Source organism: Luteimonas sp. MC1825 (assembly GCF_014764385.1).
Lineage (GTDB): Bacteria > Pseudomonadota > Gammaproteobacteria > Xanthomonadales > Xanthomonadaceae > Luteimonas.
Genome location: NZ_CP061714.1, coordinates 450,972 through 507,580, shown reverse-complemented (window position 1 = coordinate 507,580; position 56,609 = coordinate 450,972). Strand labels below are relative to the sequence as shown.

General features: G+C 70.2%; 52 protein-coding genes and 1 tRNA gene (2 of these 53 cut by a window edge). 15 read left to right on the top strand and 38 right to left on the bottom strand.

The window, feature by feature from the left end; all coding sequences use genetic code 11:
• The 12 genes from IDM46_RS02375 to IDM46_RS02320 form a co-directional block, all read right to left on the bottom strand.
• On the bottom strand, window positions 1-831 hold the 5' portion of the coding sequence (locus IDM46_RS02375; protein WP_185114706.1) for a glycosyltransferase. Its footprint begins 2,349 nt before the window's first position; the window shows 831 of its 3,180 coding nt (coding positions 1-831); it begins with the start codon at window positions 829-831; its stop codon lies beyond the left edge, outside the window.
• Between the two features lie 5 nt (window positions 832-836).
• The gene (locus IDM46_RS02370; RefSeq protein WP_185114705.1) at window positions 837-2,201 is read right to left on the bottom strand and encodes an ABC transporter ATP-binding protein; all 1,365 of its coding nucleotides are present in this window, start codon (window positions 2,199-2,201) and stop codon (window positions 837-839) included.
• Complete coding sequence (locus tag IDM46_RS02365) at window positions 2,191-3,036, bottom strand: ABC transporter permease (protein ID WP_185114704.1); 846 nt, start codon at window positions 3,034-3,036, stop codon at window positions 2,191-2,193. Before IDM46_RS02365 ends, IDM46_RS02370 begins: the two co-directional genes overlap by 11 nt.
• An 18-nt stretch (window positions 3,037-3,054) precedes the next feature.
• Window positions 3,055-3,603 carry a hypothetical protein gene (locus tag IDM46_RS02360; protein WP_185114703.1) on the bottom strand — a complete coding sequence of 183 codons (549 nt, stop codon included), beginning with the start codon at window positions 3,601-3,603 and terminating at the stop codon, window positions 3,055-3,057.
• Between the two features lie 92 nt (window positions 3,604-3,695).
• Window positions 3,696-6,023 (bottom strand): glycosyltransferase family 2 protein, encoded by a 2,328-nt coding sequence (locus tag IDM46_RS02355; protein ID WP_223878005.1) that lies wholly within the window; start codon window positions 6,021-6,023, stop codon window positions 3,696-3,698.
• Window positions 6,024-6,041: 18 nt separating this feature from the next.
• Entirely contained in the window at window positions 6,042-8,324 is a 2,283-nt protein-coding gene (locus tag IDM46_RS02350; RefSeq protein ID WP_185114702.1) for a glycosyltransferase family 2 protein, read from the bottom strand.
• Window positions 8,321-9,301 (bottom strand): hypothetical protein, encoded by a 981-nt coding sequence (locus IDM46_RS02345; protein WP_185114701.1) that lies wholly within the window; start codon window positions 9,299-9,301, stop codon window positions 8,321-8,323. The genes IDM46_RS02350 and IDM46_RS02345 overlap by 4 nt, the downstream gene beginning before the upstream one ends.
• The gene (locus tag IDM46_RS02340) at window positions 9,298-10,494 is read right to left on the bottom strand and encodes a cystathionine gamma-synthase (protein WP_185114700.1); all 1,197 of its coding nucleotides are present in this window, start codon (window positions 10,492-10,494) and stop codon (window positions 9,298-9,300) included. The genes IDM46_RS02345 and IDM46_RS02340 overlap by 4 nt, the downstream gene beginning before the upstream one ends.
• A 71-nt stretch (window positions 10,495-10,565) precedes the next feature.
• Window positions 10,566-11,942, bottom strand: a complete 1,377-nt coding sequence (locus IDM46_RS02335; protein WP_182822909.1) for a pyridoxal-phosphate dependent enzyme — start codon at window positions 11,940-11,942, stop codon at window positions 10,566-10,568.
• 152 nt (window positions 11,943-12,094) lie between these two features.
• Window positions 12,095-12,313 (bottom strand): YdcH family protein, encoded by a 219-nt coding sequence (locus IDM46_RS02330; protein ID WP_182822911.1) that lies wholly within the window; start codon window positions 12,311-12,313, stop codon window positions 12,095-12,097.
• 343 nt (window positions 12,314-12,656) lie between these two features.
• Window positions 12,657-13,289 carry a hypothetical protein gene (locus IDM46_RS02325; RefSeq protein WP_185114699.1) on the bottom strand — a complete coding sequence of 211 codons (633 nt, stop codon included), beginning with the start codon at window positions 13,287-13,289 and terminating at the stop codon, window positions 12,657-12,659.
• On the bottom strand, window positions 13,286-13,615 hold the full coding sequence (locus IDM46_RS02320; protein WP_223878004.1) for a DUF4398 domain-containing protein: 330 nt from the start codon (window positions 13,613-13,615) through the stop codon (window positions 13,286-13,288). Before IDM46_RS02320 ends, IDM46_RS02325 begins: the two co-directional genes overlap by 4 nt.
• Window positions 13,616-13,767: 152 nt before the next feature.
• Between IDM46_RS02320 and IDM46_RS02315 the strand changes: the two genes are divergently transcribed.
• Window positions 13,768-14,883 (top strand): PilT/PilU family type 4a pilus ATPase, encoded by a 1,116-nt coding sequence (locus IDM46_RS02315; protein WP_182822918.1) that lies wholly within the window; start codon window positions 13,768-13,770, stop codon window positions 14,881-14,883.
• A gap of 4 nt (window positions 14,884-14,887) precedes the next feature.
• On the opposite strand, the gene maiA is transcribed toward IDM46_RS02315, so the two are convergent.
• From maiA to rplM, 6 genes are all read right to left on the bottom strand, one after another.
• On the bottom strand, window positions 14,888-15,553 hold the full coding sequence (maiA, locus tag IDM46_RS02310) for a maleylacetoacetate isomerase (protein WP_182822920.1): 666 nt from the start codon (window positions 15,551-15,553) through the stop codon (window positions 14,888-14,890).
• Window positions 15,554-15,630: 77 nt separating this feature from the next.
• Window positions 15,631-16,620 carry a fumarylacetoacetate hydrolase family protein gene (locus IDM46_RS02305; protein ID WP_185114698.1) on the bottom strand — a complete coding sequence of 330 codons (990 nt, stop codon included), beginning with the start codon at window positions 16,618-16,620 and terminating at the stop codon, window positions 15,631-15,633.
• A gap of 76 nt (window positions 16,621-16,696) precedes the next feature.
• Complete coding sequence (locus IDM46_RS02300) at window positions 16,697-17,440, bottom strand: 2OG-Fe dioxygenase family protein (RefSeq protein WP_221441764.1); 744 nt, start codon at window positions 17,438-17,440, stop codon at window positions 16,697-16,699.
• 66 nt (window positions 17,441-17,506) lie between these two features.
• Window positions 17,507-17,581: transfer RNA gene (locus IDM46_RS02295), tRNA-Gln, on the bottom strand.
• 51 nt (window positions 17,582-17,632) lie between these two features.
• A complete protein-coding gene (gene rpsI, locus IDM46_RS02290; RefSeq protein ID WP_182822924.1) occupies window positions 17,633-18,025 on the bottom strand; it encodes a 30S ribosomal protein S9 in 393 nt (130 codons plus the stop codon).
• A gap of 2 nt (window positions 18,026-18,027) precedes the next feature.
• On the bottom strand, window positions 18,028-18,456 hold the full coding sequence (rplM, locus tag IDM46_RS02285; protein ID WP_182822926.1) for a 50S ribosomal protein L13: 429 nt from the start codon (window positions 18,454-18,456) through the stop codon (window positions 18,028-18,030).
• Between the two features lie 186 nt (window positions 18,457-18,642).
• On the opposite strand from rplM, the gene coq7 reads away from it, so the two are divergent.
• A complete protein-coding gene (gene coq7, locus IDM46_RS02280; RefSeq protein ID WP_182822929.1) occupies window positions 18,643-19,284 on the top strand; it encodes a 2-polyprenyl-3-methyl-6-methoxy-1,4-benzoquinone monooxygenase in 642 nt (213 codons plus the stop codon).
• Window positions 19,285-19,297: 13 nt separating this feature from the next.
• Here the strand turns inward: coq7 and sugE are convergent, their stop codons facing one another.
• Both sugE and speD read right to left on the bottom strand, forming a co-directional pair.
• Window positions 19,298-19,615: a quaternary ammonium compound efflux SMR transporter SugE gene (gene sugE / locus IDM46_RS02275; protein ID WP_182822931.1), complete on the bottom strand. Its 318-nt coding sequence runs from the start codon at window positions 19,613-19,615 to the stop codon at window positions 19,298-19,300.
• A 15-nt stretch (window positions 19,616-19,630) separates the two neighbouring features.
• Window positions 19,631-20,422, bottom strand: a complete 792-nt coding sequence (gene speD / locus IDM46_RS02270) for an adenosylmethionine decarboxylase (protein WP_182822933.1) — start codon at window positions 20,420-20,422, stop codon at window positions 19,631-19,633.
• Between the two features lie 215 nt (window positions 20,423-20,637).
• On the opposite strand from speD, the gene crp reads away from it, so the two are divergent.
• The 3 genes from crp to IDM46_RS02255 all read left to right on the top strand — a co-directional run bounded on the left by crp (window position 20,638) and on the right by IDM46_RS02255 (window position 22,579).
• Window positions 20,638-21,270 (top strand): cAMP-activated global transcriptional regulator CRP, encoded by a 633-nt coding sequence (crp, locus tag IDM46_RS02265; RefSeq protein ID WP_223878048.1) that lies wholly within the window; start codon window positions 20,638-20,640, stop codon window positions 21,268-21,270.
• A 7-nt stretch (window positions 21,271-21,277) separates the two neighbouring features.
• A complete protein-coding gene (locus tag IDM46_RS02260) occupies window positions 21,278-21,748 on the top strand; it encodes a GNAT family N-acetyltransferase (protein WP_182822936.1) in 471 nt (156 codons plus the stop codon).
• A gap of 75 nt (window positions 21,749-21,823) precedes the next feature.
• Window positions 21,824-22,579, top strand: coding sequence for a sulfite exporter TauE/SafE family protein (locus tag IDM46_RS02255; RefSeq protein ID WP_182822938.1), 756 nt, complete (start codon window positions 21,824-21,826; stop codon window positions 22,577-22,579).
• Here IDM46_RS02255 and IDM46_RS02250 read toward each other — a convergent pair.
• From IDM46_RS02250 to IDM46_RS02200, 11 genes are all read right to left on the bottom strand, one after another.
• Window positions 22,555-23,316, bottom strand: a complete 762-nt coding sequence (locus IDM46_RS02250) for a haloacid dehalogenase-like hydrolase (RefSeq protein WP_182822940.1) — start codon at window positions 23,314-23,316, stop codon at window positions 22,555-22,557. The two genes, IDM46_RS02255 and IDM46_RS02250, sit on opposite strands and share 25 nt — an antisense overlap.
• Window positions 23,313-24,131, bottom strand: coding sequence for an indole-3-glycerol phosphate synthase TrpC (trpC, locus tag IDM46_RS02245; RefSeq protein ID WP_182822942.1), 819 nt, complete (start codon window positions 24,129-24,131; stop codon window positions 23,313-23,315). Before trpC ends, IDM46_RS02250 begins: the two co-directional genes overlap by 4 nt.
• A complete protein-coding gene (locus tag IDM46_RS02240) occupies window positions 24,128-25,909 on the bottom strand; it encodes a Mur ligase family protein (RefSeq protein ID WP_223878003.1) in 1,782 nt (593 codons plus the stop codon). Before IDM46_RS02240 ends, trpC begins: the two co-directional genes overlap by 4 nt.
• A gap of 27 nt (window positions 25,910-25,936) precedes the next feature.
• Window positions 25,937-28,729: a cyanophycin synthetase gene (gene cphA / locus IDM46_RS02235; RefSeq protein WP_185114696.1), complete on the bottom strand. Its 2,793-nt coding sequence runs from the start codon at window positions 28,727-28,729 to the stop codon at window positions 25,937-25,939.
• A 27-nt stretch (window positions 28,730-28,756) separates the two neighbouring features.
• Window positions 28,757-29,599: a cyanophycinase gene (locus tag IDM46_RS02230; protein WP_182822948.1), complete on the bottom strand. Its 843-nt coding sequence runs from the start codon at window positions 29,597-29,599 to the stop codon at window positions 28,757-28,759.
• A gap of 126 nt (window positions 29,600-29,725) precedes the next feature.
• A complete protein-coding gene (gene trpD, locus IDM46_RS02225; RefSeq protein ID WP_182822950.1) occupies window positions 29,726-30,766 on the bottom strand; it encodes an anthranilate phosphoribosyltransferase in 1,041 nt (346 codons plus the stop codon).
• 8 nt (window positions 30,767-30,774) lie between these two features.
• A complete protein-coding gene (locus IDM46_RS02220) occupies window positions 30,775-31,356 on the bottom strand; it encodes an aminodeoxychorismate/anthranilate synthase component II (RefSeq protein ID WP_182822952.1) in 582 nt (193 codons plus the stop codon).
• Window positions 31,357-31,413: 57 nt separating this feature from the next.
• Window positions 31,414-32,886 carry an anthranilate synthase component I gene (gene trpE, locus IDM46_RS02215; RefSeq protein ID WP_182822954.1) on the bottom strand — a complete coding sequence of 491 codons (1,473 nt, stop codon included), beginning with the start codon at window positions 32,884-32,886 and terminating at the stop codon, window positions 31,414-31,416.
• Window positions 32,883-33,830 carry a lipid kinase YegS gene (gene yegS, locus IDM46_RS02210; protein WP_185114695.1) on the bottom strand — a complete coding sequence of 316 codons (948 nt, stop codon included), beginning with the start codon at window positions 33,828-33,830 and terminating at the stop codon, window positions 32,883-32,885. Before yegS ends, trpE begins: the two co-directional genes overlap by 4 nt.
• Window positions 33,830-34,501, bottom strand: coding sequence for a ribulose-phosphate 3-epimerase (rpe, locus tag IDM46_RS02205; protein ID WP_185114694.1), 672 nt, complete (start codon window positions 34,499-34,501; stop codon window positions 33,830-33,832). Before rpe ends, yegS begins: the two co-directional genes overlap by 1 nt.
• Window positions 34,502-34,547: 46 nt before the next feature.
• Window positions 34,548-34,877, bottom strand: a complete 330-nt coding sequence (locus tag IDM46_RS02200) for a DnaJ domain-containing protein (protein WP_182822961.1) — start codon at window positions 34,875-34,877, stop codon at window positions 34,548-34,550.
• A 78-nt stretch (window positions 34,878-34,955) separates the two neighbouring features.
• Between IDM46_RS02200 and IDM46_RS02195 the strand changes: the two genes are divergently transcribed.
• Entirely contained in the window at window positions 34,956-35,885 is a 930-nt protein-coding gene (locus IDM46_RS02195) for a phosphoribosylaminoimidazolesuccinocarboxamide synthase (RefSeq protein WP_185114693.1), read from the top strand.
• Here IDM46_RS02195 and glnE read toward each other — a convergent pair.
• From glnE to IDM46_RS02160, 7 genes are all read right to left on the bottom strand, one after another.
• Complete coding sequence (glnE, locus tag IDM46_RS02190; protein ID WP_185115233.1) at window positions 35,882-38,653, bottom strand: bifunctional [glutamate--ammonia ligase]-adenylyl-L-tyrosine phosphorylase/[glutamate--ammonia-ligase] adenylyltransferase; 2,772 nt, start codon at window positions 38,651-38,653, stop codon at window positions 35,882-35,884. The genes IDM46_RS02195 and glnE overlap by 4 nt on opposite strands.
• A gap of 288 nt (window positions 38,654-38,941) precedes the next feature.
• Window positions 38,942-40,555: an NAD(P)/FAD-dependent oxidoreductase gene (locus IDM46_RS02185; protein ID WP_185114692.1), complete on the bottom strand. Its 1,614-nt coding sequence runs from the start codon at window positions 40,553-40,555 to the stop codon at window positions 38,942-38,944.
• Window positions 40,556-40,560: 5 nt separating this feature from the next.
• Window positions 40,561-41,712, bottom strand: coding sequence for a UDP-N-acetylglucosamine--N-acetylmuramyl-(pentapeptide) pyrophosphoryl-undecaprenol N-acetylglucosamine transferase (locus IDM46_RS02180; protein WP_185114691.1), 1,152 nt, complete (start codon window positions 41,710-41,712; stop codon window positions 40,561-40,563).
• A gap of 36 nt (window positions 41,713-41,748) precedes the next feature.
• Window positions 41,749-42,693, bottom strand: a complete 945-nt coding sequence (locus IDM46_RS02175) for a DUF808 domain-containing protein (RefSeq protein ID WP_185114690.1) — start codon at window positions 42,691-42,693, stop codon at window positions 41,749-41,751.
• Between the two features lie 252 nt (window positions 42,694-42,945).
• Entirely contained in the window at window positions 42,946-44,586 is a 1,641-nt protein-coding gene (gene groL, locus IDM46_RS02170) for a chaperonin GroEL (RefSeq protein ID WP_182822971.1), read from the bottom strand.
• A gap of 50 nt (window positions 44,587-44,636) precedes the next feature.
• On the bottom strand, window positions 44,637-44,924 hold the full coding sequence (locus tag IDM46_RS02165; protein ID WP_182822973.1) for a co-chaperone GroES: 288 nt from the start codon (window positions 44,922-44,924) through the stop codon (window positions 44,637-44,639).
• Window positions 44,925-45,126: 202 nt separating this feature from the next.
• The gene (locus IDM46_RS02160) at window positions 45,127-45,585 is read right to left on the bottom strand and encodes an acyloxyacyl hydrolase (protein WP_185114689.1); all 459 of its coding nucleotides are present in this window, start codon (window positions 45,583-45,585) and stop codon (window positions 45,127-45,129) included.
• Between the two features lie 196 nt (window positions 45,586-45,781).
• Between IDM46_RS02160 and IDM46_RS02155 the strand changes: the two genes are divergently transcribed.
• The 9 genes from IDM46_RS02155 to IDM46_RS02115 form a co-directional block, all read left to right on the top strand.
• Window positions 45,782-47,680, top strand: coding sequence for an endonuclease (locus tag IDM46_RS02155; RefSeq protein WP_185114688.1), 1,899 nt, complete (start codon window positions 45,782-45,784; stop codon window positions 47,678-47,680).
• Between the two features lie 210 nt (window positions 47,681-47,890).
• Window positions 47,891-50,278: a protein-disulfide reductase DsbD gene (locus tag IDM46_RS02150; RefSeq protein ID WP_185114687.1), complete on the top strand. Its 2,388-nt coding sequence runs from the start codon at window positions 47,891-47,893 to the stop codon at window positions 50,276-50,278.
• Window positions 50,278-50,871 carry a TlpA disulfide reductase family protein gene (locus IDM46_RS02145; protein ID WP_185114686.1) on the top strand — a complete coding sequence of 198 codons (594 nt, stop codon included), beginning with the start codon at window positions 50,278-50,280 and terminating at the stop codon, window positions 50,869-50,871. Before IDM46_RS02150 ends, IDM46_RS02145 begins: the two co-directional genes overlap by 1 nt.
• Before the next feature lie 121 nt (window positions 50,872-50,992).
• Window positions 50,993-51,439: a type II 3-dehydroquinate dehydratase gene (aroQ, locus tag IDM46_RS02140; protein ID WP_182822984.1), complete on the top strand. Its 447-nt coding sequence runs from the start codon at window positions 50,993-50,995 to the stop codon at window positions 51,437-51,439.
• 61 nt (window positions 51,440-51,500) lie between these two features.
• On the top strand, window positions 51,501-51,980 hold the full coding sequence (gene accB / locus IDM46_RS02135) for an acetyl-CoA carboxylase biotin carboxyl carrier protein (RefSeq protein ID WP_182822986.1): 480 nt from the start codon (window positions 51,501-51,503) through the stop codon (window positions 51,978-51,980).
• A gap of 10 nt (window positions 51,981-51,990) precedes the next feature.
• Window positions 51,991-53,358, top strand: a complete 1,368-nt coding sequence (gene accC / locus IDM46_RS02130; RefSeq protein ID WP_182822988.1) for an acetyl-CoA carboxylase biotin carboxylase subunit — start codon at window positions 51,991-51,993, stop codon at window positions 53,356-53,358.
• Window positions 53,359-53,534: 176 nt separating this feature from the next.
• Window positions 53,535-55,502: a hypothetical protein gene (locus IDM46_RS02125; protein WP_185114685.1), complete on the top strand. Its 1,968-nt coding sequence runs from the start codon at window positions 53,535-53,537 to the stop codon at window positions 55,500-55,502.
• Window positions 55,503-55,587: 85 nt separating this feature from the next.
• Entirely contained in the window at window positions 55,588-56,514 is a 927-nt protein-coding gene (prmA, locus tag IDM46_RS02120; RefSeq protein ID WP_185114684.1) for a 50S ribosomal protein L11 methyltransferase, read from the top strand.
• Between the two features lie 41 nt (window positions 56,515-56,555).
• Window positions 56,556-56,609 carry the 5' end (the start) of a DUF3426 domain-containing protein gene (locus IDM46_RS02115; RefSeq protein WP_185114683.1) on the top strand. 936 nt of this gene lie beyond the right edge of the window, so the window shows 54 of its 990 coding nt (coding positions 1-54); the start codon lies at window positions 56,556-56,558; the stop codon falls past the right edge of the window.

The window sequence follows — 56,609 nt, the reverse complement described above, 5'->3', positions numbered from 1 at the left end:
CGTGCGCAGGTCGTCGACGGCCGCGGTGGGAACCGGAACGATGTCGTAGACCTCGTCGACCGGCAGCGGCACGCGCCCGAGTTCGCGCATGCTGGCGACGTCGAAGACGGCCACGCAGGCCGACGCGATGCCGCCCGGCGCCGCGTTGCGGCTGCGGCTGAGTCCGACATGCAGCTGGCCAGCCGAACCGAATGCAAGCCCGCGGACGTAAGCGTCCAGCAGGAACGCGCCGTCCTCGCGGAAGTCGCGGTAACGCCGCACGGTGCGCGCTTCCGAATCGCACAGCCACAGGTGCCCTTCATGCGACACCAGCGAATGCGGTTGTGACAGCCCATCGATGAGGACTTCGCCCGACTCGACGTCGAAGACCTCGCCAGCCCCGCCGGTCACGCCCTTGTAGCCCCTGTGCGTGGCAAACCGGCCGAACCGCGAGGCGAGGAGTCGGCCATCGTGCACGCACACGGAGTTGATGTGCTGCGAGTCCTGTTCGCCGGGGAACGACCATTGGCGCAGGAGCGCGAAGTCGTGATCGAGCTCGCGGATCAGGTTGTGCTGCGTCGCGACGACATACAGGCGATCCGCGTGCCACGTGAGGTCGTGGAGATCGAGCGACTCCGCCGCAAGGCTTACCCGCACGACGTCACGGCCCCGCAGCCAGCGCAGCTCGGCAAAGCCTTCCGCCTGGCGGGCCAGCACGGCACCGGTCGGCACCAGCGCCACGCCGGTCGTATCCACTTTCGACAAGCGCTCAAGTCCGCCCGGCCCGAGCAGGAACAGCCCGCCGCCGTTCACCGACGACACCAGGAACTGATCCACGGGCCAGGGCGTCATGTCGCTCATCCCATCGGCTGGATCGCGCCGGCCTGTGCGTCCAGGCTGAATCCCGCTTCCATGTCGGCCACGCCTTCGGCGTGGTTGAGCTCGCCGGTGACGGTGAGGATGAGCACGTCGGACCGGCGGTCGACCGCATGGATCTCGTGGCCGTCCTCGTCGAGCTGCGAGACGCCTACCGTCACGAAATACTGCCCGCGCAGCAATGAACAGCGCAGGTCGAACTCCGCCACGGCCGTGGTGCCGGCAGCGCAGCGGTACAGCTCGCCCTTGGACACCAGGGTGTTGGAGCTGTACACGACCGCGCCAGTGACGGTGCAGACGCGCAGTCCGAAGATCAGCCGGTCCAGCGCCTGTGGCGCGTGATAGCGGACCAGCAGCTTGAACGGCGAGCGCGCGGGCACCAGTGGTCCGTTGCCGTGATCGCCCACCACCATGCAGTCGACGGTACGCGCACGCCCGTCTCCGAGCCGCGTCTCGTCGCGGTTGTAGCCGGGCCGCGTGGCCATCAGCTCGCGCGCACCGCCGGCCATGAAGTCCGCGATCTCGTTGCGTTCCTGCGTGGCTTCGGCTTCGGCATCGGCTTCGGTGGCCGGCTCGATCGGCACATCGTCCGGCTCCGGCTCCTGCTGCAATTCGCCGAACACCACCTTGAGGTACTGCTTGACCGCCGGCTGCGCGTCGCCGTCGAACACGACGCGCCCGCCATCAAGCACGATGCCGCGGTCACAGAGCTGCAGGACCGAATCGATCGCGTGGGTCACGAACAGCAGCGTGCAACCGTCCTGGCGCATCTGCTCGATGCGCTTGAAACACTTGCGCTGGAAGTAGATGTCGCCTACCGACAGCGCCTCGTCCACAATCAGGACGTCAGGATCGGTGTGCACGGCGACCGCGAACGCGAGGCGCATGAACATGCCGCTGGAATACGTCTTGACCTGCTGGTCGACGTGGCTCCCGATCTCGGCGAACGCGAGGATGGCGTCCATGCGGTCGTCGATCTGGCGCTGGCTGAGGCCGAGCAGCGCCGCGTTCATGCGCACGTTCTCGCGCCCGGTGAACTCGGGATTGAAGCCCGCGCCCAGCTCGAGCAGGGCCGCGATGCGTGCCGACACCATCAACTCGCCGGTCGAGGGTTGCAGGATGCCGGCCATGATCTGCAGCAGCGTGGACTTGCCGGAGCCGTTGCGGCCGATCACGCCGATGCTCTCGCCGCGGCGGATGTCGAGGTTCACGTCCCTCAGGGCATGGAACTTGGCGACCGGCCGCACGCTCGGCGCAAGCACGTGCAGCAGTTGCTGGTACGGCTTGCTGAACATGGGGAACGCCTTGCCGACGCCCCGCAGGCGGATCACCGGATCAGAGGACATCGGCGAAACCCCGGCTGGTGGCGCGGAACCAGGCATACGACGCGTACAGCACCACGACGCTGGCCATGCCGCGCCAGGCGAGGCCAATCCAGTCCGGCGGCCTGCCCCACAGCGCGACCTCGCGCACCTCGTCGATGAAGAAGGTCAGCGGATTGAGCTGGAAGACCAGCTGGTACTTCTCCGACAGCGCCTCCACCGGCACGATCGCCGATGACAGGAACAGCAGTGCCGTCACGATCACCGGGATCGCCTGGCTGAGGTCACGCAGGTACACGCCCAAGGACGACGCCAGCCAGCCCACCGCCACCGCCAGCAGCGCCAGCGGCAGCATCACCACGGGAACCAGCACGATCCAGGGCGAGAACGTGCCCGCGAGGATCTTCGCCAGCAACGCGAACACGATGACGTTGGCCACCAGGTGGAAGCTGGCCGACAGCATCACCGTCCACGGCAGGATGTGCAGCGGAAACACCACGCGCTTGACGTAGTTGCTGTTGTCCACCATCAGGCGCGGCGAGCGCGCCAGGCACTCCGCGAAGAAGCCGTGCACCATGATGCCGAGGAACAGCACCACGCCGAACGGGGCCTCGGCGTTGGACGCCTGGTTCCAGCGGCTGCCCAGGATCTGCCCGAAGGCGACCGTGTAGATCACCAACATCAGCAGCGGCCCGAGCAGCGACCAGAGCAGGCCGAACGTGGCCCCCCGATAGCGCCCCAGGATGTCGCGCAGCACCAGCTCGCGTGTCAGGTCGGCATGCCGCCCGAGTGCCGAGAATGGCGCGAGCGCCCGCCACCTTCGCGGCGGGGCCAGCGTGCGTGCAGCCCGATCAGGCATTGGCGTGGCGGCCTGGAATCACTCCAGCACCAGCCGGGTGCCGAGGTCGCAGTAGGCCGAGCTCGCCTGGTCGAGGACGATCACCAGGTCGTAGCTGCCCGCGGGAACTGCGGCGAGGTCGATCTCGAGGTTGTAGCCGGCCTGGGCGAGCGCGTCGCTGGCCAGGGCGGCGGCGACGTCCGGACGCTCCGCGCCGGCCACGAGCGGCACGGCATGGCTGTCGGTGCCGTTGGCCAGCACGAACAGCGCATCTACCGGCACCTGGATCTCCGGACTGGCAGCCCAGCCGCCGAACGACGCCTTGCTGCCCACCGGCACGGTCACCGACGGAGCATGGATTCCGTTGACCACGTCCAGCGCGCAATGGCCGGCCGTGGGTGCGCCGGTCATCATCGCGTAGGGGACGGTGGTGGCGGCGACCGGGGCGGCGACGCTCGCCTCCGGAGCAGGCGCTGCAGGCGTGGCGGCGGGCTCGGCCACCGCCGCGCCATCGGCCGGGCGCTCGCCGCACCCGGCAACCAGCAGGCCCGCAATCAGGGCGGGGGCCATCAGGATCATCTTGTTCATGGTGTCTCCAGTCGTTGGAAGATCGTTGGAAAATCGTGGGAAGGTCGTTGGAATGCCGGTATCGCGCGCACGCCGCACGCCGCGCGCCGGGATCAGCGGTCGAGGGCCCGCAGCGGCGGGCCCGGCCACTGCTCACGCGGCGGGTAGGCCAGCTGGTACAGCTCGTCGTTGATGCTCAGGTTGCGGTTGTAGGCGGGATCGTACTGCAAGGCTTCGCCCCAACGGTTGCGCATGAAGACCACTTCGCCGTTGAAGCGCTCCATCTTCTCGGGGGACGTCTCGTAGCCACGGGTCGCGGACTCGTGGTGGTACAGCTCCGCGTACGGCGTCCACACGTTGCGATAGCCCGCCTCGCGCAGCCGCAGGCAGAAATCGACATCGTTGAACGCGACGCTCAGCAACGGGTCCAGGCCACCCACGCTTTCGTAGGCCTCGCGGGTGACGACCAGGCAGGCAGCCGTGACCGCGCTGAGTTCCTGTATCAGGCGCGCCCGGCTCATGTGCCCGGGGTAGCCGCGCCCGTGGCCTGCATAGGCATGCGCGGCGACGCCATGCGCACCCAGGATGACGCCCGCATGCTGGATGGTGTCGTTGGGGTAATACAGGATGGCGCCCACCGCGCCGATGCCGGGACGGCAGGCGTGGCCGACCATTTCCTCGAGCCAGCCGGGGGTGATCACGGTGATGTCGTTGTTCATCAGGCACAGCACGCTGCCGCGCGCCGCGGCCACCGCGTGGTTGTTGATGCGCGAGTAGTTGAACGGCGCGTCAAACCCGACGACCCGCACGCGCGGATCGCCGCGCAGCGACGTGAGGTAGTCCAGCGCATCCTGCTGCGACGACTGGTTGTCGACCACGACGATCTCGTACGCGGGGTACGTGGTCTTCCCGACGATGGAGTCGATGCAGGCCCTCAGCAGTTCCACCTTGTCGCGGGTCGGGATGATGATGCTGACCAGCGGGGCCGGATCGGGCACCGCATAGCGGACGCGGTAGTTGCCGTGCTGTCCCGGGATTTCCTCCACGCGACCCGAGGACGCGGTGCGCTCCAGGTGCCCGGCGATCGCGCGCAGGCCGGCGTGGTGCGCATAGCCCTTCTCCTGCGGGGCGAGCGCGGTGGACCCCTTGATCGCGCGCCAGTGGTACAGGACCTTTGGGATGTGACCCACCTGGTCAGGGCGGATGCGCTCGATGCAGCGCAGTGCCAGGTCCCAGTCCTGGCTGCCCTCGATCCCTACGCGGAAACCGCCCACCTCGCGCACCATGGCGGCGTCGTACGCGCCGAGATGGCTGATGCAGTTGTGCGACAGGAACAGGTCGTAGTTCCAGTCCGACTTCATGTACGGGTCGAAGCGGACGCCGTTCTCGTCGATCTTGTCCTCGTCGCTGAAGATCAGCTTCCAGTGCGGGAAACGGTTGATCGCCTCCGCCAGTTCGGCCAGCGCGCGCGGATGCAGCTCGTCGTCATGGTCGAGGAGCACCAGCCAGTCGCCGGAAGCCTCCTCGATGGCGCTGTTGGACGCGGCGGAAATATGTCCGTTGCTGTCGCGGTGGACCACCTTGATGCGCGGATCCTCCGCCGACAGTTCGGCGAGCAGCCTGCGGACGTGCGGCGAGGGTGAGGCATCGTCGGACAGGCACAGCTCCCAGTTCCCGTACACCTGCCGCCGGACGCTGGCCACGCACTTGCGCAGCCACCGCTCGTGCGTGTCATAGACGGGCACGATGATCGAGAACAGCGGCTGCACCGCGAGCGCAGCGGCCTGCCTGCCGGCGGCCTCGAGCACCTCGGTGGAGCAGGAATCGTAGAGATCCACCCAGGTCTGGTAGCCGACGTTGGCGCTGCCGGCAGGGGCGCGCGAATACAGCGCGTACAGGCGCGCGGCGAACGCCGATGCGCCGCCGGACAACAGCTGCCCCGCCAGTCCTGCCGCGCGTCGCAACGTCTCGCCAACGCCGTTGGCGTGGTGGCCGAGCACCTCGCGCAGCATCCCGCGCGCCGCGTCGCGACGCCCGATCCGTCGCAGCCGCAGGTCGTCGAGGCGGAACCTGCACACCGCCACCGCCGGGTCCAGGCGCAGGCGGTGGACATGGTTGGTGAAGAGGACGATCGCACGCTGGCGTCCACCACCCGCGGCACGCCCCGGCACGAACACCTTGTGGCGCTCGAGGTCCGGATCGCCATAATCGGGATAGAAATAGCTCCACAGCTCGGGGCCCTGCAGCAGCTCCAGCGCGACGTCCACTTCGTACCAGCCGGCTTCCAGCCCGCCCTCCGGCAAGGTGCAGCGGAACGCGGGGTCGTTGCCGACCGCTTCCCAGCCGCGCTCCTCGCTGACGGTACGCACGTGGTTGATCGGCTGCATCGGCAGCGACAGGATCGCGCCCGCGGACTGGCGGGCGTCGTCAATTTGCTTCATCGGATCATCCAGGATCGATCATTGCCGCCGGATACAGGACATGCCCGCGAGCGCATCGTCCAGCCACCGGCGCATCCCACGGCGGGGGGGCGAAGCGAACTCGTTGGCCGCGCCGTGTGCGAGCGAAAGGTTGGGATTGTAGGCCGGGTCGTCGTGAAGCACCGCGCCCCAGCGTTCGATCATGAAGGCCACCTCGGAGTGGAACCGGCGCAGCTTCTCTTCCGTGTCCTCGCTGCCGCGGCTCGCGGACTCGTGGTGGTACAGCTCGGCGTGCGGGGTCCACAGGTTGCGGTAGCCGGCCTTGCGCAGGCGCAGGCAGAAGTCGATGTCGTTGAACGCCACCACCAGCGCCTCATCCAGGCCGCCGACCGCATCCCATGCCGACCTGGTCACCACCAGGCAGGCGGCCGTGACCGCCGCGAGGTTCTGGACGAGTGCGGCACGCCCCTCCTCGCCCGTGCTGCCCCGTGGCTGGCGGGAATAGACGTGGCCGGCAACGCCGCCCAGGCCCACCACCACCCCGGCATGCTGGATGGTGTCGTCGGGGTAGTAGAGCATCGCGCCTACCGCGCCGATGCCCGGGCGCAACGCATGCGCGACCATCTCGTCGAGCCAGTGCGGCGAGATCACCTCGATGTCGTTGTTGAGCAGTGCCACCACGTCGCCCTCGGCCTGCGCCACGGCGAAGTTGTTGATCGCCGAATAGTTGAACGGCAGGTCGTAGCGCAGCACGCGAACACGCGTCCGCGGGTCGAGCGACGCCAGGTAGTCGAGCGCTTCGGCATCGCTGGATCCGTTGTCGATCACCACCAGCTCGAAATCGGGGTAGGTGGTGAGCGACAGGATGCTCTCCACGCAAAGGCGCAGCAGGTCGACACGATCACGCGTGGGAACGAGGATGCTGACGCGCGGCGGCTGCGCCGGCAGCGGCCAGCGCAGGCGCGCGCCGTCACCCGCCGACTCGACCGCAACGACGCGATCGCCAAGGTGCCCGCGCAGCGCCGCTCGGCGCGCTTCGGCGCGCGCGGCCAGGTCGATACCCGCGCCGTCGGGCCAGTGCGACAGCACCATCGGCACGTGGACCGGCGTCGCGTCGGCAAGCCCGACGCAGCGCAGCGCCAGGTCGCCGACCATGGCGGGGGCATGATCGGCGCGGAAACCGCCGGCCTTGCGCACCAGGCCGACATCGAACAGCACCGCGGCACCGATGTAGTCGCGCGCCAGGAACAGGTCCGGGTTCCAGTCAGGGCGAAAGCTCGGCGCATGGCGGCGCCCGGCCGCATCGATCCGGTCGCAGTCGGAATAGATCATGCCGGCGTCCGGACGCGCGGCCGCGGCCGCGGCCAGTGCCGCCAGGGCGTGCGGCGCGAACAGCGGTGCACCCTCGATCACGCCCACCCAGGCGCCGCCCGCCGCGGCCAGCGCGAGGTTCCAGGCCGCCGCATCGTCTGCCGGCGCGGGAGCGATGCGGATACGGCTGCTGGCGGCAACCGCCGCGTCCACCGCGTCACGCATCGGCGTCGACAGCGTCTGCGCGTCGCAGACCAGCAGCAGCTCCCAGTCGGGATAGCACTGCGCGCGCAGGGACGCGACGCAGGCCTGCAGCAGGTCGTGGCGCTCGCCCGACACCGGAAGCAACAGCGACAGCAGGGGTCGCGCCGGCAGCGCGCGCACCGCAGAGCGCAGCGCGGACAGCTCGGCCGGGGTCGGCGAATCGTGCAGGCGAATCCACCCGGCGTACGACCCCGGCGGCTCGCGCACGCGATCGGGGCCGCCAGCGAGCAACCACTCGCACGTCGCCTGGTGGCCGGAGGATTGCGCCATTGCCGCCGCGCGTGCGAGCACGTCGGCGGCCGATTCCGGGTGGGCCGCCGCATCACGCGCGAGCAGCTCCACCATCAGCGCCGCCGGCGCCACCCGCTCGAGCGCGAGCATGCCAAGACGGAAGCGCCCGGCGCGCTCGCTGGGGTCGAAGCGTGCCGGACCGGCCAGCGCCTCGACGCACGCGAGCGCGGTCCAGTGCCGCGGGCCGTCGGGAAGGAGCTCGACGCGTCCCGACTCGTTCCAGCCGCTGCCGGAATCGAGATAGAGGCAGGGCCGCTGCAGATGCTCGCCGTCGAGTTCGACGCTGATGCGCACGACGCCGCCATCGCGAACCGCGTCGGGCAACTCCACCAGGAAATACGGGTCGTCACCGGTCGCCAGCCACGCGTCATCGGCAAGCAGCTGCAGCTGGTGCAGCGGGGAATACCCGAGCACCTCGTTACGCGGCGCGTCCGCGGCCGGCGCGCTGCCGGTCACCGGCCACCTCCGCGCAGCCGCCGCGACCAGCGACGCCAGAACAGGTTGTCCATCGAATCCGCCACGTGCCGGACCTGCTCCTGCAGCGACGCGAGCTCGTTTCGCACCGCGCCGCCATCGCGCGCGGCCTGCCCGCGCGCCTCGACCGCGGCGGCTTCCGCCGCCGCCTGGCGGGCCGCGGCGTTTTCCACCACGGGCGCGAGCGCAGCCAGCGACACTTCGGTGCGCCCTAGAACGTCGGCCAGAGCAGCCAACTGCCGCTCGAGCCTCGCGATGCGTTCGTCGCGCGCAGCGCCGGCGGCGACCAGCGCCTGGATCGCGTCGGCCAGACCGGATTGCCCCGGCCCGTCCGCACGCGTGTCGATGGCGGCCGCGAGCCCGTCCATGCGCGCCGACAGGGCCTGCAGCGTCCGGGCCAGGCGCGCGCCGGCAGCGTGGTCGGCGTCCTGCCCGCGGCCGATCGCCGCCAGGACGCGCGCGAACGCATCGGCCGCCGCGACGCCGTCGGCCTCGCGACGCAGCACCAGCTCCAGGTGCTGCCCGCCGCCGACAGCACCGAGGCCGCGGACATCCAGCTCCAGCGAAGGGCGCCCGCGATCATTGGAGAAGGCGATGGCGCCCGCTCCTGCGGCGTCGCCCAGGCGCTCGTGCGCCGCCATCACGCGCCGCGCGAGGTCATCGACAGGCGTGCCGGCGTACACCATGTGCGTGACGCTGTAATGGCCGGAAATCGCGGCCGGCTCCAGCAGGATGAAATCGACCGATGCCGCCGGCAGCGCGAAGCGCAGGCTGACGCCATCGTCGATGCCGACCACCACGCCGGCGACGCGACGCGCGGGGTCGTACCCCTCGCCCGCGCAGCGGTAGCCGAGGCGGGGCCCGGCGTCACCCTCGGACACCACGCCGGACACGGCAAAGGCCAGCGCCAATGGCACGCCCGCCCCGTGGCTGGAATCCGCGCCCGGGGTTTGGGTCATGGAGCGACGCTGTCCAGTGCCGCCTCGATGTCGGCCATCAGGTCGGCCACGTCCTCCACCCCGACGCTCAGACGCACCAGCGCATCGCTGATCCCGAGCACTGCGCGGCGCTCCACCGGGATCGACGCATGCGTCATCACCGCCGGATGGTTGACCAGGCTCTCCACGCCGCCCAGCGACTCGGCCAGCGTGAAGATCTTCAGGCGCTCGCAGAAGCGCGTGGCACCGGCGAGGCCGCCCTTCACCACCACCGACACGATGCCGCCGAAGCCGTCCATCTGCCGTCCGGCGAGCGCGTGGTGCGGATGCGACGGCAGGCCGGGATAGATCACCTGCTCGATCGCCGGATGGGACTCGAGGTGCTTCGCCAGCGCCAGCGCGTTGTCGCAGTGCGCGCGCATGCGCAGGTGCAGGGTCTTCAGCCCGCGCAGCGCGAGGAAGCTGTCGAACGGCCCCTGCACCGCGCCCACCGAATTCTGCAGGAACGCCAGCTGCTCGCCGAGATCGGCGTTGTCGCCCACCACCACCATGCCGCCGACCATGTCGGAGTGGCCGTTGAGGTACTTGGTGGCCGAGTGCAGCACCATGTCGGCGCCATGTTCCAGCGGGCGCTGCAGGATCGGCGAGGCGAAGGTGCTGTCGACCACCATCAGCAGGCCGTGCCTGCGGGCGATCGCGGAGATCGCCTTCAGGTCGACGACCTTGAGCATCGGGTTGGTGGGGGTTTCGACCCAGACCATCCGCGTCTGCGGCGTGATCGCGGCTTCGAACGCGGCGGGGTCGGTCAGGTCGACGAAGCTGAAGTCCAGCGCCGCGGTGCGCCGGCGCACGCGTTCGAACAGCCGGTAGCTGCCGCCGTAGAGGTCGTCCATGGCGATGACGTGCGCGCCGCTGTCGAGCAGCTCCAGCACGGTCGCGCTGGCGGCGAGGCCGGAGGCGAACGCGAAGCCGCGGCTGCCGCCTTCAAGCCCGGCCACGCAGCGCTCGTAGGCAAAGCGGGTGGGGTTGTGGGTGCGCGAATACTCGAAGCCCTGGTGCACGCCCGGGCTGGACTGCGCGTACGTGGAGGTCGCGTAGATCGGCACCATGACCGCGCCGGTGGAGGGATCCGGCGACTGCCCGGCGTGGATCGCCCGGGTGCCATGGCCCCACCCGGACGTGTCCGCGCCGCCGTGTCCCTGATCGTCGTGCATGCCTTCACATCCGCTTGAAAAGACTGCGGATTGTAGCATCGGGCCAGCGGTGGCCAGCCCCGCGGAGGGGCTCAGTTCACCCGGCGGCGGAGCCAGTTCAGCAAGTCGATCCGGGTGATCAGGCCGAGGAAACGGCTGCCGTCCATCACGATCGCCACCTGGCCGCGGTCGAACACCGGCAGCAGCGACTCGATCGGCGATTTCACGTCCAGCACTTCCAGCTTGCTGGCCATGGCGGTCGACACCGGGTCGCGGAACCGGGCCTCGTCACCGTAGACGTGCAGCAGCACATCCGACTCGTCGAGGATGCCGACCAGGTCGTCGCCGTCCATCACCGGCAGCTGCGAGATCTCGTACAGCTTCATGCGCTGGTAGGCGGTAACCAGCAGGTCGTTGCGCCCGACCACCACGGTGTCGCGCTGCGAATACGGGCGCAGGATCAGGTCGCGCAGGTCGCCGTGCTGCTCGCGCTCGATGAAGCCGTTGTCGAGCATCCAGTAGTCGTTGTACATCTTCGACAGGTACTTGTTGCCGGTGTCGCAGACGAACACCAGCACCTTCTTCGGCGTGGTCTGCTCGCGGCAGTACTTCAGCGCCGCGGCCAGCAGCGTGCCGGTGGAGGAGCCGCCCAGGATGCCCTCCTTGGCCAGCAGCTCGCGCGCGGTCAGGAAGCTCTCCTTGTCGGTGATCGCATAGGCCTTCTTCACCCGCGAGAAATCGGAGATCGACGGCAGGAAGTCCTCGCCGATGCCCTCCACCATCCAGCTGGCCGACTTGTCGCTGAGCGTGCCCTCGTTGATGTACTCGGCAAGGATCGAGCCGACCGGATCGGCCAGCACCATCTCCACGTCCGGCGCCTGCGTGGCGAAGCAGCGCGACAGCCCGCTCATCGTGCCGGAGCTGCCGCAGCCGAAGACGATCGCATCCAGCCCGCCGACCTCGGCCATCTGGCGCAGGATCTCCGGGCCGGTGCCGTGCTCGTGCGCGGCCGGGTTGTCGGGGTTGCCGAACTGGTTGATGAAGTACGCCCCCGGCGTCTCGGCGGCGAGGCGCTCGGCCAGGTCCTGGTAGTAGTCGGGGTGGCCCTTGGCGACGTCCGAGCGGGTCAGTACCACTTCCGCACCCATCGCCTTGAGGTTGAAGATCTTTTCCCGGCTCATCTTGTCGGGGACCACCAGCACCAGCTTGTAGCCCTTCTGTTGCGCCACCAGCGCCAGGCCGATGCCGGTGTTGCCGGCGGTGCCCTCCACCAGCGTGTCACCCGGCTTGATGTCGCCGCGCGCCTCGGCGGCCTCGATCATGCTCATGCCGATGCGGTCCTTGATCGAACCACCGGGGTTCTGGCTTTCGAGCTTGAAGTACAGCTCGCAGCAACCCGCATCCAGGCGCCTGGCCTTGACGATGGGGGTATCGGCGATGAGTCCGAGGACGGAATCGTGGATGGGCATGCCGGACGGCCTCACGTAACGGGGCGGCGATTATCGCATCGCGCGTCGCGGTCCGTTGCGTGGCCCCGGCAGGTGGCGCGTGCGCGGCGGCGACCGACGAGGATGGCCGCCGCCGCGCACGCTTGCCTGGTTACGGCGTGGGGGGAGTGGAATCAGTGGGTCAATGTGTCGAACATCTGCGCCAGGCGGTCCTTGGCGACGAGCTTTTCGCGCTTCATCTGCGCCAGCCTGGTGTCATCGATCGGCAGAACGCCGAGTTCCGCGTCGAGCACCTTCTTGTCGAGTTCCTTGTGCCGGTGGTAGAGCTGGCGGAACTCCGGGTTGGACTTGAACAGCTCGTCCATTTCCGCCTGCGGTTGACCTTCGAACATGGAGACCTCCTTTCAGCTGTGGCCCGCGCGGCCCTCCGCGCGGACATGCAAAAACGCCCCGGACCCTGCGGCCCGAGGCGTATCGTTTGAAGCTGGACCGGCGCGTTCCGGACGCCCCCTCGGGAACGTCCGCGGGGCCTTGCCCGCGGCGACATTCCCGTTGGAGTCGCACGATTCCGTCACGTCACCCTTCCGCTCCGCCAGGCGGCCTCACCGTAGGTGGTCGCCGCCTGCAGGACCGACCCTACTCCTCCCGACCTGGGGGGGCAAGGCCGCCGCGGAGGGTGCGGACAGCCGCCGGACAGGCGGCCGCCCGGACCCGCTTCCGGGGTGCTTGCGGGCGTCAGCGCGGGCGCCTGGCGGGACCCGGCACATCCCGCATCAGCTCGGCTTCCTGGCGCTTGAGCTCGGCTTCGCGCTGTCGCGCCGCACGCAGCTTGGCGGCCTGTGCGCCGGCCACGTCGTCCAGCACGCCTTCCACCTGCTGGCGGGCGCTGGATTCCTCCTCGGCCGCCAGGCGCAGGCGCTCGGCCTCCTCGGCCTGCACCTGGGCCTGGATGCGCAGCCGCTCGGCCTCCGCGCGGGCGCGGGCGGCATCCTGGCGGCTGGCTTCCACCAGCAGTTCGCTGCGTTCGCGCTCGAGGCGATCGAGCTCGCGCCGGTCGACGGCGTTGCCTACCGCGATTTCCGCGGTCTCGACCCGCCATTCGGCGACCTGGCGTGCGTCCGTGCGCCCCTGGCCGCTCCTTGCGGCCGCCAGCGCATCCACCGCCTGGCGGGCCTGGAGACGCTCGTACGCGGCCAGCGTGTTGCGTACGGGATCGGTGTCGAGCGCCTGCAGGCGGGACTCCAGGCGCGCCAGTTCGCTCGCGGCCTGCGTGCGCGCCGGCGCCTGCCCGCGCGGCTGGACCTGCGCCATGGCCGGCGTCGCCAGCAGTGCGATGGCGATGGCCGTGGCGGCGATGATGCGGGTCATGGCGTGCCCTCCATGCCGAGGCGCTGGCGCAGGCCGGCCACCTCGCTGCGGCGCTGTGCAAGCGCGGATGCGGTCTGCGCCTGCTCGCTGCGGGCCTTGGCGAGGTCGGCCGAAGCCGCCGCCAGCTGCGCCAGCACGCGAGCGTCACGCTCCTGGCCGGCCGCCATCGCCGACTGGGCGCGGCTCAGCGCGGTGCGTGCGCGCTCGAGCTCCTCCGGCGCGTACTGCTGGGCATCGGCGGCATCGGCGCGCGAGACCGCCTGTTGCGCGGTGGTGAGTTCGGCCGTGGGTGGTGGCAGGCTCGCGCAGGCCCCGAGTACGAGCACCGGAACGAGACACAGGCCATGCAGGGCCGTCTTGAATTGTGCGAAGCTTGTGCGCATAGGGGGTCGTGCCGATTGGGGGATCGCGCGGCCATTGTTATCAGCATCCGCCCGGTACGCAACGTGCCGGCGCGGCGCGACAGGGGATATCGGCAATGGACATCGGCTATTTCCTCAAGCTGATGACGGAAAAGAATGCCTCCGACATGTTCCTGACCACCGGTGCGCCGGTGTACATCAAGGTCGAAGGCAAGCTTTACCCGCTCGGCAATACCGGCCTGCCTCCCGGCATGGTGAAGAAGATCGCCTACTCGCTGATGGACGAAGGCCAGGTGCCGCAGTTCGAGCGCGAGCTGGAGCTCAACATGGCGCTGTCGCTGGCCGACTCCGGGCGCTTCCGCGTCAACGTGTTCAAGCAGCGCGGCGAGGTCGGCATGGTGATCCGTGCGATCCGCAGCACCATCCCCTCGATCGAGGAGCTGCAGCTGCCGTCCGTGCTGAAGGACATCATCATGGCCCCGCGTGGCCTGGTGCTGATCGTCGGGTCCACCGGCTCGGGCAAGTCGACCACGCTGGCGTCGATGATCGATTACCGCAACAGCACCACCCCGGGGCACATCCTCACCATCGAGGATCCGATCGAATACCTGCACCGGCACAAGAAGTCGATCGTCAACCAGCGCGAGGTCGGCATCGATACCCACGCCTTCCACAACGCGCTGAAGAACGCGATGCGCGAGGCGCCGGACGTCATCCTGATCGGCGAGATCCTCGACGCCACCACGATGGAGGCCGCGATCGCGTTCGCCGAGACCGGCCACATCTGCCTGGCCACGCTGCACTCCAACAACGCCGACCAGACCATCGAGCGCATCCTCAATTTCTTCCCCGAGGCGGCGCACAAGAACGTGCTGATGAACCTGGCGCTGAACCTGCGTTCGGTGGTCTCGCAGCGCCTTGTCGTGGGCACCGACGGTCGCCGGATGCCGGCCACCGAAGTGCTGATCAACACGCCGATGATCCGCGACCTGCTGCGCCGCGGCCAGGTGCACGAGATCAAGCAGGCGATGGAGGAGTCGCTGGAGGAAGGCATGGAGTCGTTCGACCAGTGCCTGTTCCGGCTGTTCAAGGACGGCCGCATCGAGCGCGAGACCGCGCTGCGGGCAGCCGACTCGCGCGACGGCCTGGACCTCAAGTTCCGCCTGTCCGAAGGCGGCGACGAGCACGACCCCTACGCCGACGTCTTCGACACCGGCCACGCCTCGCACTGAGGCGTCAGGCCATTTCGGGCGCGTCGGGCTGGCGCTCGGGGCGCGCGGCGTCGAATGCCGGAAGTTGCAGGCAGTGTTGCTCGATGCGCGCGATGATCGGGAACGCCGCCATGTCCACGCCGAACCGGCGCGCGTTGTAGACCTGCGGCACCAGGCAGCAGTCCGCCAGGCCCGGCGCGTGGCCGTCGCAGTATTCGCCGGTCGAGACATTGCCGGCCAGCAGCGCCTCGAGCGCGCGGAAGCCCTCGACGATCCAGTGCTTCACCCACACGTCGCGCTCCGCGCCGGGCACGCCCCAGTCGCGCTCGAGGTACTGCAGCACGCGCAGGTTGTTGAGCGGATGGATGTCGCACGCCACCAGTTGCGCCAGGCCGCGCACGCGGACGCGGTCGCGCGCGGTGGACGGCAGCAGTGGCGGCGTGGGCCACATCTCGTCCAGGTACTCGAGGATCGCCAGCGACTGGCGCAGCATGCGCTGGCCGTGTTGCAGCACCGGCACGAGCTGCTGCGGGTTCATGGCCGCGAAGTCGGGCTTGTGCTGTTCGCCACCGTCGCGGACCAGGTGCACCGGGGCGATGTCGTAGGGCAGCCCCTTGATGTTCAGGCCGATGCGCACGCGATACGCGGCGCTGGAGCGCCAGTACGAATGCAGGCACAAGGATTCATTCACGGTCGCCACCTGGCCACTCCTCCCCCCGTTCCCCAAATCTTCCCGCCTGGGCGGGGCCGGCGCGCCGCTGGCGTCCCTCAGGGTGCGCCCTGGTGCTCGATCCGCTGCTCGATGGCACCGAAGATCGTCTCGCCCGCGGCATCGAACATCTCGATGCGCACGCTGTCGCCAAAGCTCATGAACGGCGTGAGCGGCTGGCCGTGCTCCAGCGCCTCGACGGTCCGCTTCTCGGCGAAGCACGATGCGCCGAGCGTGGTGTCCTCGTTGGCGATGGTGCCGGAGCCGACGAGGGTGCCCGCCGACAGCGGCCGCGTCCTGGCCGCATGCGCGACCAATTGCGCGAAATCGAACTGCATGTCGACGCCGGCCTCCGGTGCGCCGAACCATGCGCCGTTGACATGGGTGACCAGCGGCCGGTGCAGCTTGCTGCCGCGCCACGCGTCGCCGAGCTCGTCGGGCGTCACGAACACCGGCGACAGCGCCGAACGCGGCTTGGACTGCAGGAACCCGAAGCCCTTGGCCAGCTCGCCCGGGATCAGGTTGCGCAGGCTGACGTCGTTGACCAGTCCGATCAGCTGGATATGCCCGGCGGCCTGCTCCGGCGTGACCGCCATCGGCACGTCGTCGGTGACCACCACGATCTCGGCCTCGAGGTCGATGCCGTGTTCTTCGCTGGTCACCCGCACCGGGTCGCGCGGGCCGAGGAAGCCGGCGCTGGTCCCCTGGTACATCAGCGGATCGGTGTAGAAGCTCTCGGGCACCTCGGCACCACGCGCACGGCGCACGCGCGCCACGTGCGGCAGGTAGGCGCTGCCATCGAGGAATTCGTAGGCGCGTGGCAACGGGGCTGCAAGCTGCGCCGGTTCCACGTCGAAGGCGCCATCGGCGTCGCCGGCGTTGAGCGCGTCGGACAGCGCCACGAGGCGCGGCGCGATGTTGGACCAGTCCTCGAGCGCCTGCTGCAGGGTCGGCGCGATCCCGGTCGCGCGCACGGCACGCGCGAGATCACGCGACACCACCACCAGCGTGCCGTCGCGGCCGCCCTCTTTCAAAGAACCCAGCTTCATCACCGCTCCGCGAAAGCCACAATCCGCCGATTGTAGCGGGGCGGTGGGTGGCGTGTGGGGAGAGCATTTTCTGCTCTCAATCCTCACCCTGGAACGCACCTGCCCGGTAGGTCAGGACGAGGGTGTCGCGGTGGCCGGTGGCGTCTGCGTCGAGCGGCTGGATCGGGGTCGACTCGTGGATCATGCGGGTGTCGTCCAGCAGCAGCAGCGACCACGGGTCCTCGAGCGTGAAGCGGTGGCCGTCGGGGCCGGCGGCATCGAACACGCGGGTCTCGCCACCCTTGATGCCGTGGCGCTCGACGACGAACACGGCGACGAAATCGACGCCGTCGCGATGCGCGCCCTCGGGCGTGGGCCGGCCGATGCCGTCGCTGGTGTCGATGCGGAACTGGTGCGCTTCCACGTACCACGGAATGGCGGCGCGGACCTGCGAAAACAGCGCGCCCAACGCTTCCAGCAGCCGCGGCCAGGCAGGCCTTCCCACCACACCCGGCGAAAGCGGCTGGTACATGCGCTCCATGCCGCCATGCAGTGCGTTGTAGTCGAGCGACTGCCAGTGCGCGCGATGCGGGGCGAGATGCGCGCCCTCGCCGTCGACGATGAAGCAGGAATGCCGGCGCCGCCGATAGCTGCCGCCGTCGCGCAGGTAGCCGTCGAGCGGCAGGTCGCTCCAGCCGACCTGCAGGCCGGCGACGTCCATCGGCGTCATGCCCGCAAGTGCGGCGACCATCGCGGGCGAGAGTACGGCATACCCGTCATCGCGCAGCGCCGCCAGCACGCCGTCCTCGGCGGTATACGGCGGGGGGAAGGTCATGGCCATGTGCGGACTCCGGCAGGCGGAAAGGACGAAGCCCGCACGTGGCGGGCTTCGGGCCTAGCTTGGATATGGCAGCCCCGGAAGGATTCGAACCTCCGAATGCCTGAGTCAGAGTCAGGTGCCTTACCGCTTGGCGACGGGGCTATGGAGCAAATTGTAACGCAGGATCGCGCGAGGCGATCCTGAATACCTCGATCAGCGCTTCGAGAACTGGGTGGCGCGACGTGCCTTGTGCAGGCCGACCTTCTTGCGCTCGACTTCGCGCGCGTCACGGGTCATGAAGCCCGCCTTGCGCAGTTCGGTCTTGAGGGTCTCGTCGTACTCCACCAGCGCGCGGGCGATGCCCAGGCGGATGGCGCCGGCCTGGCCGGTGGTGCCGCCGCCGTGCGTGGTCACGTAGATGTCGAAGCTCTCGGTGTTCTTGGTCAGCTCGAGCGGCTGGCGCACGATCATGCGCGCGGTCTCGCGGCCGAAGAACTCGTCGAGCGGACGCTCATTGACGGTGATGGTGCCGGTACCGCGGCGCAGGAACACGCGGGCGGTGGAGGACTTGCGACGGCCGGTGCCGTAATTCTGGGTGATTGCCATGTTCAGATATCCAGGACTTGCGGCTGCTGGGCGGCGTGCGGATGTTCGGCACCCTTGTAGACCTTGAGCTTCTTGTACATCGCACGGCCGAGGGTGTTCTTCGGCAGCATGCCCTTGACGGAATGCTCGATCACGCGCTCCGGGTGGCGCTGCAGCGCCTGCGCCAGGGACTCGGACTTGAGGTTGCCGATGTAACCGGTGAAGCGGTAGTACATCTTGTCGGCCAGCTTGTTGCCGGTCACGTGGATCTTCTCGGCGTTGACCACGATGATGTAGTCGCCGGTGTCGACGTGGGTGGTGTAGACGGGCTTGTGCTTGCCACGCAGGCGGCGCGCGATTTCGGTGCTCAGGCGGCCAAGGGTCTTGCCGGTGGCATCGACGATGAACCAGTCGCGCTGGACGGTCTCGTTCTTGGCAATAAAGGTTTTCATCGGGAACTCTCAGGGGTGACTGGTCGGGTTGGTTCCGGGCCTGGGCCGGGAACTTCGCCACGCGTTTTCACGTTCCGGGAACGCAAGAGGCGGAATTGTACCGGCCGGCCGCGTTCGCCGCAAGTTGGAGGTTGGCTGGCCCTTCGGCCGGTGGCCGGCGCCGATCGGCGGGCGCACAATGCCGGCATGACCACGCGCACCCTCTCCCCGCTTGACCGCCTGCTGGCGGATGCCCAGAACGCACTGGAAACCGTTGCCGGACGGCCGCGTGCCGAGCGCCGCAACCCCGGCGCGGACCACGCCGAGGTGGTGCTGGACGAGCCCGAGCGCCGCCACGCGGCGGGACTGATGCGCATCAACCATGTCGGCGAGGTCTGCGCGCAGGCGTTGTATGTCGGGCAGGCGACGGTGGCCCGCGACGCCGCCACGCGCGCGCACCTGCTCGAGGCGGCGCAGGAGGAAACCGATCACCTCGCCTGGTGCGACGACCGGCTGCGCGAACTCGACAGCCGGCCCAGCCTGTTCAACCCGCTGTGGTATGCGGGCAGCTACGCCATCGGCCTGCTGGCCGGGCTGCGCGGCGACGGCTGGAACCTCGGCTTCGTGGTCGAAACCGAGCGCCAGGTCGAGGCGCATCTCGAAGAGCACCTGCGCACCCTGCCCGAGGCCGACCTGCGCAGCCGCGCGATCCTCGAGGTCATGAAGGCCGACGAGGCCCGCCACGCCGACAACGCCGAAGCCGCCGGCGCGCGCCTGCTGCCGCAGCCGATCCCGACCTTGATGGCCGTGGCGTCGAAGCTCATGAAGACCGTCGCTTACCGGATCTGACCGCCGGCTTGCGTCAGGCCGAAACCACCTTCAGCCCGACCACGCCGCCCACGATGAGGGCGATGCACGCCAGGCGCGCAGGCGATGCGCTTTCGCCCAGCGCCAGGATGCCGATCGTCACCACGCCCACGGCGCCGATGCCGGTCCAGATGGCATAGGCCGTGCCCACCGGGATGACCTTCAGCGCCTGGGTCAACAGCCACAGGCTGATCGCGGCGGTGGTCACCGTCCAGACGCTGGGCCACAGGCGGGTGAAGCCTTCGGTGTACTTGAGGCCGATCGCGAAGCCGATCTCGAACAGGCCGGCGAGCAGCAGGTGGATCCAGGCCATCGCGGCGGTTCCTCGTCACTCCACCAGGTTGCGGCCGTGGAAGAGCTCCTCGATCTCGCGCTTGAGCAGCGCCTCGATCTTCATGCGCTCCTTGAACGACAGGTTGCGCGCCTTCTCCTCGAACAGGTACTGGTCGAGGTCGAAGTCCTTCAGGTGCATCTTGGTGTGGAAGATGTTTTCCTGGTAGACGTTGACGTCGAACATCTCGTAGCGCGACTTGACGTTCTTGGCCAGGTAATCCTGGATCGAGTTGATCTTGTGGTCGATGAAGTGCTTCTTGCCCTTGATGTCGCGGGTGAAGCCGCGCACGCGGTAGTCGGCGATGACGATGTCCGACTCGAAGCTCTCGATCAGGTAGTTCAGCGCCTTCAGCGGCGAGATCACGCCGCACGTGGCCACGTCGATGTCGGCGCGGAAGGTCGCGATGCCCGCCTGCGGGTGCGTCTCGGGATAGGTGTGGACGGTGATGTGGCTCTTGTCCAGGTGCGCGACCACGGCGTCGGAGATCACGCCCTTGGCCGCCGCCTTGTCGATCACCGGCTGCTCCGAGATCAGGATCGTCACCGACGCGCCCTGCGGGTCGTAGTCCTGGCGGGCGATGTTGAGGATGTTGGCGCCGATGATCTCGGCGACGTCGGTCAGGATCTGGGTGAGCCTGTCGGCGTTGTATTCCTCATCGATGTACTCGATGTAGCGCTGCCTCTCTTCTTCGGACACCGCGTAGCAGACGTCGTAGATGTTGAAGGAAAGCGCCTTGGTGAGGTTGTTGAACCCCTGGAGCTTCAGGCGGGGGAGCGGCTTGACCACGGCATCGGATCCAGGTTCGGCGGAAAGTGCGCGATTATGCGGCATCGCGCCCCGGGGGGCGACCCGCCGCCGGCTTGGGGCCGCATATCGGGGCACAACGGGTTTGCCCGCGGGGGTCGAACGGCCTACTCTCCCTGAATCCCCCGTTCACCCTGCCCATGAATACAAGCCCTGTGGCCATCCTCAGTACCTATAGACGCCCCCTGCATCCACTCATGCCGTCGCCGGCGACGATCGAACGTTTCCTGGCGCACTGCCACCGCCGACGCTATCCGCCGCGCACCGAGGTGTTCCGCCCGGGCGACCAGGCCGGCACCATGTATTACGTCATCAACGGCTCGGTCAGCATCATCACCGAGGAGGACGATGGTCGCGAACTGATCCTCGGCTACTTCGGGGCGGGCGAGTTCGTCGGCGAGATGGGCCTGTTCATCGAATCCGACGTGCGCGAGGTGATCCTGCGCACCCGCACGCAGACCGAACTCGCCGAGATCAGCTACGAGCGCCTGTACCAGCTGTTCGAGGGATCGCTGTCCGGAGATGCCACGCAGATCATGTATTCGATCGGCGCGCAGCTGTCGCGGCGCCTGCTCGACACCAGCCGCAAGGCCGGGCGCCTCGCCTTCCTCGACGTCACCGATCGCATCGTGCGCACGCTGCACGACCTGACGAAGGAGCCCGAGGCGATGAGCCATCCCGACGGCACCCAGCTGCGCGTCTCTCGCCAGGAGCTCGCCCGCCTGGTCGGCTGCTCGCGCGAGATGGCCGGCCGCGTGCTGAAGAAGCTGCAGATCGACGGCAAGCTGCACGCCCGCGGCAAGACCGTCGTGCTGTACGGCACGCGCTGAGCCCCGCGTGCCGGCGCATTTCGAATCCCGCGGCACCCTGCCGGAGGCCGACCTGCGCAGCGCGTCGTCGATCGACGCCGACGACGTCGCCGCCCTGCTCTGCGAGATGGGCTACCCCTGCGACCGCGCCGATGCCGCCAGGCGCATCGCCGCGATCGTCGGCGACGACCGCCAGGCGCTGGTGGTCGCGCGCTGCGGCGGCGTGGTCTGCGGCCTGGTGGCGCTCGACTTCATGTATTACCTGCCGCTGGACACCATCACCTGCCGGATCACCGCGCTGGTGGTGACCGCCGGCGCGCAGGGCCGCGGCCTGGGCCGCCAGCTGCTGCGCGAAGCCGAGCGCCGCGCACGCGCCGCCGGGGCCGCGCGCATCGAACTCAGCAGCGGGTCGCAGCGCAGTGACGCGCACGCGTTCTACCAGGCCTGCGGCTTCGGCGACGGCACGGTGCGCTTCGTCAAACGCCTCGGCGACGCTTGATCCAAGGCGGCGCCCGTCACCGCCGCCCCGCTATCCTGAGCCCCTGAACCACGCGCCTGGCGCGACGGGAGGTGCATGGACCTGCTGGGCGCAGATTTCGCGATGTTCGTGGCCATCGGCCTGTGCGCGCAGCTGGTCGATGGCGCGCTGGGCATGGCCTACGGGCTGGTGTCGTCCTCGATCCTGCTGGCGATGGGCATGCCGCCGGCGGCGGTCAGCGCCAGCGTGCATACCGCCGAAGTGTTCACCACCGGGGTCTCCGGCGCCGCGCACGGCGCGATGGGCAATGTCGACCGCAAGCTGATGCTGCGCCTGGCGGTGCCGGGCGTGGTGGGCGGGGTGATCGGCGCCTACGCGCTCAGCCGCATCGACGGCGACGCGATCAAGCCATGGATCCACGGCTACCTGCTGGTGCTGGCGCTGCTGATCCTGCTGCGCGCCGGCGGGCGCCTGGTGCCGCGCAGCCGCGTGAAGCGCGTCGGCGTGCTCGGCTTCTTCGCCGGCCTGTTCGACGCCATCGGCGGCGGTGGCTGGGGGCCGATCGCCACCTCCACCCTGCTTGCGCGCGGTGGCGAGGCGCGGACCAGCATCGGCACCGTCAGCGCCTCGGAGTTCATGGTCACCCTGGCGATCTCGGTGACGTTCCTGCTGTCCATCGGCCTGGAACACTGGAAGATCACCCTTGGCCTGCTGATCGGCGGGGTGGTCGCCGCACCGGTCTCGGCGCTGATGGTGCGCCACGTGCGCGAGCGCCTGGTGCTGTTCGCCGTCGGCGGGCTGGTGCTGGCGATCAGCGGCTTCCAGATCTACCGCGCGCTGTTCGTCGCCTGAGCCGGCACCGGATCACCCGCGCGGTCCGGGCAACCCCAGTTGAGGATCGGCGTGCCGGCCGGCAGTTCGCGCCGGAACAGCGCCACCGCGCCGGGCTTGGGATTGACCACCACCGGCGAGCGCGCGGCGCGCAGCAGCGGCAGGTCCGCACTGGAGTCGGAATAGGCGATGGCGATGTCGCCCCATCCACGCTCGCGCAGCATGCGCATCTTTTCCTCGTTGTGGCAGTGGCGCACCGCGACCACCGCGCCAAAGCGCGGCCCGGCGAGCGTGCCGACCACCGGCACGTCCTCGTGGGCCACGAACGCGAGGATGGCGCGCGCCAGTTCCGGCGGCGCGCCGGTCGCCACCACCACGCGGTCACCGCGTTCGCGATGCGCCTGCATCACCGCCAGCGCCACCGGCAGCAGCTTGGCGCGGATGGCTTCGACGTGCCCGTCGACGTAGGTGTCGATCAGGTCATCGAGGTCGCGACGGCGATGGAAGCCGACCGTGCCGGCCCAGACGAACGCCGAGATGCCGACGCGGCGGGTCGGCAGGAACGCCACCATCGGCGCGAACACCGGCGCCATCACCAGCGCCAGCGCCGTGCGCCAGGGACTGCGGCGGATCAGCCAGGCGAACAGGTGGCTGCCGGAGTCGCCGTCGTACAGGGTGTGGTCGAAGTCGAACACCACCAGCGGCGCGTCCGCGCGCGGCACGCCGCGCGCCGTGTCCGGTTGGTCGACGCTGCTCATGCCGCGAACAGCGCGCGCAGCGCCTCGCCCGGGTCGTCTGCGCGCATGAACGCCTCGCCGACCAGGAACGCCTCGACGCCCGCCGCGCGCAGCCGCGAAACATCGGCCGTGGTCATGATGCCGCTCTCCGACACCAGCCGCCGGCCCGCGGGCACGCTGCCGGCCAGCGCCTCGCTGGTGTCCAGCGACACCTCGAAGCTGCGCAGGTCGCGGTTGTTGACCCCGAGCAGCGGCGCGCGGCCGTCGACTGCGGGCAGCCGCAGCGCGCGCGCGAACTCGTCGGCGTCGTGCACCTCGGCCAGCACGTCCATGCCCAGCGACAACGCCTGCGCGCTGAGCGCGGCGAGCAGCGCGTCGTCGAGCGCGGCGACGATCAACAGCACGCAATCGGCACCGAGCACGCGTGCCTCGTCGACCTGGTACGCATCGACGATGAAGTCCTTGCGCAACACCGGCAGGCTGCAGGCGTCGCGCGCGGCCTGCAGGTAGGCATCGGCGCCCTGAAAGAAGTCGATGTCGGTGAGCACCGACAGGCAGGCGGCGCCGCCGGCTTCGTAGCTGCGCGCGATCGCCGCGGGATCGAAGTCGGCGCGGATCACGCCTTTCGACGGGCTGGCCTTCTTGACCTCGGCGATCACCGCGGAACGGCCCGAGGCGGCGACGCGCTCGATGGCCGCCGCGAAGCCGCGCACCGGGGGCGCGTCGGCGAGGCGCGCGGCGAGCGCTTCGCGCGGCACGCGGGCGCTGCGCTCGGCGACTTCCTCCACCTTGCGCGCGAGGATGCGTCGCAGCACGTCCTGGCGGGGTTCGTTCATGGCATGTCGTCCTCTCTCGGGGGCAGCGGCTGGCCGGCCCGCCAGCCCTGCGCGTGCAGCGCGTCGAGCAGGTGGACCACGCAGGCACGCGCGGAAAGTTCATGCACCGGCAGCGCGAGCAGGTCACCGGCACGCGCCCATTCGAGCGGTCGGCGCGCGGCCTCGACCTCGTCGAGACGGGTCTCGATTGCGTCCGTGCCGACGCCCGAAGCAATCAGCGTGGCACGCATGATACCGGCCACCTCGCCCGCGGTACGGCCGCGCTCGTAGCCGCCGATGTCCTTCAGCACCACCAGCTCCGGGCGGTAGGCCGCCGCGGTGGCGGCCACCGCTCGCAGGTCGGCATCCTCGCGGTTGCCGGCGTGGCCGAGGATCATCGCCAGGCGACCGGTGCGCCGGTCCGCGCCGATCGCGCGCAGGAAGCCGTGCAGGCCCTCGGGGTTGTGCGCGTAGTCGACGAACACATCGAGCGTGTCGAAGCGCCAATGCTGCAGGCGCCCGGGGTTGTCGCCGCTGCCGGCACCGAAGCGCGCCAGCGCGGACGCGATCGTCGCCGGCGGCACGCCCATGGCCGACGCCGCGAGGCTCGCGGCGGCAATGTTGGCGACGTTGTAGGTGGCGCGGCCGCCCAGCGCCAGCGGCATGTCGGCCACCGCGCCGAGGTCGTGGTCCCGGCTCCGCCAGTGCAGCTGCAGGCGACCGGCGTGCACGCCGCAGGTCGCGCCGCCGCGGGCGCGATGCGCCACCAGCCATGGCGCCCCCGCATCCAGCGCGAACCAGCCCAGTGGCCGGCTGCTGTCGGCGCCGAGCTCGCGCAGCAGCGCGTCGTCGGCGTTGAGCACCAGCAGGCCGTCATCGGCCACGGCACGCGCCACGGTGAGCTTGACCCGCGCGAGGTCGGCCAGTCCGTGCACGCCGTACTCGCCGAAGTGGTCCTCGCTGACATTGGTCACTACCGCCGCACGTACGCGCTCCACGGCCAGGCCGCGGCGCAGCAGGCCGCCGCGCGCGGTTTCCAGCACCGCGGCCTCGGCCCGAGGCTGGCGCAGCGCGGTGCGCGCGCCGGTCGGGCCGGAGTAGTCGCCGGACTCCAGTTCCACGCCGTCGAAGAACACGCCATCGGTGCAGCTGTGCGCGGTCAACCAGCCATGCGCGCGCGCCATCGCCGCCACCAGGCGCACGGTGGTGGTCTTGCCGTTGGAGCCGGTGACCAGCGCGCAGGGAGTGTCGTGCACCGCGGCCCAGTCGACTGCATCCGCCGACGGCAGCGCGCGCACCGGCCAGGTCGCCGCGCCACTGCCCGCGCCCACCGTGGCTTCGTCGTCGTCGGACAGGAACGGCAGACCGCGCGCGTGCGCCGCGGCACGCAGCGCCACAAGCCGTGGATTGGCCTCGGCCGCGGCCACCGCGCGCAGGGTGTGCAGCGCGCCGTCTGCATCGCGATGCGACGCGTGCCCCGGCGCCATGGCCTCGTCGCCCGCCTGGCCACCGGTGGACGCCACCGCGGCGGACCACGCCCACTCGTTGACCTCGGTGGCGGCATACAGCTGGTCGAACGGCGCCTCGAACGCGAGCGAGGCGCCGCTGGCATGCGGACGCGCCAGCACCGCGCCAGCGGGCCAGCCGAGCGCCACGCGCGCGGCGGCGATGTTGCCGGCCCAGCGCGCGAGCGTCGCGGCATCCACCGTGGGCCCGGTCACCGTTTCCAGCGCGGCGCCGGGGCCGGCGAAATAGACATTCGCACCGGTCAGCCGGCGCGAGTCCTCGAATGCGTCCACCACGTCAGTGCCCGCCTGCGCTCATCGTCAGTCGCTCTCTTCACGCTCGAATACCAGGCCGCGTTCGTCGCGCACCACGCCGTCCATCGCCGCGACCGTCGCCGCGTCGTGCTCGGACTCCGACAGCGTCGGCGGCTCGACGCGCACCGGCGCGGGCGGTGCCTCGCCATCGGCGCGGAACTTGGTGATCTGCTTCCAGGTGCGGGTCAGCGCGTCGGCCAGCACCAGCACCAGGTCGCCAGGGCGGCCCATGCGCAGCGCGGCATCCACGGCGGCCTGCTCGTCGGGGATCACGCTGATCATGGCGTCGCCCACGCCGGCGGCGCGCAACGCGTCCGCGATGATGCGCGGCACCTCGTCGCCGTCGCGGCCGCGCAGGCCGTCGTCGCGGCGCACGATGTAGTGGTCGAACTTGCCGGCCACGCTGCCGGCGATCGCCACCAGGTCCTCGTCGCGGCGGTCGCCCGGCCCGGCGACGACCACGATCCGGCGCCCGGCCACGTCAAGCCGCTGCGCCAGCCCGGCCATCATCGCCACCGCGTGGGCGTTGTGCGCGTAGTCCATCACCACCTTGAACGGATGCTCCTCGAACACGTTCATGCGCCCCGGCGCCTGGAAGAACGTGGAGTCGAAGGTGCGCAGGCCCTGGCGGATGGCATCGAGCTTGATGCCGAGCGCATAGGCCATGGCCGCGGCGAACATCGCGTTCTGCACGTTGTGCAGCGCGCGGCCCTCGAGCGTCGCCGGTATGAGGTGCGTCCACATCAGCGGCAGGTGCGCGCCCTTGTCGTACAGCGTGACCATCTGCCCGTTGACGCCGGCTTCCAGCGCGCAGGCGCGGCCACCGGCGCGGATGTGCTCGCGGACCAGCGCATGCGAGGGATTCATGGTCACGTAGCAGATGCTGCGCGCATCGGTGTACGCCGACATGCGCAGCACCTGCGGGTCGTCGGCGTTGAGCACCGCGCATTCGCGTGCCACCTCCACCACCACGCGCTTGACCTCGGCGAGCTGTTCCAGCGTATCGATGCCCTTCAGGCCGAGGTGGTCGGCGGCAACGTTGAGCACCGCGCCCACGTCGATGTGGCGCACGCCCATGCCGGCGCGCAGCAGCCCGCCGCGCGCTGTCTCCAGCACCGCCATGTCGATCTGCGGGTCGCGCAGCACCATGCGCGCCGAGGTCGGCCCTGTCATGTCGCCCTCCACGGTGCGCTGGCCGTCGATGTACACGCCGTCGGTGGTGGTGAGCCCGGGCGTGTAGCCGGCCATCTTGGTGATGTGCGCCAGCATGCGCGCGGTGGTGGTCTTGCCGTTGGTGCCGGTGATGGCCGCGATCGGCACGCGCGTCGATGCGCCGGTCGGGAACAGCATGTCGATCACGCGCCCGGCCGGATCGCGCGGCGTGCCCTCGCTGGGCGCCACGTGCATGCGGAACCCGGGTGCGGCGTTGACCTCGCAGATCGCGCCGCCGATGGTGCGGTAGCTCTCGTTGATGTTGGGCGTGATGAAATCCACGCCGCCGACGTCCAGCCCGATCGCACGCACCGCGCGCTCGGCCATGTCGCGGTTGTCTGGATGGATGGTGTCGGTGACGTCGGTGGCGGTGCCGCCGGTGGACAGGTTGGCGGTTGCGCGCAGGTACACCACCTCGCCTTCGGCGGGCACCGAGTCCGCGGCCATGCCCACGCGCTCCATCATCAGTGCCGCCGCGTCGTCGAGCTCGAGCCGCGTCAGCACCTTCTCGTGGCCCACGCCACGCCGTGGATCCTGGTTCACCACCTCCACCAGCTCGGCGATGGTGCTGCGGCCGTCGCCCACCACGTGGCCGGGCGTACGCCGGGTGGCGGCGACCAGTTCGCCGTCAACCACCAGCAGGCGGTGGTCGTCGCCGGGCTGGAAGGTCTCCACGATCACCGAGCGCGAATGCTCGCGCGCGACGTTGAATGCGTCACGGATGGCGTCGTCGCCGCGCACGTCGATGGTGATGCCGCGGCCGTGATTGCCGTTCCACGGCTTCAGCACCACGGACCCACCAAGGCGGTTCGCCGCCTTGATGGCGTCGGTCTGGCTGTTGGCCATGATCTGACGCGGCACCGGCAGGCCCAGCGCGCCGAGGATCTTGTTGGTTTCCTCCTTGTCGCCGGCAAGCTCCACGGCGATGTGCGAGGTGCGCCCGGTGACCGTGGCCTGGATGCGCTGCTGGTACTTGCCGTGGCCGAACTGCACCAGCGACTGCTCGTTGAGGCGCATCCAGGGGATATCGCGCTCCTCGGCGGCACGCACCAGGGATGCGGTCGAGGGACCCAGCTGGCGTCGCTGTGCGTAGCGGATGAACGCGGTCAGCGCCTCCTCCCATTCCCAGCCATCGGGCACGCTGCCCGGCGTGCGCAGTGCCTCGGGCAGCAGCGATTCCAGCAGCTTCAGCGCGAGCTCGCCGGCGGCGATGCCCTCTTCGCGCTGCGCGTACTCGTACACCACCGAGTAGACGCCCGGGCGGTCCTCATCGATGCCGCGGGTCTTGCCGAACGTGACATCTTCGCCGGCGACGTTCTGCAGCTCGATCGCGACGTGCTCCAGCACGTGGCCGAGCCAGGTGCCCTGGCCTTCGCGCAGCCGGCGCAGGAAGCCGCCGGGTTCGCGGTACGAACAGCCGTGTTCGGCCAGCCCCGGCAACGCGGCGACCAGTCCGTCGATGAAGCCGGCACCCAGGCGCGCGGTGGGCCACTGCTCCAGCAGGCCCAGGTCGAGCTCGAGGCGGATCACCGGGAAGTGCGCGTACAGCGATGGACCGACGTAGACGGAACGGTTCAGGACGCGCATGTGGTTCCCTTCAAGGTGGCGTTTGGATCAATCGTGGGTGTCGGCCAATGTACCGGGCGACGCGCGGCGCGTGTGCAGGTTGTAGGTGGCGCCCGCCACCAGGATGTGTACGGTGAGGCCGAGCAGGCACACCGGATCATCCTGGCCGGCTTCGGCCATCGACGAGAACTGCAGGCCGCTGGCATCCACCACGGTGATCGAACCGCTGCCCTCGACCTCGAGCGTGTTGTCGGGTGCGATGAACGCCGCGGTGTCCTCGTCGAGCCCGATGCCGATCGCGAACGGGTTGTAGGCCTGCGCCGCCACCAGCCGGCCGAGGCGGTCGCGCTCGCGGAAGTGCTGGTCGATGATGAAGCGGTTGGTCAGGCCGAGGCCCGGCGCCAGCCGCACGCTGCTGGCGCGCGGCGACGACCCTTCCTTGCCGAACGCGATCATGTGCTCGCTGAGGATGCTGGCGCCGGCGCTGGTGCCGCCGACATGCACGCCGCTGGCATTGCGTTCGCGGATCAGCTTGGCCGCCGCGGTGCCGCCGAGGATGGTCGACAGGCGCAGCTGGTTGCCGCCGGTGATGAACACCCCGGTGGCGTCCTCCAGCTGCCGCAGGTAGGCGTCACGCCCGCCGTCCTCGCGCGAGGCGAACGGCACCGAGCGCGCGCGTCCGGCCTCGAGCCGGTTGAACAGGTCCTCGTAGCGCGGCCCGGTGTCGGCCAGGCGGCTGGCGGTGGGGATGATGGCGATGTCGGCATCGCGGCCGCCACACAGCTCCACGAAGCGCTTGAGGATCCTGCGCCCGGTTTCCTTGTCCTCGGCACCGCCGATGGGAACGATCCAGCCACGCTCTTCGCCGTCGGCGACCTTGCTAGGACACATGCAGCACACACTCCCGGCCAGGCGCCCCCGGCGCCATGGCGATGTTCAATGGATGGCATCACGCGGATGCCACGAAGGCTTGAAAATAGCACGCAGGCCGCGCCGCCGGCCCCGCGCGCGCCGGTGTCAGGGCGTCGCGGCGGCGATGGCGGCGGTGGCGGACGCGAATTCGCGCAGCTTGGCCAGCGCCGCGCCCGAGGCAATGGTGGCGCGCGCCAGCACCACGCCCTCGGCGATCGATGCGGCGACCCCGGCGACATACAGCGCAGCACCCGCGTTCAGCGCCACGATGCTGCCGGGGAGCCCGTCGGCGTTGCCGATCGCGTCCAGCACCATGTCACGCGACGCCGCCGCGCCATCGACGCGCAGGTTGCGGCTGGCGGCCATGGCGATGCCGAAATCCTCGGGATGGATCTCGTACTCGCGCACCTGGCCGTCGCGCAGTTCGCCGACCAGGGTCCCGGCGCCCAGCGAGATCTCGTCCATGCCGTCGCGGCCCCAGACCACCAGCGCGCGCTCGGCGCCCAGCTCCTGCAGCACGCGCACCTGGATGCCGACAAGGTCAGGATGGAACACGCCCATCAAAATGTTGGGCGCGCCAGCGGGGTTGGTCAGCGGCCCGAGGATGTTGAACAGCGTGCGCACGCCCATCTCGCGGCGCACCGGGGCCACCACCTTCATCGCAGGGTGGTAGGCCGGTGCGTACATGAAACCGATGCCGGTGCGCGCGATCGATTCCGCCACCCCCGCCGGCGGCAGCTCGATGGTGACGCCCAGGGCTTCGAACGCATCGGCGCTGCCCGAGGTGGAGGACACGCTGCGCCCGCCGTGCTTGGCGACCTTGCCGCCTGCCGCGGCGATCACGAAGCTCGACGCTGTGGAGATGTTGAAGGTGTTGGCGCCGTCGCCGCCGGTGCCGACGATGTCGACCAGGTGGCGACGGTCGGCCACGTCCACCTTCAGCGCCAGCTCGCGCATCGCGCGCGCCGCGCCGGTGATCTCGCCCACCGTTTCCTTCTTCACCCGCAGGCCGACGATGATCGCCGCGGTCATCAGCGGCGACACGTCGCCGCGCATCACCTGGCGCATGAGGTCGACCATCTCGTCTTCGAAGATCTCGCGGTGCTCGATGGTCCGTTGCAGGGCCTCGTGGGGGGTGATGGACATCGTGTGCTTCAAACCTGTTCGAGGAAGTTGCGCAGCAGCGCGTGGCCGTGCTGGCTGAGGATCGATTCGGGATGGAACTGCACGCCCTGCACCGGGTGCTCGCGGTGCCGGAGGCCCATGATCTCCTCGCGGCCGCCATCGGCGTCGTCGGTCCAGGCGGTGACTTCCAGGCAGTCCGGCAGGCTGTGCTGCTCGACCACCAGTGAATGGTAGCGGGTAGCCTCGTAGCCATCCGGCAGGCTGCTGAAGACGCCAGCGCCGGTGTGGCGGATCGGCGAGGTCTTGCCGTGCATGATCCGCTTGGCGCGCACCACGCGACCGCCATAGGCCTGGCCGATGGCCTGGTGGCCGAGGCACACGCCCAGGATCGGGATGCGCGGGCCGAGCTGCTCGATCACCGCCAGGCAGATGCCGGCCTGGTCGGGCGCGCAGGGTCCTGGCGACAGCACGATGTGCTCCGGCGCCATGCGCGCGATGGCGTCGACATCGAGCGCATCGTTGCGCTCCACGCGCACCTCGGCACCCAGCACCTGCAGGTATTGCACGAGGTTGAAGGTGAAGCTGTCGTAGTTGTCGATCATCAGCAGCATGGCTGCATCCGTGCCGGCGAATCGGTCATTTTCACCCAAACCGCGCGTTCGCGCCGGCTACAGCCCGCCGGCCGCCTGCGCCACCGCGCGGAACAGCGCGCGCCCCTTGTTCATCGTCTCCTCCCACTCCTTCACCGGGTCGGAGTCGTAGACGATGCCGGCGCCGGCCTGCACGTGCAGGCGGCCGTCCTGGATCACCGCGGTGCGGATGGCGATCGCGGTATCGGCGTCGCCGTGCCAGCCGATGTAGCCGATGCTGCCCGCGTACACGTTGCGCTTGACCGGCTCGAGCTCTCGGATGATCTCCAGCGCGCGGATCTTGGGCGCGCCGCTCACCGTGCCGGCGGGGAACGTGGCGCGCAGCACGTCGGTGTACGACAGGCCGTCGCGCAGTCGCCCGGTGACCTCGCTGACGATGTGCATGACGTGGCTGTAGCGCTCGATCACGAAGCGCTCGCCCATCTCCACCGTGCCCGGGCGCGCGACCTGGCCGACGTCGTTGCGGCCGAGGTCGATCAGCATCAGGTGCTCGGCGCGCTCCTTGGGGTCGGCCAGCAGCTCGGCCTCGAGCGCGGCGTCTTCTTCCGGCGTGGCGCCGCGCGGGCGGGTGCCGGCAATCGGGCGCACGGTGACCAGGTCGCCCTGCTGGCGCACCAGGATCTCCGGCGAGCTGCCCACCACCTGGGTGCCGCCGACGTCGAGGAAATACATGTACGGCGACGGGTTCAACGCGCGCAGCGCGCGGTAGACATCCACCGGGCGCGCGTGGAACGGCACCGACAGCCGCTGCGACAGCACCACCTGGAACACGTCGCCGGCGGCGATGTACTCCTGGCAGCGCTTCACCGCATCGATGAAGCCGTCACGTGTGAACCCGGAAACGAAATCCGCCTCGTCGAGTGCCGCCGGCTGCAGCATTTCGGGGTACGCCGCGCCGCCGCTGCGCAGGCGATGCACCAGCGCGTCGAGGCGACGGTTGGCACGTGCCAGCGCCTGCGGCTCGCGCGGGTCGGCGTGCACCACCAGGTACAGGCGGCCCTTGAGGTTGTCGAACACCGCGAGCTCGTCGGACTCCATCAGCAGGATGTCCGGCGTGCCGAGCTCGTCCGGCGTGTCGCCACCATCGAGGCGTTGCTCGACGTAGCCGATGCACTCGAAGCCGAACCAGCCCACCAGGCCGCCGGTGAACCCCGGCAGCCCGGCGATGCGCGGCACCGAATGCGCGGCGCGCAGGTGTTCGACTTCGGCGAATGGATCGGCGACCGCGCGCGTTTCCACCACCTCGCCGTGCTCGCGCACGCTGAGCACGTGGCCGTGGAAGGCGTACACGCGCGTCGCCGGCAGGCCGATGATGGAATAGCGGCCGAAGCGTTCGCCGCCCTCCACCGACTCGAACAGGTAGGTATTGGGGCCGTCGGCCAGCTTCAGGTACACCGACAGCGGCGTGTCCAGGTCCGACAGCACTTCGCGCATCACCGGGATGCGGGTGTGGCCGGCATCGGCGTGGCGCTGGAATTCGTCGGGCGTCATGGTGTGCGCGACCTGTTCGCGGAGAGCAGCGGGCTGCCGTCCGGCAAGTGCATGCGCAGGCGCGCGGCGACGCATTCGACGCGGAAGTGCGTGCAGGTCACCGGCTCGCCATCCAGGTTCAGCGTGAGCGGCGCGTCGGAGGCCACCTCCACCCAGGGCAGGCGCGTGCGCACCGCGACGCGATCGAGCGCGGCGTGCCTGCCGTCGGCCAGCAGCGTGCCGAAGGTCGCCGCCACCTCGCCCTCGAGGGTGGGGACGATGGTCAGCTCGAGCAGGCCATCGTCGACCAGCGCATCGGGACACAGCGCCTGGCCACCGCCCGCCTGCGACCCGTTGCCAAGGCCGAGCGCGATGAAGTCGCCGCTCCATTCGAATCCGGGGCCCTTGAAGCGCGCGGAGACCGGATCGATGCGGCCGAGCTTGGCCATGCCGGTGACCACGTACGCGAGACCGCCGAGCAGCTTCTTCATGCCCTCGCTGGTTTCCACCGTGACATCCGTGCCGAACCCGCCGCTGGCCAGGTTTGCGGCCCAGTGCGCGCCGTCGTCGGCCTCGATGCGCAGCAGGTCGACCAGCGTGGCCGGCTGCTGCAGCGCCAGCATCATGGCGTCGAGCGGCGCGTCGGGGATCCCGGCCGCGCTCGCGAAGTCATTGGCGGTGCCCAACGGCACCAGCGCGATCGAGGGCAGCGCGTCGGTAGCGGCGTCGCGGCGCGCCAGTGCAGCCGCGACCTCGCTCAGCGTGCCGTCGCCACCGGCGGCGATGATCGTCGCCACGCCGTCGGCGATCGCTTCGGACACATGGCGCTCCGCATCACCCGCTTCCCACGTGACGCGCACGTCCAGCGCCACGCCGCGATCGCGGATCGCGGTGACCGCATCGCGCAGCGCGTCGTCGCCGGCCGACTTGCCGTTGAGCACCAGCCTCCAGCGCGGCGCGGCCATCAGGTCCCCGCGGCGGCGTGCGCGCGCATGCGCGCGATGACCTCGGCGTAATCCGGCTGGCTGAAGATCGCCGAGCCGGCGACGAAGGTGTCGGCACCGGCGGCGGCGATCGCGCCGATGTTGTCCGGCTTCACGCCGCCGTCGATCTCCAGGCGCACATCACGGCCGCTGGCATCGATGCGCGCGCGCACCGCGCGCAGCTTGTCGAGCGCGGAGGGAATGAAGGCCTGGCCGCCAAACCCCGGATTGACCGACATCAGCAGCACCAGGTCGAGTTCGTCGAGCACGTAATCGAGCACCTCGACCGGGGTCGCCGGATTCAGCACCAGCCCCGGCTGGCAGCCGGCAGCGCGGATCAGCTGGATCGTGCGGTGCACGTGCGAACTCGCTTCCGGGTGGAAGCTGATCAGCGTGGCGCCGGCCTCGGCGAAATCGCCGACGATGCGGTCCACCGGCGACACCATCAGGTGCACGTCGATCGGCGCGGTCACGCCATGCCTGCGCAGCGCGGAGCAGACCAGTGGGCCGATGGTGAGGTTGGGCACGTAATGGTTGTCCATCACGTCGAAGTGCACCCAGTCGGCGCCGGCGGCGAGCACGTTGTCGACCTCCTCGCCAAGGCGGGCGAAATCCGCCGAGAGGATCGAGGGGGCGATGACGGTCGGTTGCATGGCGGGTCCGGACAGGGGGAAGGATGCGGTGCGGCGACCGTCGCGGTCAGCGCGGTTTGCGCAGCGCGCGGATGCGGTCGTACGCGCCGTTGATCTCGCGTGCGCGGCGCTCGGCCTGGTCGCGCAGCTCCTCGGCGGCGCCGCCAAGACGGTCGGGGTGGTACTGCGCGATCAGCCGCCGGTAGGCGCGGTCGACATCGGCATCGCTGGCGTCCGGGCCGAGGCCCAGCACGCCATAGGCGTTGTCGGCCGGGCGCCGGAACCAGTCGCTGTCGAAGGCGTGGCCGATCAGCAGGCCGATCAGCCCGCCGGCCGGGTGGCGCAGCAGCAGCCAGCCGGCGATGAAGCCCAGGAGTTTTCCGTACCAGCGTTTCATGCGCGTGATTCTACCGTCCCCCGGCACCTCGACGCCGTCGTCGCTACAATGCCCGCCCGACGGCTGCGACCCGACACGATGGCAACGACCCTGCTCGAAGCCCGCCTCCCCGGCCTCAACCTGCTCCACCGCGGCAAGGTCCGCGATGTCTACGAGCTGCCTCCCGGTTCCGGCCCCGAGGCGTTCGGTCCGCTGCTGCTGATCGTGGCCAGCGATCGCCTGAGCGCGTTCGACGTGGTCCTGCCGGACCCGATCCCCGGCAAGGGCGAGATGCTCTGCCAGGTGTCCAACTTCTGGTTCGACAAGACCGAACACCTGATGCCGAACCACCTCACCGGCATCGACGTGGCCAGCGTGCTGCCGGCCGGCGTGGATCCGGCGCCCTACCTGCAGCGCTCGGTGGTGACGCGGCGCCTGAAGCCGGTGCCGGTGGAGGCCATCGCCCGCGGCTACCTGATCGGCAGCGGCTGGAACGACTACTGCCGCACCGGCCGCATCAGCGGCATCGCCCTGCCCGATGGCCTGCGCCAGGCCGAGCGCCTGCCGCAGCCGATCTTCACCCCGTCCACCAAGGCCGCCGCCGGCGACCACGACGAGAACATCGACTTCGACACCATGGTGCACAAGGTCGGCGCGGAGCTGGCCGAACAGGTGCGCGACGCCACGCTGCGCCTGTACGCTTTTGCCGCCGAGCATGCCGCCGGGCGCGGCATCATCCTCGCCGACACCAAGTTCGAATTCGGCACCGATGCCGACGGCCGCCTGTACGTGATGGACGAGATGCTCACGCCCGACTCGTCGCGCTACTGGCCGGCCGATGCCTACGAAGTCGGCACCAGCCCGCCGAGCTACGACAAGCAGTTCGTGCGCGACTGGCTGGAGGCCCAAGGCTGGGACAAGACCGCGCCCGGGCCGTCGCTGCCGGCGGACGTGATCGCCCGCACCCGCGACAAGTACGCCGAAGCGCTGCAGCGGCTGGCCGGGATCAGCATCGACGCCGCCGCCTAGGCGGTTGCCAGGCCTGCCGCGCGCACGGCGCCGGTGATGGCGTCGCGCGCGGCCTGCAGTCCGGGGCTGTCGTCGACCAGGCGCGCGCGGCGGTCCAGGGTGCAGGCAAGTCCCATTGCCACCAGCGTGGCGTGCGCAGCGGTCAGCCGCGCCGCGGTCGCCTCGTCCAGCAGACCTCCTGCGCGGCACGCCGCGATCAGCTCGGGCGTGGCGCGCGGCACCAGCAGCGTCGGACGCGCGGCGGCATCGCGCAGCACCAGCGCCTGCAGCAGGAACTCCAGGTCCACCAGGCCGCCTTCGCCCTGCTTGAGATCGAAGCGGGCGGCACTGCCACGGTCGAGCTCGGCGCGCATGCGGGCGCGCATCGCCGCGACATCGGTGAACAGCACGGAAGGATCGCGTGGCCGCGCCAGCGCCGCGGTGCGCACGCGCTCGAACGCGGCGCACAGGCCGGCATCGCCGGATACGCAACGCGCGCGCACCAGCGCCTGGTGTTCCCAGGTCCAGGCGCGGGTGCGCTGGTATTCGCCGTAGCTGGCGAGCGAGGACACCAGCAGGCCGCTGGCGCCATCCGGGCGCAGGCGCACGTCGACCTCGTACAGGCGCCCGGCGCCAGTGCTGGTGCCGAGCAGCGCCACGACCTTCTGCGCCAGGCGCGCGAACCAGCGCCCGGCGTCCACGCTGCGCGCGCCGTCGGACTGGGCGCCTTCGGGCGCGTCGTACAGGAACACCAGGTCGAGGTCGGAGCCGATGCCGAGCTCCTCGCCGCCGAGGCTGCCGTAGCCGATCGCGGCGAAGCGCGCGCCGGCGATGTCGCCGTGCGCGGCCTGCATCTCGCGTCGCGCCAGCGCAACCACGACCCCGACGACCGCATCGGCCAGCCACGACAGCTGGCGGGTGCTGTCCGGCGCCGGCTGGCGGTCGTCGAGCGTGGCCAGCGCAATGCGGAAGCTGAGCGCCTGGCGGGTTTCGTTGAGCGCGAACAGCGCCGCCTCGATGTCGTCGCGCTGCAGCGCCACTCGGCAGGCGGCATCGAGTTGTTCGCGCCCGGGCAGCGGGCCTTCCACGCGCGCGTCGAGCAGTTCGTCGAGCAGCAGCGGGTGCGCGGCAACGCGCTCGGCGAGGAACGCGCTGCGGGTCACCAGGCCGGTGAGGCGCGCCAGCGCCGCGGGCTGTTCGTCGAGCAATGCCAGGTAGCTCGGGCGGCGCAGGATGTTGTGCAGCAGCGCCAGCAGGCGGCGCAGCGCCTGCAGCGGGCGGTCGGCGGGCGCCGTGGCCTGCAGCAGCAGCGGCATGACCCGGTCGAGGCGTGCGCGCGCGGCGTCGGACAGCTCGCGCACGCTGGGCGAGCGCGCGAAATCGCGCAGCGCGGCGTCGACTTCGGCGGCATCGCCATAGCCGGCGGCGGCCAGCACATCGGCCGTGCCGGCATCGGGCAGCGCGCGCCAGTATCCGGCGATGTCGCTGCCGACGCCGGGCTGCGCACGGCGCTGCGCGAGCAGCGCGTCGAACTCCGCGGCGACGCGCGCGCGATGCGCCTCGAGCTCCGCGGCAAGCGCCGGCCAGCTGTCATGGCCAAGTCCGCGCGCGACGCGCAGGCGGTCGAAGGTGTCATCCGGCAGGATGTGCGTCTGTGCATCGCGCAGCATCTGCAGGCGGTTCTCCACCCGGCGCAGGAACAGGTAGGCGTCCGCGAGATCGGCGGCCGCCTCCGGCGCGACCTGCCGCGCCGCGCACAGCGCCCCGAGCATCGGCAGCAGGCGCCGGCCGCGCAGCGCCGGCTCGTGGCCACCGCGGATGAGCTGCAGCGCCTGCACCAGGAATTCGATCTCGCGGATCCCGCCCGGGCCGCGCTTGATGTCGTCGGCCAGGTCCTTGCGCGCCACTTCGGCGGCGATCGCCTGCTTCATGTCGCGCAGGCCTTCGAGCGCTCCGTAATCAAGGTAGCGGCGGTAGACGAACGGCCGCAGCGTGGCCAGGAACGCTTCGCCGGTGGCGATGTCGCCGGCCACCGGCCGCGCCTTCTGCCAGGCGTAGCGTTCCCAGTCGCGGCCTTCGCGCTGGAAGTACAGCTCCATGGCCGCGAAGCTCAGCGCGATGCGCCCGGCGTTGCCGAACGGGCGCAGGCGCAGGTCGACGCGGTGGCAGAAGCCGTCGGCGGTGGGCGCGTCGAGCAGCCGCGCCAGTGCCTGGCCCAGGCGGGCGAAATAGTCCTCCGCCGCCAATGGTCGCGCGCCATCGCTCTCGCCGCCGGCCGCGTAGGCATAGACCAGGTCGACGTCGGAGCTGAAGTTGAGCTCGCCGCCGCCAAGCTTGCCCAGCGCGTACACCACCAGCCGCACCACATGGCCGTCGCCATCCCGCACCAGGCCGTGCCGCTGTTCGAACTGCGCCTCCAGCGCCGCCAGCCCGAGCTGCAGGCAGTCCTCCGCCAGGCGGGTGCTGCCGGCCAGCGTGTCGCCGACCGCGTCCAGCCCGAGCACGTCACGCCACACCAGCCGCGCGGACTCGGCGGTCCGGTACCGGCGCAGCAGGGCCGGCCATTCGGCCTGGCCATCGGCGGGCAGGACCGGCAGCGGCAGCGCCGGCGCATCCTGCGCGTCCACCAGGCGCGCCAGCACCTCGGGTTGCCGGGCGAACACCTCCGCCGCAAAGTCGCTGGCGATCGCCACGCGGCGCAAGGCATCGCCGCCGCGCGTGCCAAGCCCGTCCGGCAGGCGCGCCAGCAGTCGGTCGACATGGTCGCCGAGGCGCACGTCAGGAAGCATGTCGGAGACGGGGTTCACGCAGGGATTGTGGCATCGGCGCGGGGTCGGACATACGAGAACCGGATCCCGCAGGCCATCGCCGGGGGACATGAGTCGTCACGGTCTTCGTACCCGGTGCCCCATGCCCAGGGAGATCACCATAAAAAAGCCCGAAGCGGCGAACCGCTTCGGGCCTTGCTCCCTCCCCCACGTCGGGTGCAGGTCGATCGTGAAGGAAGCGTTATGCAACTTGCACGCTGCGCTGCAAAATGAAACCGGGCAGTTCATGAATTGAAGACCGGCGACGGCTCAGCCTGACATGCGACGACCAAGGTCCCGGGCGATCTCGCGCGCGGCATTTCGCCCGGGCAAGCCGGTCACGCCACCTCCGGGATGCGTGCCGGACCCGCACAGGTACAGCCCCGGCAGCGCCCCGCGGTAGTTGCCCTGGCCGAGCAATGGGCGCGCCGCGAACAGCTGGTCGAGCCCCAGGCTACCGTGGAAGATGTCGCCGCCCACCAGGCCGAAGCGGCGTTCGAGGTCGAGCGGTGACAGTGCTTCGTAGCCGAGCACGCTGGCGCGGAAGTTCGGCGCCTGCGCGTCGACGGTGTCGATCATCAGCCGCGCCACGGTGTCGCGGTGCGCGTCCCAGCCGCCGTCGACATCCGGGTTCACGTGCTGGCAGAACAGGCTGGCGACGTGCGCGCCAGGGGGCGCGAGGCTGGCGTCGAGCGTCGAGGAGATCACCAGCTCGACGATCGGCGCGCGCGCCCAGCCGGCGTTGTGCTCCCTGGAGCGGGCGTCGAAATAGGCTTGCTCGAAATAGCGCAGCGAGGGGCCGACCAGGATCCCGCTCTGGTGGTGCGGCTGCAGCGTGGTGCCCGGTGCCGCACTGAAGTCCGGCAGCTCCGACAGCGCCACGTTCATGCGGAACGTGCCCGAGCCGCAGCGGTAGCGGGCGATGCGCTCGGCGGTGTCGTCATCCAGGTGCTTGCGCGCGACCAGGCGCGTGTACAGCAGCTTCGGGTTGAGGCTGCTGGCGACCACGCGCGCGCGCAGCATGCGGCCATCGGCCAGCGCCACGCCGACCGCGCGGCCCTGCTCCACCAGCACTTCGGCAACCTCGGCATCGGTGTCCACCACCACGCCGCGCGCCGCGCACTCGGCCGCGATCGCATCGCTGATCGCGCCCATGCCGCCGATCGCGTGCCCCCAGGCGCCCTGCTTGCCGTTCACCTCGCCGAACACGTGGTGCAGCAGCACGTAGGCGCTGCCCGGCGTGTAGGGGCTGGCGAAGTTGCCGACCACCGAGTCCCAGCCCAGCGCCGCCTTCAAGGGTTCGGATTCGAACCAGGCGTCGAGCAGCTCGCCCGCGGATTTGGCGAACAGGTCGAGCAGGTCGCGGCGGCCGCGCATGTCCAGCGACTTCAGGCGCCGCGCCACGGTCAGCGACGCCATCCAGTCGGCCAGCACGAAACCGTCGGACACGTTGGGTGGCGTTTCCAGCATCAGCTGGCGCAGCACCACCACCACGCGGTCGAGCATGGCGTAGTACTCCGGCAGGCGTTCGGCGTCGCGCGTCGACCACTTCGCGACCTCGGCGGTGCCGTGTTCGCCGCCGAGGCGGAACGCGAGGCCATCGGGCAGCGGCAGGAAGTTGGAGTACGGCCGCTCGACCACGCGCAGGCCGTGCGCGGCCAGGCGCAGGTCGGCGATCACGCGCGGGTTCAGCAGACTGACGGTGTAGCTGGCCACCGAATTGCGGAAGCCGGGATGGAACTCCTCGGTGACCGCGGCGCCGCCGACGATGCCGCGGCGCTCCAGCACGCGGACCTTGAGCCCGGCAGCGGCGAGGTAGGCGGCGCAGACGAGGCCGTTGTGGCCGCCGCCGACGATCAGCACATCCTGCGCGTCGCGGGCCACGCCGGTCAGCCTCCGGTCCGCGCGCGTCGCGGCGCGCTGCCCGCCGGCAGCGCCAACATCGCATCCACCTCGTCGGCCAGGCGCGAGGCGGCATCGGGCCGGCCCAGGGCCGCGGCGGCCGCGGCGGCATTCGGCAGCGTGGTGGCGTCGGCCAACAGCTGGGCGAGGCGCCCGGCCAGCGCGGCGGCGGTGAAACCGTCCGGCTCGGGCATGCACCAGCCTGCGCCGAGCCGCGCCAGCGCTTCGGCATTGCCGCGCTGCTCCTCGCGCGAACCACCCTGCGGGATCGGCACGAAGATCGCCGGCCTGCCGACCACCAGCAGGTCGGCGATGGTGGTGGCGCCGGCACGGGTGAGCACGAGGTGCGCATCGTGCAGCCGCGCCGCCATGTCGTCGAAGAACGGCCGCACCTCGGCGTCGATCCCGGCCGCCTGCAGTCCGGCGGCCACGCTGGCCGCATCGTCGCCGCGGTACTGCAGCGCCACCCGGATGCGCCGGCGCAGGGCTTCAGGCAGCGCCAGCAGGGCCGCCGGCACCACGCGCCCGAACACCGCGGCGCCCTGGCTGCCGCCGACCACCAGCAGGCGCAGCGGCGCCGGGGCATCGAGCGACGGATAGGGCGCGCCGGCGGCGGCGAGGATCTCGGCGCGCACCGGGTTGCCGGTTTCCACCACGCGCCCGACGTCGATGCCGGCAACGCCCGGGAACGACGTCGCCACGCGCGTGGCGAAACGCAGCAGCTGGCGGTTGGCCATGCTCAACCGCGTGCCCTGCTCGTGCAGCAGCAGCGGGAGGCCCAGGCTGCGCGCGGCGAGCGCCGGCGCGAAACTCGGATAGCCGCCGAAGCCCGCGAGCAGGCGCACGCCGCGGCGCTTCATGTCGGCGCGTGCGGCCAGCGTGGCACGCGCGCTCACCGTCGCCGCGGCTAGCTTGCCGCCGATGCCGCCTGCCAGGCTGCGCGCCGGCAGCACCACGTGCGGCAGTCCCTCAAGCGCGCGGGTGAACTGCGCGCCGCGGCGCTCGGTATAGATGACGACCTCATGGCCACGCGCCAGCAGTTCGCGCGCCAGCGCCTCGGCAGGAAACAGGTGGCCGCCGGTACCACCGGCAGCAAGGCCGACAGCGGCGCGACGCGGCGCATTGTGCGGATCGGGCATCGGATGCGGGATGTGGAGCGGGTGCAGACTATAGCTTCAGTGTGCCGGCTCCGGTGCCTTCCCGCGCAGCTTGCCGAACAGCGTGACTGCGCCCAGCACCAGCGCGCCGGCGACGATGCCGACCAGCGCATTGCACAACGCGCTGACGATCGCACCAAGCCAGCCGTTCGGCCCGAGGGCCTCGACCGCGTGATGCAGCACGGGGATCGAGTGCACGAGGATGCCGCCGCCGACCAGGAACATCGCCGCGGTGCCGAGGACCGACAGGGTCTTCATCAGCCAGGGGGTGGCGTACAGCAGGCCGCGCCCCACCATGCAGGCGACCTTGCCGGGCTTGCGGGTCAGCCACAGGCCGACGTCGTCGAGCTTCACGATGCCTGCGACCAGCCCGTAGACGCCGAAGGTCATGGCCAGCGCGATCGCCACCAGCACCAGCACCTGCTGCAGCAGCGGCTGCCCGGCCACCACGCCGAGCGAGAGCACGATGATCTCGGCCGACAGGATGAAGTCGGTGCGGATCGCACCCCGGATCTTCTCCTTTTCGCTGGCGAGCACGTCCGCATCGTTCGGCGCGGCGGCGGCCTTGGCCAGCACGGCTTCGGCGCGACGCTGCAGATCCTTGCGCGGCGGCGGCGCTTCGTCCTTGTGCAGGAACTTGTGGACCAGCTTTTCCACGCCCTCGTAACAGAGGTAGGCGCCGCCGATCATCATCAGCGGCGTGACCAGCCACGGCAGCCACAGGCTGATCGCGAGCGCCGCGGGCACCAGGATCGCCTTGTTGAGCATCGACCCCTTGAACACCGCGAACACGACGGGCAACTCGCGGTGCGCGCGCACCCCGGCCACCTGCTGTGCGTTCAACGCCAGGTCGTCGCCAAGCACGCCGGCGGTCTTCTTGGCGGCCACCTTGGTGAGGATCGAGACGTCATCGAGGATCGTGGCGATGTCGTCGAGCAGCAGGAGCAGTGAACCACCGGCCATCGTGCATTCCGAGCGGGGAAAGGACGGAATTGTGTCATTGCCCGGGGAAGACCGGATGACGGGGAGCGCGACGCGGCTATGACGCGGATATGACGCGGGGTGCCGGGTACCAAGGCCCTTGAGGGCGGATGCCGGGGGACATGAGCCGCGAAGGCCTCACGGCCACCAGAGGGCCACCACAGGACCACCACAAAAAAAGCCCCCGCATCTCTGCGGGGGCTTTCGTTTCGCGGGTCTTGCGTGGAGCGCGGTTTAGAAGCCCATGCCGCCCATGCCGCCCATGTCGCCGCCGCCCTGCATGGCCGGCTCGTCCTTCTTCGGCAGCTCCGCCACCATCGCTTCGGTGGTGATCATCAGGCCGGCGATCGAGGCCGCGTTCTGCAGCGCCGAACGGGTGACCTTGGTCGGGTCCAGGATGCCGAACGCGATCATGTCGCCGTATTCGCCGGTCTGCGCGTTGTAGCCGTAGTTGCCGGTGCCGTCCTTGACCTTGTTCAGCACCACGCTCGGCTCTTCACCGCAGTTGGTGACGATTTCGCGCAGCGGGGCTTCCATGGCGCGCAGGGCGATCACGATGCCGTGGTTCTGGTCTTCGTTGGCACCCTTCAGCTCGCCGATGGCCTGCAGCGCGCGCACCAGCGCAACGCCGCCGCCCGGGACCACGCCTTCTTCCACAGCAGCGCGCGTGGCGTGCAGGGCGTCTTCGACGCGGGCCTTCTTTTCCTTCATCTCGATCTCGGTCGAGGCACCGACCTTGATCACCGCCACGCCGCCGGCCAGCTTGGCAACGCGCTCCTGCAGCTTTTCCTTGTCGTAGTCGGAGGACGTGTCCTCGATCTGCGCCTTGATCTGCTTGATGCGGCCTTCGATGCCCGAGCTCTCGCCCGCGCCGTCGATGATCGTGGTGTTCTCCTTGGAGACCTGGATCTTCTTCGCGCGGCCGAGGTCCTTGATGGTCGCCTTCTCGAGCGAGAGGCCGACTTCCTCGGAGATCACGGTGCCGCCGGTCAGGATGGCCATGTCTTCCAGCATCGCCTTGCGACGGTCGCCGAAGCCCGGCGCCTTGACGGCGACGACCTTGACGATGCCGCGGATGGTGTTGACGACCAGCGTGGCCAGGGCCTCGCCTTCGACTTCCTCGGCGACGATCAGCAGCGGCTTGCCCGACTTGGCCACGCCTTCCAGGACCGGGAGCAGGTCACGGACGTTGGAGATCTTCTTGTCGTGCAGCAGGATGAACGGGTCATCCAGGTCCGCCGACATCGACTGCTGGTTGTTGATGAAGTACGGCGACAGGTAGCCGCGGTCGAACTGCATGCCCTCGACGACGTCGAGCTCGTTGTCGAGGCCCGAGCCTTCCTCAACGGTGATCACGCCTTCCTTGCCGACCTTCTTCATCGCGTCGGCGATGATCGTGCCGATCGACTCGTCGGAGTTGGCCGAGATCGTGCCGACCTGGGCGATCGCCTTGTCGTCGGCGGTGGGCTTGGACATGGCCTTCAGCTCGGCGACGGCGGCCTTGACGGCCTGGTCGATGCCGCGCTTGAGGTCCATCGGGTTCATGCCGGCGGCGACCGCCTTGGAACCCTCGCGGATCAGCGCCTGCGCCAGCACGGTCGCGGTGGTGGTGCCGTCACCGGCGTTGTCGGAGGTCTTGGACGCGACTTCCTTCACCATCTGCGCGCCCATGTTCTCGAACTTGTCGGCGAGCTCGATCTCCTTGGCGACGGACACGCCGTCCTTGGTGATCGTGGGGGCGCCGTAGCTCTTCTCGAGCACGACATTGCGGCCCTTCGGGCCGAGGGTTGCCTTGACGGCATTGGCGAGAATGTTGACGCCGCGCACCATCTTTGCGCGCGCGTCCTCACCGAAACGGATTTCCTTGGCGGACATTGGAATTACCTCGAATTGGGATCAGGGGTGGAAGAAGGGTGGCGCGGGGCTCAGCCGAGGACGGCGAGGATGTCGTCTTCGCGCACGATCTTGTATTCGACGCCTTCCAGCTTGTAGGCGGAGCCCGAGTACTGGCCGTAGATGACCTTGTCGCCGACCTTGACCTTCGGCGCGCGCAGGCTGCCGTTGTCGAGGGCCTTGCCTTCGCCGACGGCGACGACTTCGCCCTTGGTGGGCTTTTCCTTGGCGTTGTCCGGGATCAGGATGCCGCCGGCGGAGACTTCGTCGGCTTCGATGGGCTTGATGACCACGCGGTCATAGAGCGGCTTCAGGTTCATGGCGATCCTCACAAGTTGTTGATTGGGTTGAATAAACAGGGGTAACGGGCGCGAATTCTAGCAGTCGGCCTAGCCGAGTGCCAAAACCCGGGCCACGAAAACCCGGCAAGGCCGGGATGCACGGAAGATGGGGCGGGGAGGCCCGGTATCAAGGCCCTGGCGGAACAAAGATGCGCGCCGGGTGGAATGCCCGGCCGGCGTGCTAGAACCGCCAGCCGGCGACCAGCATGGTCTCGCCGTCGTTGGGCGAGTCGAGGCTGGCGTTGGAGATGTGGCGCACCAGCAGCGAGAAGCGTTCCCAGCGCCAGCCGCCGGTGGTGATGAACTGCACATCGCCCGACAGCGCATCGGTCTCGCCCGCTTGCCCGCCGACGCCGGCACCCAGCGTCAGGCCGGTGTCGGTGCGCTCGTAGCGCAGGCCGACATGACCCACCACCACGCTCTCATCGAGATCCCGGCCCACGACGTGGCCACGCCCGTCGACCAGCACCGCACCGGCCTCGGCACGCAGCACCGCGTTTGACATGCGCCGAAGTTCCGGCAGCCAGGCCACGGAGGCGACCGCCGTGAACTCGCGGTCGGTGGTGTTGGACGCGCCGAGCGCGACCTCGACGTCGGGCGACTCGCGGGCGGGCGCGAGGCCGGGGGCAAGGCCCAGCAAGACGAGGGCAAGGCCGGCGCAGGCCCTGGAAACGGGGAGCGGAAGCGGCATCGATCGGACTGAATGCGGGGGAAGGCACACGATACGGGGCGGGCGTCACGCTTGCGTGCAGGCGGATGGAATGCTGCGTCCAGCGCACTGTGGCAACCGTCATATGCGCGGGGTACCCTCGCCGGCTTCACAAGGGGAGTCACCTATGCGTCGTTCCACACTGGCGGTCCGCTGCGCGATCGCGCTGGCCGCGTTCGCGGCACTTCCGGCAAATGCCGATGTCTTCGTCAACGAGATCCACTACGACAACGCCGGCACCGACGCAGGCGAGGCGATCGAGATCGTCGCCAGCGCGGGGGAAAGCCTGGCCGGCTACCAGGTCGTGCTCTACAACGGCAGCAACAACAGCAGCTACTCCACGACCCCGGTGCCCGCGAGCAACCTGGTCGCGTGCGGCGGCCAGGTGCGGCTGGCCACCATCAACTATCCGCTGGACGGCCTGCAGAACGGATCGCCGGACGGCATCGCTTTGGTCGACCCGCAGGGCAACGTGGTCCAGTTCCTGAGCTACGAAGGCACGATGACCGCCATCAACGGTCCGGCCGCCGGCCTGACCAGCACCGACATCGGCGTGGCCGAGGCCAGCACCGCCCCGCTCGGCACGTCGCTGCAGCTCGGCGGCACCGGCAACGCCTATGCCGACTTCAGCTGGGCCGACTCGGCCACGCAGACCTTCGGTACCTGCAACAACGACCAGTCCTTCGGCGAAGCCGGCAATGCCGCGCCGCGCGTCACCACCACCTTCCCGGTCGACGGCGGCACCGACTTCCCGTACGCCGCGGACCTCAGCGTGACCTTCAGCGAGCCGGTGGTCGCCCAGGCCGGCGCGTTCGTGCTGGCCTGCGACGGCCTGCGCCGCCAGCGCCTCGACCTCGACCATGTCGCGCAGGCGACCACCTTCGCGCTCACGCCGGCCAGGCCGCTTGTGCCCGGCCAGGCGTGCTCGCTGCTGGTCGATGCCACGCGCATCGCCGACCTGGATGGCGCCGCGCCTGAAGCCGATACCGCAGTGTCGTTCAAGGTGAAGCTGCCGCGCGGCGGCGGCAACGGCGGCGAGGGCTACTACGGCCTGGTGAACGCCTCCAGCCCCGGCCAGCTGCGCTGCTCTCTGCATGCGACCATCAAGGGCCACGTGGCCTATCCGTACAGCGGCAGCGGCACCAGCACCTGGACGATCCTCGAGATCGCCGACGAGGACCCGAACGACGCCGGCAAGATCCTCGACGTCTACCGCAACCGCAGCTACACCAAGGGCACCGACCGCGCCGGCAGCGGCGGCAGCAACAAGTACAACCGCGAACACACCTGGCCGAACTCGCTGGGCTTCCCCGCCACCACCGGCAACCTGGGCTTCCCCAACGCGCCCTACACCGACGCGCACATGCTGTACCTGAGCGACGAGGGCTACAACTCGAACCGCGGCAACATGCCGTTCGACAACTGCACCCAGGCGTCGGGCTGTGCCGAGCGCGTCACCGAGGCCAACAATGGCCGTGGTGGCGGCAGCGGCACGTATCCCGGCAATTCGAACTGGTTCAAGGGGCCGAACGGCAACCAGGGCTCGTTCGAAGCCTGGGGTGCGCGCAAGGGCGACATGGCGCGCGCGGTGCTGTACATGGCGATCCGCTACGAAGGCGGCACGCACCCGACCAACAACCAGGCCGAACCCGACCTCGAGCTCACCGACAACCGCAGCCTGATCGTGGGCACGTCGTCGTCGCCGGCCTACATGGGCATGCTGTCCACCCTGCTCGACTGGCACGCCGGCGATCCGCCGGATGACGCCGAGCGCGCGCGCAACGAAGTGGTGGCCGCGTACCAGGGCAACCGCAACCCGTTCATCGACCACCCGGAGTGGGCGAGCAACGCGTTGTTCACCTCCACCACGCCGACCGTCTGCGAACTCGGCACGCCCACGCCCGTCACCCCGCGCAACCCGAAGCTGCGCCCGCCGTACCGCCCGGCCACCACGGCCACGCCGCCGAAGGCGGCCGCTGCGCCGGTGAAGGTGTCGGCACCGGCGATCCGGCGCGCCGTGCGCTGAGGCAAGGTTCCACCTGCGAGGGCCGGCCGGGGTTGCCGGCCCTCGCATGGCATGCCGGCGGCAACCGCCGGCCTGCCCGATGCACCGGGCCTGCGGAACTGAGTGTCCCGGGGCCTGCCGATCCCGATGCTCCGCCTGTCCGCGGGCCACGTCTCCGCTACCCTAGGCTGCCCTTCCCGCAGCTGGCGCACGTTGAACGTCCACTCCCTCATGTCTGCCGCAGGCTGGCGCCGCACCTGCCTGGCGCTCGCCCTGCTTGTCCTGCCATGCGCGGCCATTGCCGCCGTCGACGTCGACGACCTGTTGCCGGTCGACGAGGCCTTCGTGCTGCGCGCCGAGGCGACCGACGCGGGGCGCATCGAACTCGCCTGGACGATCGCCGACGGCTATTACCTGTACCGCCACCGCATGGGCGCCGAACCGCTCGACGCCGGCTTTGACGTGGATGCCCGCGGCCTGCAGCTGCCGGCCGGGCGCCGGCACACCGACGAATTCTTTGGCGAGGTCGAAACCTACCGTGGCCGCGTGGCAGCGGTGCTCACCGGACAGGCCGGCACTGCCGGCAGCACAGGCCTGAAGGTGCGCTACCAGGGCTGCGCCGACCTCGGCGTCTGCTATCCGCCACAGACACGCACGGTCACCGTGGCGCTGCCGGGGTCGCGATCACCGGCGGCTCCCGACGCCGGCTTTGCCGCGCTCGGCCGCACGCTTGGCGGTGGCACCGCGCAGGCCGGCGCTGCGGCCCGGCCGCTGGGAGGCAAGGCCGACGCCTTGCCGCTGCCGCAGGAGCAGGCCTTCGCGTTCGAGGCGATCGCCGGCGACGGCAACACCGTGCTGATGCGCTTCACCCCGGCACCCGGTTATTACCTGTACCGCGACCGCAGCAGTTTCCAGCTGCACGCCGACGGCATCACGCCCGCAGCCCCGCGCTGGCCGCGCGGCGTGTCGCACCACGACGAACACTTCGGCGACGTGGTGGTCTATTTCGACCAGGTCGATGTGCCGCTGCCACTGCTGCGCACACATGGCGAAGCCCGCCAGGCCACCCTGACCGCCACATTCCAGGGCTGCCAGGACGAGGGCATCTGCTACCCGCCGATGACGCGCAGCGTGCGCCTGTCGCTGCCCGCCGGGACGGTTACGCCGGCATCGCCCCTGGCGGCGATGCCGATCGCGTCGCCAGGCGCCGCCACGCCGCCCGGTGCCGCGCCCCCCGAGGGAAGTTCCAGCGGCGCCGGCGCTCCCGCCGCCGGGCCAGGCGACACCACGGCGGGCACGCGGTCCACCAGCGGCGGTCTTGACGACCCGGCCGCGGAGCCGGGCGCGCCCGCGTCCAGCGCGGATGCCGCCGGCGACAACGCCGCGCGCAGCACGCCACCGGCCACGGCGGCCACCGGCGTGCTGGCCGCGCTGTTGCTGGCACTCGTCGGCGGCCTGCTGCTCAACGTCATGCCTTGCGTGCTGCCCATCCTGTCGCTGAAGGTGCTGGGGATCGCGCAGACCGGTGCCGACCGCGGCGCGGCGCGGCGCCACGCGCTCTGGTACACCGCCGGCGTGCTGTCCGCGTTTGCGGTGATCGGCCTGCTGGTGATCGCGCTGCGCGCCGCGGGCCAGGCGCTGGGCTGGGGGTTCCAGCTGCAGCAGCCGGGCTTCGTGGCCGCGCTGGTCCTGCTGATGGCCGCGGTCGGACTGAGCCTGTCGGGCGTGTTCACCATCGGCGGCAGCGCCAACCTGGGCCGCGGCCTGGCGACGCGCAGCGGGCCGCTGGGCGACTTCTTCACCGGCGTGCTGGCCTGCGTGGTGGCCAGCCCCTGCATCGCGCCGTTCATGGGCGGCGCGCTCGCGTTCGCGTTTGCCGCGCCCACCGCGGTGGCACTGGCCGTGTTCCTGGCGCTCGGCCTCGGGCTGGCGCTGCCGTTCCTGCTGGTCGGCTTCGTGCCGGGGCTGGCGGAGCGGCTGCCGAAGCCCGGCGCCTGGATGGAGACGCTGAAACAGGTGCTGGCGTTCCCGATGTACCTGACCGCGATCTGGCTGGCCTGGGTGCTCGGCAAGCAGCGCGGCGTCGACGCGATGGCGCTGGTGGCGATCGGCGTGGCGTTGATGGCGCTCGCCCTGTGGTGGTTCGAGCGCGCGCGCATGCGCGGTGGCTGGCGGCGCCTGCCCGCGCTCGCCCTGTTGCTGGTGGCGCTCGCCCCGGTGTGGCTGGTCACCCGCATGCCGCCGCCCGACCGCGCGCCGCAGCAGGCCGGCGAGGCCACCGTCGCCTACTCCGCCGCGCGCCTGCAGGCGCTGCGCGACGAAGGGCGCGTGGTGTTCGTGAACATGACCGCCGACTGGTGCGTGACCTGCAAGGCCAACGAACGCGGCACGCTGTCCAGCGTCGCGTTCCGCGACGCGCTGCAGCGCGCCGGCGCCACCTACATGGTCGGCGACTGGACCAACGTGGATCCGGAGATCAGCGCGTTCCTGGCCGCGCATCGCGCGGTCGGCGTGCCGCTGTACGTGGTGTACCCGCGCGGCGGCGGGGCGGGCGAGGTGCTGCCGGCGGTGCTGGACCGCAGCAGCACGGTGGCCGCGATCGAACGGGCGGCACGCTGATGCGCACGCGCACCGTGGTGCTGGCGGCGCTGGCCGCGGGCGTGCTGGGGATCGTCGCCGGCCTGGCCGTGAACGGCCCGGGCCCACTGCTGCGCACCGAGTTCGGGCAGCGCGCGCTCCAGGGTGCGATGACGGCCGTCGCGCCGCCTGCGCCTGACGGACTGCAGGTCGCGGTCCGCGGTGAGCCGGTGCCCGCGCTCACCCTGCCCGGCCTGGATGGCAGCCCGATCCTCATCCCGGACCACGCAGCGGGCCGCCCCCTGCTGGTCAACCTGTGGGCCAGCTGGTGTGGCCCCTGCATCGAGGAAATGCCGGAACTGGAACGCTTCGCCGTCGAACAGGGTGCCAATGGCGTGCAAGTGATCGGAATCGCGCTCGACGACCAAAACGCCGTGGAGGACTTTCTCACGCGCATCCCGGTGAGCTACCCGATCGCCATCGATATCCCCGGGCCGCGCGACGCCGGGGTGCAGCTGGGCAACCCGCGGGGCGTGCTGCCGTACACGGTGCTGATCGGGTCCGATGGACGCCTGCTGAAACAGCGCATCGGCCCATTCACGCATGGCGAAATCAGCGGCTGGGCGAAGCCCTGAGCGCAGCGACTCAAACAGTCGCTTAAAACAGCCATATTTGGCGCAACTTCTGCGATCTGGACACGATCGGACGCTTGGCGCAGACTGGCCGCCGTTTTGGCCACAGGCCGTGCGGCAACGAATGGGCAAGCTTCTCGTCCTCCATGGACCCAACCTCAACCTGCTCGGCAGCCGCGAGCCGGAGATCTATGGCCGCGACACGCTGGCGACGATCGACGCCGCGCTGCGCGCCCGGGTGGAGGCGGCCGGGCACGCGTTCGAGAGCCTGCAGTCCAACGCCGAGCACGTGCTGGTCGAGCGCGTCCAGGCCGCCGCCGGGGACGGCACCGGCTTCCTGCTGGTCAATCCCGCCGCCTTCACCCATACCTCGGTGGCCCTGCGCGACGCTCTGGCCGCGGTCGCCCTGCCCTTCATCGAGGTGCACTTGTCCAACCCGCATGCCCGCGAGCCGTTCCGGCGCCAGAGCTACTTCAGTGACCTGGCCGTCGGCGTGGTCTGCGGCTTTGGTGCCACCAGTTACGCGCTCGCCCTGGATGCGGCCCTGCCGCGCCTTGGCAGCACGCCCTGACCTTCCACACCCCATTCCCATCGCCTGCGCACCTGCGCGGACACCACCAGACGAGGCCCGCATGGACCTGAGAAAAATCAAGAAGCTGATCGACCTGCTCGAGGAATCCAACCTCGCCGAGATCGAGATCAAGGAGGGCGAGGAGTCGGTGCGCCTGGCCCGCATCCCGCGCGGCACGGCGGCGATGTCCGCACCGGCACCGGCGGACTACCACCGCGGCCCGGCAATGCCGATGCAGTCGCCGGTCGAGGCCGCCACCGGCGGTCGCCCGGGTGCAGCCGAGCCGAGCGGGCCGGCCTTGCCTGACGGCCACGTCGTGCGCTCGCCGATGGTCGGCACCTTCTACTCGTCGCCGGCGCCCGACAAGCCGGCCTTCGTCACCGTGGGCCAGGCGGTCAAGGCCGGCGAGACGCTGGGCATCATCGAGGCGATGAAGATGTTCAACCCGATCGAGGCCGACGTCGCCGGCACCGTGCTCGCCGTGCTCGGCGAGAGCGGCCAGCCGGTCGAGTTCGACCAGCCGCTGTTCGTGATCGGCTGAGGCGCGGACCATGCTCGACAAGGTCGTCATCGCCAACCGCGGCGAGATCGCGCTGCGCATCCTGCGCGCCTGCCATGCGCTCGGCATCCGCACGGTCGCGGTGCACTCCACCGTCGACCGCAACCTCAAGCACGTGGCGATGGCCGATGAATCGGTGTGCATCGGGCCGGCGCCATCGCAGCAGAGCTATCTCGACATGGCCAGCATCATCGCCGCCGCCGAGGTCACCGATGCGCAGGCGATCCACCCCGGCTACGGCTTCCTCGCCGAGAACGCGGACTTCGCCGAACGCGTCGAGCAGTCCGGCTTCGTGTTCATCGGCCCGCGGGCGGAGACCATCCGCCTGATGGGCGACAAGGTGGAGGCGATCCGCGCCATGCAGGAGGCCGGGGTGCCCTGCGTGCCCGGCAGCGGCGGCCCGCTGGGCGACGAGCCGGATGCCAACGTCAAGATCGGCCGCCAGATCGGCTACCCGGTGATCGTGAAGGCCTCCGGTGGCGGCGGCGGACGCGGCATGCGCGTGGTGCATACCGAAGCCGCGCTGCTCACCGCCATCCAGACCACCAAGGCCGAGGCCAAGGCCGCGTTCGGCAACGACATGGTCTACATGGAGAAGTTCCTGGAGAACCCGCGCCACGTGGAGATCCAGGTGCTGGCCGACGGCCAGGGCAACGCCATCCACCTCGGCGAACGCGACTGCTCGATGCAGCGCCGCCACCAGAAGGTGGTCGAGGAAGCGCCGGCGCCGGGCATCACGCCGGAGCAGCGCGCCGGGATCGGCAAGGTGTGCGTCGAGGCCTGCATCCGCATCGGCTACCGCGGCGCGGGCACGTTCGAGTTCCTGTACGAGGACGGGCGCTTCTACTTCATCGAGATGAACACCCGCATCCAGGTGGAGCACCCGGTCACCGAGATGGTCACCGGCATCGACCTGATCCGCGAACAGCTGCTGATCGCGTCCGGCCGGCCGCTGTCGATCCGCCAGGAGGACGTGGTGCTCAACGGCCATGCCATCGAGTGCCGCATCAACGCCGAGGACCCGGACAGCTTCCTGCCCTCGCCCGGACTGATCCAGCACTTCCACGCCCCGGGCGGGCCGGGCGTGCGCGTGGACTCGCACATCTACGAGGGCTATCGCGTGCCCGCCAACTACGACTCGATGATCGGCAAGCTGATCGTGCACGGCGCGACGCGCGAGCAGGCGATCTGCCGCATGCGCGTGGCGCTGTCGGAGATGGTGGTCGATGGCATCAAGACCAACATCGCGCTGCAGCAGCGCATCCTCGCCGACCGCGGCTTCGAGGATGGTGGACAGAACATCCACTACCTCGAGAAGCGGCTGTCCGAGCGCAAGGACATGGCGCTCTCGATCCTGTGATGCGCGCGAGGGGCGGCCACCGCCCCTCGCTCCGCCGGCGCACCCTGCGCCGGCGAACGTGGTAGACCCGCCCTTTTCTCGCATATGCTCGGACGCTCGTCGGACCGGGGGGGCCGGCATCACGTGCAAGGGAGAGAGAACCGATGCGTCTTTGCAGGAAGAACGTCCTACCCGTCGTGATCGGCGGTCTGCTGGCGGCCGGCATGGCCGGCACCACCGCCACCGCGCTCGCGCAGTCGCAGGCGCGCACCGCGATCGCCAAGCCCGCGGCGGGCGATGTCCACGCCAGGCCATGGGCCGCGGCCGGCGGCGACATCGGCATCCGCTGGAACACCGACCTCGCCGCCGACCTCGGCATCCGCATACGTCCCGCATCGGTGCTCGGCACGCGCGCCGGCGACGGCTCCGAGCGTTTCGCGCTGCAGCCGTTTTCGCAGCTGCGCTTCAACGTGGTCAACGGCTATGCACGCGAGATGACCGGCGGCGCGTTGCAGGCGCGCGGCGGCTACACGCTTGAAGTGCGCGACGGCAGCATCGACCTCGACGGCTTCCGCCTGGTGCCGCGCAAGGTCGCGGCGGGTGCCGAGCCGGAGTTCGACCTGGTCGGTGCCGACGGCGTAGCCTGGTTCCACGTCGACCGCGTGATGCACGAGCTGCTCGACGACCCCGCGGCCCTCACCATCGGCTCGTCCGACATCATGATCAGCGAGCGGCTGGCCAGGCGGATCGGCGCGCCGTACGCCGCCGGCTGGCCGATCGGCGAGGTGCAGCTCGACGCCACCGTGCAGGTGCGCGGCAGCGGCGGTGCGCGCCCGCAGGCCAATTACATCACCTGGCATGGCGCCCCGGCCCCGGACGGCGGCATCTACCAGAACGACCTGTTCATGAGGGACACCACGCTGTACTACACCCGCTGCCAGGGCTGCAGCGGCCCGAACGGCAATGGCCAGGTGGTGTTCACGCCGTCGTCGACGCTGAAGAACAACGTCAACGAAGGCAACATCGCCGCCACCGTGCCCGGCGACCCGCTCGGCACCAGCAGCGCGCGCTGGACCGCCACCATCCCGTGGTACCAGAAGTTCACCGCGCCCTCGCCGCCGTACCAGAACGACCAGCACCCCTACCTCATCTGGAACATGTACCGCACCAACGCCGACGGCAGCATCGAGCAGATCGGCCGCTCCGGCGTGAAGCAGGCCTACCTGACCACCAACGGCAGCTGCCTGGACAGCGGTGACCACCACGGCCATGCCCTCGGCCGCGGCTGCACCGACACCTACTCGGCCGGCAACAACGATTACACCCAGGGCCTGTCGCCGCGCAGCGAGATCGTGCCGTCCAGCGGGCTGTGGGGCCGCTGCGGCTCGACCTTCGACCCCGACTGCAATGGCGTGATGGACACCGGCCCCGGCGACCAGTACTGGGAGCGCATGGTGGTGCGTGAATCGCAGATCGCGCCGACGCTGCATCCGGGCGCGACCTGGATGTACGAGTCCTGGTACCTCGCGCGCGAGGACATCAACATCTACAACTCGATGTCCTCGCGCGCGGTCACGCCGTCCTGGGCGGGCTCCACCTGGAACGCCAGCAACGGCAGCGAACGCCTGGGTCCGGCGATCGACCGCTGGTTCGCGCAGGGCCAGGCGCCGACCAACCCGCGCAACCCCAAGCTGGGGGCGAGGTTCGAGCGCACGCTCATGACCGAACTCGTGACCGAGGCATCGCGCGCCAAGGTGGCGGTGAAGGCCAAGCGCCTGCCGAGCGGTCTGTGGCAGTACCACTACGCGGTGATGAATTTCGAGTTCGCGTTCGCCGAGATCACCGGCACCAACCCGAACATCCGCGTGTCCAACAGCCAGGGCTTCGATGGCTTCTCGCTGGCCACCAGCGCCGGCGCCCAGGTGTCGGGCACGGTGTTCCGCGACGGCGACACCAACGCCGGCAATGACTGGCAGTTTGCCACCGGCGCCAACCTGATCGGCTGGAGCGATGCGTCCGGCGGCAACTCGCTGTCCTGGGGCGTGCTGCATTCGTTCACGCTGATGTCCACCAAGGCCCCGGCAAACGGCGTCGCCACCCTGCGCGCCGACGGTGCCACGCGACCGCGCAGCTTCCAGGTCGCCACCCTGGTGCCCGGAACCTGAGGCACTGGCCGGCCCGGGCGATCCCGGGCCGGCTTCCACGCCGGCAAGGCCGTACCATGCTCGCCCCAGGTCACGGTGGCGTGCGATGCCCTTCCTCGAACTGACCCTGCGCTGCCGCGAATCCGAGCAGGCCCGCTACGAACACGCGCTCGACGACGTCGGCGCGCTGGCGGTGACCATGCTCGATGCCGATGCCGGCACCAGCAACGAACACGCCATCCTCGAGCCCGGCGTCGGCGAGACGCCGCTGTGGGACGACATCAGCCTGACCGCGCTGTTCGCGCACGATGCCGACGCGCTGCTGCTGCTCGCCGCGCTGGAAAGCTTCGACCCGGAGCTGGACTGGGCACGCGTGGCGTTCCGACGCGTCGAGGACCAGGACTGGGAGCGCGCGTGGATGGACCAGTACGAACCGCTGCGCTTTGGCGAGCGCACCTGGATCGTGCCCTGGAACCGCGAACTGCCGGACGATGCCGCCGGCGCCGACGCCGCGGTGGTGCGCCTGGACCCCGGCCTGGCGTTCGGCTCCGGCACCCACCCGACCACCGCGCTGTGCCTGCGCTGGCTGGACGGGCTGGCCGCGGAAGGCGTACTCGCCGGCGCGCGCGTGCTCGATTTCGGCTGTGGCAGCGGCATCCTCGCGCTCGCCGCGCTGAAGCTGGGGGCGGCCGACGCCACCGGCATCGACAACGACCCGCAGGCGCTGCTCGCCACGCACGACAACGCCGCGCGCAACGGCGTCGCCGCGCGCCTGGCGGTGTTCGCGCCGGGCGACGCGCCGGCCGGCACCTGGCCGGTGCTGGTGGCCAACATCCTCGCCTCCGCGCTCGATGCGCTGGCCGGCACCATCGCCGCGCGCGTGGCGCCGGGTGGCCGACTGGCGCTGTCGGGCATCCTCGACGGCCAGCAGGACGCGCTGCTCGCGCGCTACGGCGCCTGGTTCGACGCACTCGACGTGGCCATCGACGGCGACTGGGTGCGCATCGACGGCGTGCGCCGCGGCGACGCCTGAGCCCCTGCACGGCATCCGCCGCGCATGCTTGAATAGCCGCCATGTTCATCAACTGCCCGCATTGCCGCGGCCTGATCGCCACCGATCCGGCCACC

What these genes read in the sequence shown, in the direction of transcription:
- accC (WP_182822988.1), top strand. Translation starts at nt 51,991, where the DNA reads ATGCTCGACAAGGTCGTCATCGCCAACCGCGGCGAGATCGCGCTGCGC.
- IDM46_RS02365 (WP_185114704.1), bottom strand. Translation starts at nt 3,036, where the DNA reads ATGCCTGATCGGGCTGCACGCACGCTGGCCCCGCCGCGAAGGTGGCGG.
- IDM46_RS02180 (WP_185114691.1), bottom strand. Translation starts at nt 41,712, where the DNA reads ATGCCCGATCCGCACAATGCGCCGCGTCGCGCCGCTGTCGGCCTTGCT.
- rpe (WP_185114694.1), bottom strand. Translation starts at nt 34,501, where the DNA reads ATGCAACCGACCGTCATCGCCCCCTCGATCCTCTCGGCGGATTTCGCC.
- IDM46_RS02250 (WP_182822940.1), bottom strand. Translation starts at nt 23,316, where the DNA reads ATGAGCAGCGTCGACCAACCGGACACGGCGCGCGGCGTGCCGCGCGCG.
- IDM46_RS02355 (WP_223878005.1), bottom strand. Translation starts at nt 6,023, where the DNA reads ATGAAGCAAATTGACGACGCCCGCCAGTCCGCGGGCGCGATCCTGTCG.
- IDM46_RS02300 (WP_221441764.1), bottom strand. Translation starts at nt 17,440, where the DNA reads ATGGCCATGACCTTCCCCCCGCCGTATACCGCCGAGGACGGCGTGCTG.
- IDM46_RS02220 (WP_182822952.1), bottom strand. Translation starts at nt 31,356, where the DNA reads ATGCTGCTGATGATCGACAACTACGACAGCTTCACCTTCAACCTCGTG.
- rplM (WP_182822926.1), bottom strand. Translation starts at nt 18,456, where the DNA reads ATGAAAACCTTTATTGCCAAGAACGAGACCGTCCAGCGCGACTGGTTC.
- IDM46_RS02335 (WP_182822909.1), bottom strand. Translation starts at nt 11,942, where the DNA reads ATGCCCATCCACGATTCCGTCCTCGGACTCATCGCCGATACCCCCATC.
- crp (WP_223878048.1), top strand. Translation starts at nt 20,638, where the DNA reads ATGCCGTCGCCGGCGACGATCGAACGTTTCCTGGCGCACTGCCACCGC.
- IDM46_RS02255 (WP_182822938.1), top strand. Translation starts at nt 21,824, where the DNA reads ATGGACCTGCTGGGCGCAGATTTCGCGATGTTCGTGGCCATCGGCCTG.
- IDM46_RS02195 (WP_185114693.1), top strand. Translation starts at nt 34,956, where the DNA reads ATGGCAACGACCCTGCTCGAAGCCCGCCTCCCCGGCCTCAACCTGCTC.
- IDM46_RS02345 (WP_185114701.1), bottom strand. Translation starts at nt 9,301, where the DNA reads ATGACCCAAACCCCGGGCGCGGATTCCAGCCACGGGGCGGGCGTGCCA.
- IDM46_RS02360 (WP_185114703.1), bottom strand. Translation starts at nt 3,603, where the DNA reads ATGAACAAGATGATCCTGATGGCCCCCGCCCTGATTGCGGGCCTGCTG.
- accB (WP_182822986.1), top strand. Translation starts at nt 51,501, where the DNA reads ATGGACCTGAGAAAAATCAAGAAGCTGATCGACCTGCTCGAGGAATCC.
- IDM46_RS02155 (WP_185114688.1), top strand. Translation starts at nt 45,782, where the DNA reads ATGCGTCGTTCCACACTGGCGGTCCGCTGCGCGATCGCGCTGGCCGCG.
- coq7 (WP_182822929.1), top strand. Translation starts at nt 18,643, where the DNA reads ATGACCACGCGCACCCTCTCCCCGCTTGACCGCCTGCTGGCGGATGCC.
- IDM46_RS02340 (WP_185114700.1), bottom strand. Translation starts at nt 10,494, where the DNA reads ATGCACGACGATCAGGGACACGGCGGCGCGGACACGTCCGGGTGGGGC.
- trpD (WP_182822950.1), bottom strand. Translation starts at nt 30,766, where the DNA reads ATGTCCATCACCCCCCACGAGGCCCTGCAACGGACCATCGAGCACCGC.
- trpC (WP_182822942.1), bottom strand. Translation starts at nt 24,131, where the DNA reads ATGAACGAACCCCGCCAGGACGTGCTGCGACGCATCCTCGCGCGCAAG.
- IDM46_RS02330 (WP_182822911.1), bottom strand. Translation starts at nt 12,313, where the DNA reads ATGTTCGAAGGTCAACCGCAGGCGGAAATGGACGAGCTGTTCAAGTCC.
- IDM46_RS02175 (WP_185114690.1), bottom strand. Translation starts at nt 42,693, where the DNA reads ATGGCCGGTGGTTCACTGCTCCTGCTGCTCGACGACATCGCCACGATC.
- IDM46_RS02145 (WP_185114686.1), top strand. Translation starts at nt 50,278, where the DNA reads ATGCGCACGCGCACCGTGGTGCTGGCGGCGCTGGCCGCGGGCGTGCTG.
- IDM46_RS02165 (WP_182822973.1), bottom strand. Translation starts at nt 44,924, where the DNA reads ATGAACCTGAAGCCGCTCTATGACCGCGTGGTCATCAAGCCCATCGAA.
- rpsI (WP_182822924.1), bottom strand. Translation starts at nt 18,025, where the DNA reads ATGGCAATCACCCAGAATTACGGCACCGGCCGTCGCAAGTCCTCCACC.
- IDM46_RS02230 (WP_182822948.1), bottom strand. Translation starts at nt 29,599, where the DNA reads ATGTGTCCTAGCAAGGTCGCCGACGGCGAAGAGCGTGGCTGGATCGTT.
- IDM46_RS02325 (WP_185114699.1), bottom strand. Translation starts at nt 13,289, where the DNA reads ATGACCCGCATCATCGCCGCCACGGCCATCGCCATCGCACTGCTGGCG.
- IDM46_RS02370 (WP_185114705.1), bottom strand. Translation starts at nt 2,201, where the DNA reads ATGTCCTCTGATCCGGTGATCCGCCTGCGGGGCGTCGGCAAGGCGTTC.
- groL (WP_182822971.1), bottom strand. Translation starts at nt 44,586, where the DNA reads ATGTCCGCCAAGGAAATCCGTTTCGGTGAGGACGCGCGCGCAAAGATG.
- prmA (WP_185114684.1), top strand. Translation starts at nt 55,588, where the DNA reads ATGCCCTTCCTCGAACTGACCCTGCGCTGCCGCGAATCCGAGCAGGCC.
- IDM46_RS02150 (WP_185114687.1), top strand. Translation starts at nt 47,891, where the DNA reads ATGTCTGCCGCAGGCTGGCGCCGCACCTGCCTGGCGCTCGCCCTGCTT.
- trpE (WP_182822954.1), bottom strand. Translation starts at nt 32,886, where the DNA reads ATGACGCCCGACGAATTCCAGCGCCACGCCGATGCCGGCCACACCCGC.
- glnE (WP_185115233.1), bottom strand. Translation starts at nt 38,653, where the DNA reads ATGCTTCCTGACGTGCGCCTCGGCGACCATGTCGACCGACTGCTGGCG.
- IDM46_RS02200 (WP_182822961.1), bottom strand. Translation starts at nt 34,877, where the DNA reads ATGAAACGCTGGTACGGAAAACTCCTGGGCTTCATCGCCGGCTGGCTG.
- sugE (WP_182822931.1), bottom strand. Translation starts at nt 19,615, where the DNA reads ATGGCCTGGATCCACCTGCTGCTCGCCGGCCTGTTCGAGATCGGCTTC.
- yegS (WP_185114695.1), bottom strand. Translation starts at nt 33,830, where the DNA reads ATGGCCGCGCCGCGCTGGAGGCTGGTGCTCAACGGCAAGTCGGCCGGC.
- aroQ (WP_182822984.1), top strand. Translation starts at nt 50,993, where the DNA reads ATGGGCAAGCTTCTCGTCCTCCATGGACCCAACCTCAACCTGCTCGGC.
- IDM46_RS02315 (WP_182822918.1), top strand. Translation starts at nt 13,768, where the DNA reads ATGGACATCGGCTATTTCCTCAAGCTGATGACGGAAAAGAATGCCTCC.
- cphA (WP_185114696.1), bottom strand. Translation starts at nt 28,729, where the DNA reads ATGCGCGTCCTGAACCGTTCCGTCTACGTCGGTCCATCGCTGTACGCG.
- IDM46_RS02305 (WP_185114698.1), bottom strand. Translation starts at nt 16,620, where the DNA reads ATGAAGCTGGGTTCTTTGAAAGAGGGCGGCCGCGACGGCACGCTGGTG.